Here is a 57,671-nt window from a genome sequence, read left to right as displayed (position 1 = left end):
TTTGAAGCCCTTCTTTTTTAATTCGACTTAGATTAAAGGCAACTCTGTTCAAGCAGACCCAAGCGTATATGCAAAAAAAAGCCGCTTTGATTAAAGCGGCTTCGGTATTTCTTATTCCGGACAACCCTGTCCTGACAGCAGCATTAAAGTGCCTTTTCTTCCTGCTTTGTTTGCTGGATTTGTTTATAATGGCGCACAATGTTGTATGCGACAGCGCCCGCCCACAGCAAGGCAAAAAAGAGATAGACTCCATTTTGCACGGCATCGGAACCGATATCAAAGGCGCCAAATAATGTTTTGAGGTTCGTAATGATAATTAGTCCCCCAACCAACACACCGAGAATGGCAGCCGGAATCTTACGAACCAACCAAGCGGCGATGGGGGCAGCCACTACTCCTCCTGCCATCAATGCCAATACCCATTGCCAATGAAACTGCTCCGGGCCCAATGAAATAAAAAAGCCAATTGTGGCGGCGGAGGCGATGGCAAATTCACTGGCATCTACGGAGCCAATCACTTTGCGCGGTTCAAGCTCATTGCGTGACAGCAAGACCGGCGTAGTGAGTGGGCCCCAGCCACCTCCTCCCGTAGAATCAGCAAAGCCCGCGATGAAGCCGAGCGGAACAAGCAATTTTTTACTGGGTGTCCGGTTGGTATCGGCATGGGTAATTTTCTTGGAGTCAGCAAGCAAAAATCGCAGAAGTACATAAATACCTAAAGCAAACAAGAAAACGGCGATATACGGTTTAACCACATCCCCGGGCAAGTTGCTCAAAAAACAAGCTCCGATAAAGGCCCCCAGGGAACCAGGGAGAATCAGGCGATAAACGGTTTGCTTATCCACGTTTCCAAAACGGATGTGAGATACGCCTGAAGCGGCAGTAGTGACGACTTCAGCCATGTGAACAGAAGCAGAAGCGATCGCCGGAGAAACGCCAAATAGAAGTAAAAGCGAACTGGAAGTGACGCCATATGCCATCCCCAAGGAGCCGTCCACCAATTGGGCGAAAAGCCCGATGATGGCGAAAATGATAAGCCGTTGCATAAAAATCCTCCTTTAACGGACAATATCCATCTAATTACTCAGATTTAGATAATGAGATGTTAGAGCGAGTTCATTCCAACCGACATCCTGATGGGCATGTATGATTAAGAAAATTGCGACACAAGAAAATCATCTCAAGCTGTCGTGTCATGCGATTCGCCCTATGCAAAAGGTATCGCTTGCTACATAAGCATGCTTTTCGATAAGCAACTCCACTAAGTCGAGTCAATTGGTCGAGATATGATCCTGCTAAATCAATCTATTCATCCAGCGCCAAAAAATTGCTTAAAGCATAAAACATACTTAATTGATATGAATTATTTGATTTAAAATAATCATATCCATCTGTTAACCGCCTGTCAAGAATGAGATTGAAAAGTGAAATCTCGCTTCTTACTTAGTGAAAATGAGCCCTTGCTCCATAGTTATTCTTTATTCAGCGGCATACAGAAAAGGATGGGAGAGTATCCCATCCTTCTTCCCATTCGGTACCGCGTTGCAAGAGTGGAACCGTTTCGTCTGCTTGCTTTGCGCCAATGCGCATGCCTTGGTTGTGATTATTCTACAGGAATCCAGATTTCTGAGTAATAGTCTGGCTTGAAGGGATCGTCATCGTCGTACACTTCGAGTTCGGGTGTGCCGGCCAGTTTATAACCGCTTGAGGGAAACCATTCAGAAAAGATTTGTTTCCATGCTTTTTGCATGGCATGGGGCATCGGGCCGTGAACTTCAAAAACAGCCCATGTAGTTGCAGGAATTTCCAATTTCATTAATCCGTCTGGCGTCTCCCCGTCATGTTCCACAGCGATCCAATAGTCTATTGCTTTTTCCGGTCGCACATTACTTTGATCGACGCAAACGCCCAATATTCCTTTGATTTGGCCGTTGTTCAGTTTTAGCAATGTTTTGTCTCTTTTCTCCTCATTTATTTCCTGCCAGAATTTCGAGATGCCTTCGAGGTTTTCATTATTGACCAAAGAAAACTCCCTTTTGATCCCCACCACTTGAAAACGGTCTCTCTTAATCATCTTGTATTGCATGGGCTCTGCTCCTTTCAGATTAACCTGTATCACCAGGCGGTTGTATGCTTTCAGCTTTCCTGTACACTTGCGCGCCTCGCTGGGAGTCACGCCGTGTTGTCGGCGAAATGCCTTTGAGAAAGCTTCAGGGGTGTCATAACCATATTTGAGGGCGATATCAATGACTTTGCTGCTTGTTTTGGCAAGTTCTTGGGCGGCTAGGGTTAATCGCCTGCGCCGAAGGTATTCACCAACGGAAATGCCAGTCAAAATAGCGAAGGTGCGCTGAAAGTGAAAGGGAGATGTGTTCGTCTGCCTGGCTATATCCTCGGCGGTGATATTGTCCAGCAAATGCTTTTCCATATAATCGATGGCTTTTTGCAATGATTCAACCCATATCATGGTTCTCACTCCTTACCGTGATCATAACAAGCAATTTCTTGTCCGTCCTGTTCGTTTGTGCTATGTGCTGACAGGGTGAGGTAAAGTCTTTGGGAAGTGGGAAGTGAGGGGAGATTAGATTAGGATGTGTCTGATGAATAGACACGGCTCCCAAACCATTTTCTCATTCGCTTCACTTGTGCATCGACGCTCTTCGAGAAAAGGTTTTTCCGCCGCTTCTTCTCCACCAACTTGATTGGCCGGACACACCCTGGAAAACATTGTAGTTGCGGGCGGGTGAGGTCAGAGTCAAAGCTGAATACGAGGAACGGCGATTGTGGGACCTCTTACATGATAGCACGTTGAATCCCCGGCGAATCGATCTCTGCCAGCCTGCAGGCGTGACCGAACATGTCTGCATTAAGGATGAATTTATTTAGAATAATTGTTAGGTAATTTTAAATTGTAGTTTATATTTGTTATTATTTAATTGTAGTATGATTATTTGTTTGTTCGTGGAAGTAATCGGTTGCAAGTCTGTTTTTAGGGTGTCATTAGCTGGCATGTTTGCAAGTCCAAACAAATGAATGCAAAGGTGGGTGTTTCCATGACGAAGCTGTACTTGGCGATGGAAAAGGATCTACTGGTGGTGGATGTGCAAGGGGAACGAATCACAACCAAGCAAACGTTGCAGGGAATGCAACCGATTTGTGTGACATTCGATCCTTTTCGGCCGGAGCGTGTGTACTGCGGCACCTTTGGTCGGGGACTGTGGCGCAGTGATGACGGGGGAGAGACGTGGGAGCCTTGCGGTTCACCTGGCCTCTACACGGAACCGCTGATGGGGCGGGGAATTAATCAGGCTATTGTAACGGCGGTTGCAGTAAGTCCCGTTCAACAGGCTAACGGCTATGGTGTGGTGTTTGTGGGGACCGAACCGACCGCTTTGTACCGCTCTGACGATGGCGGGGACACTTGGACGGAGCTGGAAAACGTCCGCCTGTTGCCATCGGCGGCCACTTGGAGCTTCCCACCTCGCCCCCATACCAGTCACATCCGCTGGATCACGCCAGATATTAAAGAAGGGGAAAAAATCTATGTTTCCATCGAGGCTGGCGCATTCATTCGCAGTCTGGATGGTGGCCAAACATGGGAAGATCGGAAGTTTCGCGGGCCTTTGGATACGCATACCTTGCTGACTCATCCGATGGCACCGGGTCGGTTGTATGCGGCGGCGGGTGACGGATTGTTTGAAGTGGGGCGCGAATACTTGGAGAGTAAGGACGCTGGTCTGACTTGGGAGAGCAAAGCTGAAGGGCTTAAGCATCATTATCTTTACGGTATGGCAGTGGACCCGGGAAATCCCGATGTGATTATCGTATCGGCATCGGTTCATGCGATGGAAGCTCATCATCTGCACCATGTCACACCGGAATCCACCATCTACCGTAAAGAAGGAGATCAGCCGTGGCAGGAAGTGAGGGAGGGGCTTCCACCGACGGAAGGCATGGTGATTCCCATTCTTGCAGCTAATCAAGATGAGCCAGGCGTTTTTTACGCTTTGACCAATCAAGGATTGTATCGCTCGGCGGATACTGGTTTGACATGGCGGCGTTTGGAGATCGACTGGAAAGAGGAGTATGAGCGGCAGCATCCGCATGCGTTGGCGGTGAGAGGCTAATACATCAACGTGGGATCTGGATAGCATTGGATTAAATAAAATAAAAAGATGGCAGGTACCTATGAGGCTGACCGTTTCTTTGGGTCATCCTCATTTTGATTTTAAATAAGAATACAGTGTAAGGGATGGTTTTTATTTAGTAGCAACAGTTGACACAACGGCGAGAGCAAACTAAAATATCATTTGAGATCGAGAATCGTTATCATCCATTGCAACGGTGAAAATCGGAGTTTGTGTCAAGCGTTCGCCGTATGACTGATTGCAACACATCACGTGTTGTCTTTCAGGTTAAGGCGATTGGAGGGAGAAAATGTCCAGGCTTTTTACTGAGAACTTAAGAATAGCCTATGGAAGCCAAGATATCGTCAACAATTTGAACTTAACCATTCCAGACGGGAAAATCACTGCGATCATCGGACCAAATGGGTGTGGCAAATCGACTGTGTTGAAGACCATGGCGCGCATTCTTTCCGCAAAATCAGGAGCAGTGTTTTTGGACGGCAAAGACATTACGATGGAAAAAACGAAAAAGATTGCGCAAAAGATGGCGATATTGCCTCAGTCGCCGGACGCCCCGGAAGGGCTTACTGTAGCCGAACTCGTTTCTTATGGAAGGTTTCCATACCAAAAGGGGATGGGCAGGCTACAAGAAGCCGACTGGAAAGTAATCAATTGGGCCATGGAGATCACCGGCGTTTCCCAATTCAAGGACAGAGCGGTGGATGCTTTGTCAGGCGGACAGAGACAGCGGGCGTGGATCGCGATGGCACTGGTCCAGGAAACCGATATCATTCTGCTTGATGAACCGACAACCTATCTTGACTTGTCGCATCAGCTGGAGATATTGGAGCTGCTGAAACATTTGAACGAAAAGGAAAAGCGCACCATTGTGATGGTGATCCATGACCTTAACCATGCAGCTCGTTTCGCGGATCACATCGTGGCGATGAAAGCGGGAGAATTGGTTAAAGAAGGGACAGCGGAGGAGATCATCACCCCCGAAATCCTTCAGCGCGTCTTTAACATCGATGTTGAAGTTGGCACAGACCCGCGGACGAAAAAGCCGATGTGCCTCACATATGATTTGATCGATCGATCTTATGTCGCAGTGAGTGATTGATGTGAGAGAGCTTGACGGATCAGCGTTTTTTTAAGAAATAATCGAGAATGATTTTTATTATTAAAATAAGTTGGAGATGAGAGAAAAATGCGCATACATAAAAAACGGATGCTGTTCAGCATAATCATGATGGTTATGACGATCTTACTGGCCGCATGTGGGGGCAACGCAGGTCAATCGACCACGGATTCCACATCAGAAACCAGAATGTACCACTCTGAACAAGGGGATGTCAAAGTCCCTGCGAAACCGCAGAGAGTAGCTGTGCTGGCTGCGACTTATGCCGGAAACCTGCTGAAACTTGGCATCAAGCCGATCGCTGTCAATGAATGGCCGAAAGGAAACAAGTTTTATGAAGGTCAGTTGGATGATGTGGAAGTGGTCACCGAAGATTCCGTGGAGAAGCTCTTGGCGTTAAATCCTGATTTGATTATTACCTATTCCAACGATAAAAATCTTAAAAAATATGCTCAAATCGCGCCAACGGTCGCATTTACTTATGAAAAATACGACTACCTGCAACAGCATATTGAGATTGGCAAGCTGGTAGGTAAAGAAAAGGAAGCCAGAGAATGGGTTGCACAGTGGCAAGAGAAGGCAAAAGCCGAGCGTAAAAAAGTTCAAGCTGCTATCGGTGAAAATGCTACCGCTACAGTGTTGGAAACGTTTGGTAAAGATATGTACGTGTATGGAAAAAACTGGGGTCGCGGGACAGAGGTCATCTATCAGGCGCTTGGCTTGAAACCGACCAAAAAGTTGGAACAGGATGTGTTCGGGCCTGGGTATAAAGCGATTTCCAAAGAGGTGATTCCACAATACGCAGGTGACTACCTCTTTGTTGGCCAAGGGGATGATTCGGCAGACAATTCGTTTATGCAAACCGATGTTTGGAAAGGCATTCCTGCAGTGCAGAAGAACCAGGTGATTCTCTTCGACTCCAAATCTTTTTATTTCAATGATCCGATTTCCCTAGAAAAAGAGATGGAATTCATTGTTGACTCCCTGACGAAAAGAAAATGACTTCAAAGTCTGATAAAGGATACATGCCCATGATGTTTAGCAAAAACAAACGGATGCAAGCAGGAGACGCCGTTTTTTCCCGACCGGTTATCGGGGTTACAGTCCTTGGGTCTGGCATCGTTCTCCTCATGCTCAGCATGGCGTTTGCCATTTCGGTCGGGGCGGCTGACATTGACTTTTTAACTGTGTGGCGATCGATATTTGACTATGATTCAACGCGAGAGGCGGATCAAATCATTGTCAGCCTCAGGTTGCCTCGCGAGCTGGCAGCAGCGGCCGTGGGGGCGGCCTTGGCGGTCAGCGGCTCCATCATGCAGGGAATGACCAGAAATCCTCTAGCCGACTCCGGTTTGCTCGGTTTAAATGCCGGTGCCAGTCTGGCCCTGGCGTGTGTCTTTGCTTTTTACCCGAGTGCCACCTATTTATCGGTCATGATCGTTTCTTTTATCGGTGCCGGAATCGGGGCTGCGATGGTGTTTGGCTTGGGTTCTTTGAAACGAGGGGGCTTAACCCCCCTTCGCATCACATTGGCGGGGGCTGCCGTCTCAGCTTTATTGTCAGCGATGGCGGAAGGCATTGCTCTTAATTACAAGTTGTCCCAAGAACTCACTTTCTGGACGGCCGGAGGGGTGTCAGGGACAAACTGGGTTCAATTGAAATGGCTGTTGCCCGTCGTCGGCGTTGGCATCGTGATCGCCATCATGTTTTCAAAAGGGTTGACGGTGTTAAGCTTTGGTGAAGAAATCGCCAAAGGGTTAGGACAGCGCACGTTATTGACGAAAACCGTCCTTATGTGTGTCGTGCTCATCTTGGCCGGGGCAGCCGTTTCCATCGCCGGGGCCATTGCTTTTGTCGGTTTGATGGTGCCTCATATGATTCGCTTTATGGTGGGTACAGATTACCGGTGGATTATTCCCTGTTCGGCCATTTTTGGGGGTATGCTGATGGTGCTGGCCGATACGGCGGCGAGACTGGTTAATGCACCATATGAAACGCCAGTGGGAGCCATCGTTTCCATGGTTGGTGTGCCTTTCTTTCTTTATCTCGCGCGAAGAGGAGGGAGAAAGTGAACATGATCCATGCGAAACAGCGCGCAAGAGTTCGGCTTGCAGTCATCATTGCTCTGCTGTTCCTGTTGGCACTGATTGTGGTGAGTGTGGCGACGGGGTTTGTGTCGCTGTCTCCCGAGCAATTGGTGCGGACTTTATTGGGGCGGGGCACGGAAAAAGAAGAGTTGATATTATACGGCTTTCGGTTGCCGAGAATAGTGATCACGGTTTTGGCAGGAATGGGTCTGGCTGTTTCCGGTTCGATTTTACAAAGCATCACCAAAAATCCGCTGTCAGATCCAGGTGTGTTGGGGATCAATGCGGGAGCTGGATTCATGGTGGTGGTCTATGTGATGTTCTTTACCGTAGAATCATCCACTTATGTCTATATTCTCCCGCTGTTTGCGTTGTTGGGTGGCATTATTACGGCTATCTTCATTTACACCATGGCCCATAAAAAAGGAGAGGGGGTCGACCCGACTCGGCTGGTGCTTATTGGTGTGGGGATGGCTGCTGCCCTTAACGGCGGGATCATCACGTTGACTTCCCGGCTGGGACAGGAAGAAGCCTCTTTTTTTGCCAATTGGATGGCGGGCCGGATTTGGGGAGACGACTGGACATTTGTGTTGGCGTTGCTACCATGGATTCTTGTTTTGCTTCCCATTGCATGGGCGAAGTCCCATGTTTTGAACACATTGCATTTGCATGAGCATGTGTCCATCGGGTTAGGTGTTCATGTGGAGCGGGAAAGGCGCTTGCTCATTTTGATTGCAGTCGCCCTTTCGTCAGCTTCTGTGGCGGTCAGCGGAGGGATCGCGTTTGTCGGTCTGATGGCTCCGCATATCGCTAGGTCGCTGGTCGGGCCTCGCCACCAGGGAGCGCTTCCCATCGCGGCTCTGATTGGTGCGATATTGCTCCTTGCCGCTGATACGATCGGCAGGGCCATGACAGATCCCATCGGCATTCCCGCCGGCATTGTTGTAAGTATCATCGGTGCGCCCTATTTTATGTACTTAATGGCTAAAAAATAGTTCATCTGGAGGAGAGGCACATGAAAAAAGATGGCCTGTACGATGTTACGATCATCGGGGGAGGGCCGGTCGGGCTGTTTAGCGCATTTTACAGCGGTATGCGAGAAATGAAAACCAAATTGATTGAATCCGGGCCGGAACTGGGCGGCAAAGTCTCCATGTTTTTTCCAGAGAAAACAATCAGAGATATCGGTGGCATCCCGGCAATCACTGGTGCTGATCTCGTCGAGCGGCTCAAGGAGCAGGCGCAAACTTTTGCACCGACAATCATTTGCGGACAGCGCATTTCAGGACTGGAACGGTTGGAAGATGGCACCTTTCTATTGACCAGCACCCAAGGAGACATCCACCATACACGAACCATTATCCTGACAGTGGGTCACGGTATTTTTGAACCGATCAAACTGGATATAGAAGGCGCGGAACGTTATGAACAGAGCAATTTGCACTATTCGGTGGGCGAATTGGACAAGTTCAAAGATAAGCACGTTCTCATTTCGGGAGGCGGAAACGCAGCGGTGGATTGGGCTAACGAATTGCTGCCGATCGCCAAAAAGGTGACGGTTATTCACCGCAGAGATGAATTCCGGGGCCATGAACAGCATGTCACCCATATGAGCGAAGCGGCAGTCACGTTGACCCCATACGCGTTGAAAGCGTTACATGGGGAGTCTGATCGCATTCAAAAAGTGACGATTGAACACTTGGAAACAGGAGAAACGCGCGAGCTGGAGATTGATGAATTGATCGTAAATCACGGAATCAGAGGAGATTTGGGCGGAATCAACGATTGGGGACTGGAAATGAAGGACGGGCATTTTGTAGTGAACAACGCGATGGAAACGAATATTCCCGGTATTTTTGCGGCCGGGGACGCAGTGACTTATCCCTACAAATTGAAGCTCATCACGGGAGGTTTCACAGAAGGGCCGGTCGCTGTGAACAGCGCAAAGAAACATTTGCAACCGGAATCGCCATTGGCTGATTTATATTCCACCCATCACGATAAGTTTGTCAATGCCTGATGAACACCTGATTGGCTAAACGGCTCAAAACCTTCTATGGGAAAAGTGACAAGATTACAATCTTGTCACTTTTTTATTTTCATTTCGGGCAATAAGTCATGTTGAGCGCGCCTATGCGAGCAAATGCTATGTGCTATTGCAAAGCAATTACCTAGGCCATGTCAGTTGCATAACGGTTGTTCGATAGCGATTCACATTGCATGACAAAAACCACATTTTTTTCACGGACGTAAAAGATGAGAATGGAAAAAAAGGGCGAGTTGGGTATATCTTCCAACTTTGCCCTTTTGTTGTTGTGTCGAAGCTGATTTGAGCGATGGATTATTGAGAACGAATCGTTTTGACCAAGAGCAACACGCTGATCAGAAAAACGCAAGTGATGGAACTGCCAGCAATCAGCAAATGCGACAGCGAGACGCCTTTGTTCAATATCATAGGGATGAAGCCTTGGGAGATAGGAACCAATCCGGTTGAAGCCATGGTGAACAAGCTCATTACTCTGCCCATTTTGTCCATGTCAATGATCGATTGTAATGCGGTGACCATGGTTGTGTTGGCAAAAGAGGAAAAGATCCCCGTGAACAGCAGGGCGATAATGGCCGGAATCAGTTCTTTGGCAAAACCGAGCCCCATCATGCTGAAGCAGAAGAAGAGCATGAAGATATAGGACCACATGGCCCGTTGTTTCGTGATATTGATCATGCCGATGACGATCGCGCCGATCAAGGACCCGGCGGTCAAAGAAATTTCAAGGTAGGTGAAATCCATCGCGGTTCCGTTTAGTGTTTCCGTCACAAACGTGGGAATAGCGATAGACAAGGGACCGACCAAGAAAAAGACAGAAATGGCATTTGTAAGCAGAATGGAAAACTTGAATCGGTCCTCTTTTATGTAAAGGAACCCTTCCTTGATTTCTGCCAACATCGATTGTTTTTCCTCTGATACTTCATCTGGCGCCGATTGCTGTGGCTGATCGCGGACGCCCAGCAAGAACACGGAACCAAGCAGCAGCATGACGCTGATGAGGCCAAAAGACCAATCATATGAGCCCCAGGTGAGAGACATTCCGGCGATGACAGGTCCGACGAGCACGCCGACTTGCTGGATGGTGAAGTTGTAGCTGTTGGCCGCGCCCAATTGCGAATCGGGAACGATTGTCGGAATGATGGAGGATGCCGCAGGCCAGTAGAATGATTCCAAAACTCCGAACAACAGGGCAAAAATGATCAAGATGGTGAAGGTCAATTGATCAGAAAGAAATAGAAATGTCATGGCCAACAATAGCACAAATCTGAAGAAATCAGAGTAAAACATGATAAGGGACCGTTTGAAGCGGTCTGCTACCACGCCCCCCACACTCATCAGCAACAAGCGTGGGATCGCTGTGGCCATCAATACATAACCAAGCATCGAAGGCATTTGCAAATGTTTGGAAACATACCAAGTTTCAATCATCAGATAGGTGGAAGTGGCCAAGCTGCTAAAGATGATGGAAATGATCAACATCAAAAAAGAACGATTTTTTAACAGAGGAGTGGGCGACGGTTTCTCTTGTGTGACACTCATTTCTTTCGATAAGGATTCATTCATCATTTAGACCTCGCTTTTACAAAAGAAGTTGAGCCACATGACCAAAATCCGCCAAAATGTGAAACGCAAGATTGTCCAACGGAATCGAGCGTGTTGAAAAGGTAAATAGTCCTTGTAGGAGAGCGAATCTCTTCCCGTCCGCTCGTTTTTTTTCCTCGGGTATCCCTTCGCTGAATAGGAGTAGAAAACCATCGTGATGCATCAATACATGTTCCCAGTCAAGTGATAGGCGAAACCCACTTCAGGCAGATTAGCACACTTGTGGCGGAATATGTTTATCTTCTAGATTATAGTGATAATATACATATTCTATATAGTTTCCGTTTATTAAAAAATACCGCTCCACACCAAATATCATATATAATAACAATTTAAAAAACAACAAAAATCTCCTTTTTTAATAAAATGAGAATCTGCTTCATAATTGTTCCCTTGTATTTTTTTAATAAATGAACATTGGTCATTCATAAATTTTATGGTTTATTTAGGATGTGATGGTGGCATATAATAGCTGTTGGGTCTGATATGACTAGTTTTTTTTAAAGAAGTGCTGTTCGCGAAGGGATTTATATCTAAAAAACAATATTTCTTATTAATTGTCTGTTAAGTTGTTGACGAATGGAAATTTATATATTTAAATTAATGGTATCGAATGTAGTAAAGATTGTCTATGTAATTTATAACACAACTGCATGAATTTATGCTCATAACATCTCAGCTACTAAGCAGAGGTGATGGTTTCTTATTTCACTGGACTTACAGGCATACCCAAAAACGTGGAATTAGGGAATAATTGTTTTGGTTTGGTATGAGGAACGGAAATGTTAAAAGAAATGGTTTTCTATTTTTGACGATCACTGTCAGTTTGATTTAATATTGGCAAACAGTAATCCCATGCCGACTTTTCTTTCGCGAGTCTGAGCTTGGGGCTACAAAAAAATGAATGGTACATAAAGTTGGGCGCTCATAGAATTTAGAGCGGCAATTGTTTTTAGTGTTTTAATAGGAAATTCGTATACTGAAGATTGGATTTATTCTCAAAAGGAATAATAGGCTTGGTGCAGGTTTGCTCTGAACGGGGGTGAACGATTGAACCGTTCCCAACCGAAAGGATTGCAACCTGTTTGATGATGCTTTTGGCAGTGGGAATGTTTTTTTCTAACCATGTATGTGCACTAGTACGAAGATCATGTGTTGGAGGTGATGCACCACTACATAGACATCATGATGAATTGGAATGCCTTTAAGAAGAATCAAATCTGATCGCCGCCTTTGTTGGCGCGATTAGGCGTGTCTGATGAATAGCACAGAGAGGATAAAAAGTTAAGGGGTGGAAACAGTGTCGCCTTATACGCAAAACAAAGAGGTTTTGTCAAAGGATCAGGCGTATGATTGCGACTTGATCATGCAAGTGCAAGGCGAGGTAGATGCGGAATTATTAAAATACTTACTTGATGCATTATATAATGAACATTCCGTCGATGGGCGACCGCTAACATTTAGTGAAGATGACTTGCGCGGGCTGTCGGCGGAGCAAAAAGCGTCAATCATCCAAGCGCATCGGCGCGGTGAGGGGGAGAAGACGGATTCTGCTTCCCTGCAGGTGATTGTTGTTCAGGATGACGGCGGGATCAGCTGGCTCATTTTCCGATATGATCGGCAAGCGATCGACGGAAAAACGCTGAACCTGATGATCCGTAAAGCGTTTGGCGCCTACAACCAACAACGGTTGGGCCAAGAACCGAAGCACCTGTCCGCGTTTCATGAGCAACGGATGGAGCAGTCGCTGGAAGTGGCGAAAGCATACTGGAGCGGACGGTTTGCCGACTATGAACACAAACCGTTTTTCCCCGCCATACCCGTCGATTTGGAAAAGGATGGTTTGACGTCTCTCTCTGTAACCTTGCACTTGGACAGCGAACGAACGGACAAATTGTCGAAGGTCGCTGCCCAATTGGATGTGCCATTGCCCACCATCTTGCACGGGGTCTGGGGCGTTTTGCTGCAAAAGTATGGGAACGCGGATGATGTGTCATATTTGTCCATGAAACCGGAGCGTTTCCCGTTGGCCCGGGATGTGCGTCAGGCGATCGGTCTGTGTGTTGACGCGACACCGGTTCGTGTTTACGGAGACAACCCATCCTTTGCGGCCATCGTGGCTGATTTGCACCGTGACTTGGCTAAGGGGCGGGAACACGGTGGATTGCATCTGGCTCAGCTTGCGGATTGGACGGGATTGGCCGTCGAATCGTTCGATCATTTCTTCGTCTGTGATCTCGACTCGGAGCAGCTCAGGGGTGTGCAAGACGATCTGACCCTGATCGGTGCCGAACGGTCGGAGCAAGCTTCATTTAAGCTCAAAGTGGTGGCAACGAAAGCTGAAGATGGATTAAGCATTGATTTCATTTATGATTCAGCAAGCTATCCCCAGACATTTGTGCAAAATATGGCTGGGCATGTGGAGCGGATCATCGAAGCAGTCATCCGGAATCCGCATGTACTGGTGAGTGAAATCGACCTCTGCACTGAAGAGGAAAAACATACCATGCTCTCGGGTTTCAACCCGGACCCAGTGAGTTATCCCAAGCATAAAACAGTGCAAGCGTTATTTGAAGAGCAAGTTGAACGACATCCAGAGCGAATTGCATTGAAATACGAAAACCAAACGGTTACTTACAATGAGTTGAATCGACAAGCTAACCAGCTGGCACGGGTGTTGCGCGCGCGCGGGGTGAAGCGGGGCGACAAAGTGGGACTGATGGCCAAGCGCTCTCCAGAAATGGTTATCGGCGTACTTGGCATCATCAAAGCGGGTGCTGTCTATGTTCCTCTCTCCCCCGATTATCCGGAGGAGCGCATCCGATACATGGCCGAAGATTGCCAAATGTCGCTGTTGCTCAAACAGCCGGAAGCCATGCCAGAGTTTGCCTACGAGGGTGAGATTTGCCCCTTGGTGAGGGATATCTGGATCGGGGAAGACGACAGCAATGTGGAAGATGTCAACACCAGCGACGATTTGATTTATGTGATTTACACTTCGGGATCGACAGGCAAGCCGAAAGGGGTGCTGATCCGGCATTACAACTTGACGCGCACGATGATTAACTGTGGTTACATTGAGATCGCAGAAGATGACACTATATTGCAATTATCCAATTTTGCTTTTGACGCTTCTGTGTTCGATATGTTTGGCGCGCTGTTGCATGGTGCCAAGTTGGTGCTTGTACCCGAAGAGGTGCTCATGGATCTCAAGCAGTTGACCCGGTTGATCAAAGAGGAAGCAATCACTGTCAGCTTTATGACGACCGCTTTGCTCAACACGTTGGTAGATTGGGACCCACATGCACTCGCTGGGCTTCGCAAAATTATCTTCGGCGGGGAGAAAGCATCACTCAAACACGTGGAGAAAGCATATGCCGTGTTGGGGGATGGGCAGTTGATGAATGCATACGGCCCCACAGAAACATCGGTTTTCACCACGATGTATCCGATTAAAGCATGGGACGCGCAAAAGGGCATTCCGATCGGTAAACCGATCAATCATTCCCGCGTCTATGTTTTAAACAGACACAATCAACTACAACCGATCGGTGTTGCCGGAGAGCTTTGCATCAGTGGCGACGGAGTAGGTGCCGGTTATTTGAACCGTCCAGACCAGACGGCACAAGTGTTTGTGGACGATCCGTTTACGCCGGGTGAAACGATGTATCGCACAGGGGATTTGGTTCGTTGGCTACCGGATGGCAATCTGGAATTTTTGGGCCGTATGGATGGCCAAGTGAAAATCCGGGGACACCGGATCGAGTTGACGGAGATTGAATTGAAATTGCTTGAACATCCGGCTGTGCAACAAACGATTGTGACCGCAGGCAAGGATGAGGATGGTCATTCTTTCTTAAGTGGCTATATCGTTTTGGACAAACCATGCGAGATGGCGGATATCCGCCGGCATTTGGCGACAACCTTGCCGGAATATATGGTGCCTACGTACTTGGTGGAACTAAACGCCTTGCCGCTGACGGCCAATGGCAAAGTGGATAAACGGGCGTTGCCTGATCCGCGATTGCTTGACAGCGAGCCGACAGAAGAGCTATCCGCTCCCACCAACGAAACGGAACGCAAGCTGGCGGCCATTTGGGAAGACATTTTAGGCATTAAGCGGATTGGCATTACTGACCAATTCTTTGAATCGGGCGGGCACTCACTGAAAGCAATGCAGCTGATTGCGCGAATTCGAGATCAATTCGGTGTGGAAATGTCTTTCCAAGATGCGTTTGATTATCCGACGATCAAAGAGATGGCTTCGTATATCGCTGGAGCTAATCAATCACGTGTCACCATGATCCAACGCGCTGATGAGCAAGATTATTATCCTGTGTCGGCTGCGCAAAAACGGCTGTATGCATTGCAACAATGGGAGAACGTGGGAACGGCGTACAACACACCGATCTTGTTGGAAGTGGAAGGTCGGTTGGATGTTAAAGCCTTGACGGATGCACTTAACGCCTTTGTCGATCGGCATGAAGCGCTGCGTACCTCCTTTACGTTTGTGGATGGAGAGCTGGTGCAACAGATTCATCCCCGCTTGGAAGTGGAGATGAAACACGTCACCGTGTCGGATGAGGCTGAGCTGGAGTCACTTGTGCAAGGAATGATTCAGCCGTTTGATTTAAGCCAGGCACCGTTGTTTAGGGCGGGTGTGTTCAGTCTGTCCGATGAGCGGCATGTGCTGGTGCTTGATATGCACCACATCATTTCAGATGGGATTTCGCACAGCATTTTGTATCGCGAACTGGGGGCGCTTTACCAGAAACAATCGTTGCCGGAACTGCCGATCCAATACAAGGATTACGCGGTATGGGAGCAAAGCCGGGATGTAGCGAACGAAGAGAAAGAGCGGTACTGGCTGGAGCAGTTTGCCGGGGAAGTGCCGGTGCTGGAATTGCCAACTGATTATCCGCGCCCGTCGATGCAACAGTTTGATGGGGAAGTGAAGACCTTTTATCTGCCAGAAGAGGTGGAAGCGCAGGTCAAACAATTGGCCAAAGAGCAGAAGAGCACCTTATTCATCACCTTGCTCGCTTCCTATTATGTGCTCTTGTCCAAGTATTCGGGGCAGGATGATATTATTGTCGGTTCGCCGATCGCCGGCCGCACCCAAAGCGAGCTGGAACCGATCTTCGGGATGTTTGTTAACACCTTGCCGCTAAGAGCTCATGTACCTGGTGAAGAACGTTTCACCAGCTTCCTGAAGAGATTGCAAGCGCAGATGCTGGAAGCATATGAACGGCAGGATTATCCGTTTGATGAGCTGGTCGGCAAATTGGGTTTGCAACGCGATCTGAGCCGCAACCCGTTGTTTGACACCATGTTTGTGTTGCAAAACATGGACTTGTCCATGATCCAAATCCCAGGGCTCACTTTCCGCCCGTATCCGATTCAGGCTAAAAAGGTGCAGTTTGATTTGGCTTTGGTGGTGACGGAGGAAGAGCGACTTCAGTTTCAGGTGGAGTACAACACCGCGCTGTTTAAGCGGGAAACGGTGGAGCGCATGATCGGCCATGTGGAGCAAGTGTTGCGCCAAGTGACGGCCAATCCGGAGATTCCTGTGCGGGAGATCAGCCTGATCACCGAGCAGGAGAAGCAACAGGTGTTAGAAGTGTTTAACCGCACTGAAGCGGAGTATCCACATGACAAAACCTTGCCAGAACTCTTTGAGGCGCAGGTGGCGCGGACACCGGACGAACCGGCGTTGGTGTTTGGCGAAATCCAGCTGACATACCGGGAATTGGATGAGCAAGCAAACCGCTTGGCCCGGGCGCTACGGAAGAAAGGCGTACAACCGGAACAATTTGTAGGCATTCTGCTGGAGCGGTCTCCAGAGATGATTATCGCTCTGTTGGGTGTGCTGAAAGCGGGGGCAGCTTATCTCCCAATCGATCCTGAGTATCCTCAGGAACGGATTCGTTACATGCTGGACGACAGCCAAGCCAAGTGGCTTATCACCCAGCAGGGAGTGGATGTGCCGGCAGAGTTTGCGGGTGAGACGATCCGCATCGAAGAGAGCGAATGGCGAGAGGAAGAAGGGACGCCACTTCCCGTAGTCAACACCCCTGACCATCTGGCATACATGATTTATACCTCGGGTTCTACCGGGAAGCCGAAAGGAGTCATGATCGAACACCGGGGTGTGGCCAATTTGCAGCTGATGGCTGAAACGTATGGCATCGGCCCGGGAAGTCGAGTGTTGCAGTTCTCCTCGATCAGTTTTGACGCGGCGGTGGGCGATATTTTCCACACCTTGCTCAATGGAGGCGCGCTCTATCTGATCAAGAAAGAACAATTGTTGGATGGAACCGGATTTGTGCAATGGTTGAAAGAGCAGCGGATCACCTCGATGCCGTTTATCCCGCCGTCCGTGTTGCGTACGCTGCCGTATCTGGATTTGCCCGACCTGACTACCATCAGTACTGGGGGAGAAGCGTGCTCACCGGATTTGGTGAAAGTCTGGGGACAAGGACGCACGTTCCTGAACGCTTACGGCCCGACGGAAGGGACGGTAGATGCGACGATCGGTGTGTGCTCTCCGGAAGCGGAAACGATCACGATCGGAACCCCGATCCGCAATAAGAAAGCGTATGTCTTAAGTCCAGAAGGACAATTGCAACCGATCGGTGTGCCGGGCGAATTGTGCATCGGTGGAGAAGGATTGGCGCGCGGGTATTGGAACCGGCCCGACTTGACCGCGGAGAAGTTTGTACCCAATCCGTTCCGTCCGGGCGAGCGGATGTACAAAACCGGAGACTTGGTGCGGTGGTTGCCGACAGGGGAGATCGAATACTTGGGACGGATCGACGATCAGGTGAAGATCCGTGGGCACCGTATTGAAATCGGTGAGATCGAGACCATGCTGTTGGAAATGGAGCAGGTGGAAGAAGCCGTGGTGTTGGCCAGAAACGACAAAGGAAGCGGTGCTTACCTCTGTGCGTATATCGTCTGGAAAACACCTGGTTCGGTCAAAACCTTGCGTGATGACTTAAGCGCTATCCTGCCGCATTACATGATTCCGTCCTACTTTGTAGAGATGGACAAAATTCCGCTGACCCCCAACGGTAAAGTGGACAAAAAAGCGTTGCCTGAACCGGAGGGACGGGTGCAGACCAGCGCGGAGTATGTCGCACCGCAAACGCCGATGGAAACACTTCTAGCACAGATTTGGGAAGAAGTGCTGGGCGTCGAGCGTGTCGGAATCGAAGACAACTTCTTTGAATTGGGTGGCGATTCGATCAAGGCGATCCAAATCTCAGCTCGGTTGCACCAACAGCAGTGGCAGTTGGAGATGAAAGGATTGTTCCGCCATCCCACCATTCGGGAGCTGGCACCGCGCATCACCAGCAAGGCGGAAACATCGGCGGAGCAAGGTGTTGTGACCGGCAATGTGCCACCCACTCCAATTCAACAATGGTTTGCTGAACTGAACAGCCAAGCATCGCATCACTACAATCAAGCGATGATGCTTCATCAGCCGGAAGGATGGGACAGCGAGCGAGTGAAGTCCACGCTGACTCGACTCGTGGCACACCATGATGCACTGCGCATGACTGCGGCGTTTACGGACGATGGCTTGGTGCTGATAAATCAAGGCTTGGAAGCAGACGGCTTCACACTGAGCGAGTATGATTTCACAGGTGTGGCGGACGTACGCGCGGCGATTGAACAGGAAGCCAACCGTCTGCAACAGTCTATCGACTTGGAGCAAGGCCCGTTGGTTAAAGTGGGGCTGTTCCACACTGCTGACGGTGATTATCTGCTGCTGGTGATTCACCATCTGGTGGTAGACGGTGTTTCTTGGCGCATCTTGTTGGAAGACTTCACGACTCTGTATGAGCAAGCAGACGCATCCTTGCCGCTGAAAACAAGTTCCTTCCAAGCATGGGCGCGGAAGTTGCGCGAATACGCTGTCAGCCCGCAGCTGTTGGCGGAGATTCCGTACTGGAAGCGGGTAGAAACGGCACAAGTGCCGGCGTTGCCGAAAGATCGCGAGCCAGCGACGGAAATCTATATGAAGGATCGCGATTCGGTGCGCGTTCACTTGTCAGACACGGAAACGGCGGCTTTGCTCACGCAAGCGCATCGGGCTTATCACACAGAAGCAAATGATTTGCTGATCGCCGGTTTGAGCATGGCCCTGAAAAGGTGGACTGGGCAAGACAAAGTGGCTCTGTATTTGGAAGGACATGGTCGCGAAGAGCTGTTTAAGGAGATCGACTTGACCCGGACAGTGGGTTGGTTCACGTCCCTGTATCCCGTGGTGTTGGACATGGCTTCAGATGAGATGGGGCGGATCGTGCCGACAGTGAAAGAAACCCTGCGCCAAGTGCCTAACAAAGGAGTGGGCTACGGGATATTGCGGTACTTGACTCCGGCCGAAATGACCTCCGACTTGTCTTTCAGTTGCAAGCCGGAAATCAGCTTCAACTATCTCGGTCAATTTGACCAAGGCGGGTTGGACCCATCATCGATGCCGACCGGGGAATGGTTCAGTCCGGAGACGCCAGTCGATGTGGCCATTGAGATCAACGGTTGGGTCACCGAAGGGCAACTTACGCTGGAATGCAGTTATGATCGCACTGCGTTCACTGAGCAAACGATCCATCAGTTGCTGAACGAAGTTAAACGAAGCTTACATGCGTTGGCCGAACATTGCTTGGCACAGCCAGAATCACTGCGGACGCCAAGTGATTTCAGCATCGGTTCCTGTTCGTTGGAAGATTTGGAGCTTGTACGCAACATCGTGGCCGAGGCAGAGATTCAAGATTTGTATCATCTGTCGCCCATGCAAGAAGGTATCTTGTTCCACGCTTTGAAGGACAAAGAGAGCGAAGCGTATTTTGACCAGATCACTTTCCGCATGGAAGGCGTTCTCGATCCTGAGCGGTTGAAGAAAAGCTTGGATTCGCTCATTCAAAAATATGATGTGTTCCGGACGGTGTTCATCTACGACAAGGTCAAAAAGCCGATCCAAGTCGTGTTGAAACACAAAGAGGCGACGTTCAGATATGAGGACATCCGTCATCTGGCTCCGGCGGAACAAAGCGCACACATCGAAGCGTTCAAGCGGCAAGATCGGTTGAAAGGATTTGATCTGACACGTGATGTGATGATCCGGTTTGCTTTGTTCCAAACGGGTGACCGTCATTATCAAATGGTGTTCAGTTCCCATCACATCCTGATGGATGGTTGGTGCTTCGGAATCATTGTGGAAGATTGGCTGAACTTCTATATCGACGCGCAGCAAACAGAAAGCGCCGCTCCCTACAGTGAATATATTCGCTGGTTGGAACGTCAGGATGACCAACAAGCGACCGCTTACTGGAAAGAGTATCTGCACGGATACGAACAAGCTGTCTCGATACCGCAAGATACGCTGGACGGGCGTCGAGGAAGCGAGCCCAAAGCAGAGCTGGACTTCCGTTTGGACAAGGAGCTGACAGAGCGGCTTACACGTACGGCGGCACGGCAACGCGTTACGTTGAACACGATGTTCCAAGCAATCTGGGGCGTGTTGTTGCAACGCTATAACGATACGGATGATGTCGTGTTCGGAGCGGTTATCTCTGGACGGCCGACAGAGATCCCCGATGTGGAAAAAATGGTCGGCTTGTTCATCAACACCATCCCGGTACGGGTGCAAGGGCAGAGAGACACCTCTTTCACCGATCTGCTGGCTGAGATGCAGGAAAATGCGTTGGCGTCTGAACGGTACGGTTATAAATCATTGGCGGAAATCCAAGCTGGTACTGATTTGTCCGGAGCGTTGTTTAACCACATTTTGGTGTTTGAGAACTATCCATTGGATCAAAACCTGTTTAGCAAGCGGGCGGATGAGCTCGGGTTTACCATTACGGGGTTGGATGTGTTTGAGCAGGAGAACTTTGAATTAAGCGTAACCATCTATCCTGGTGAGCAACTGCATCTAAAAGTGCAATATGACCAAGCTTTGTATTCGCAAGACAAGATCGAACGGCTGTTCACCCATTTGCAAACAGTTATGGAACAAGTGGTTACGACTCCTGAGATGAAGTTGGCAGTTATTGAAATCGTATCTGAGGCGGAGCGGACGCAACTTCTGACAGCGTTCAACCGCACGGACCGCCCTTATCCGCAGGACAAAACGTTGCATGAATTGTTTGCGGAACAGGTGGCTCGTACCCCAGATCACCCGGCGGTTGTCTTTGAAGATGTCAGCTTGACTTACCGAGAGCTGCATCAAAGATCCAATCAATTGGCAAGATCACTGCGTGATATGGGGGTTACACGCGACCAATTTGTGGGGATGTTGACGGAGCGCACGCCTGATATGATCGTCGGCCTTTTGGCGGTGTTAAAGGCGGGCGGGGCTTATGTCCCGATCGATCCCGATTATCCGCAAGAACGGATCGCCTTTATGTTGCAAGACAGCCAAGCCCGGTTGTTGTTAACCTACAGCCATATTCAGGTTCCGGCTGATTTTGCTGGCAAAGTGATCCGATTGGATGAGCCCAGCTGGTACGAGGGAGATGCTTCGGAGTTGGAGCAGATCAACCAGCCGACCGATTTGGCTTATATGATCTACACCTCCGGTTCCACTGGCAAACCCAAAGGCGTCATGATTGAGCATCTCGGGGTGTGCAATCTCAGTGCGATGGCTGACCTGTATCAAATCACTGAGGGAAGTCGGGTGTTGCAATTCGCTTCCATCAGCTTTGACGCTTCCGTATCTGAGATTTTCCCGGCCTTGCTGACCGGAGCGACACTTTATCTGGTTCGTAAAGAGCAGCTGGTACCCGACCGGTTTGTACAGTGGCTGAAAGAGGAGAAAATCAACTTCTTGGGACTGTCGCCATCGGCGTTACAAACGTTCCCATATGCGGAATTGCCGGATTTGCGGACGATTTTGACAGGTGGGGAAGCTGTCACCAGCGATCTGGTGAAGCGCTGGGCCCAAGGCCGAACCTTCATCAATGCTTACGGGCCGACGGAAGTGACAGTGGACGCCACGTTGGGATATTGCCGCGCTGAAGACGACAAACCGACGATTGGCACGCCATTCCCCAACAAAAAGGTATACATCTTAAACCGGCACAACCAATTGCAACCGATTGGCGTACCAGGAGAGTTGTGCGTCGGCGGGGTTGGCTTGGCACGAGGCTACTGGGGTCGTGAAGATTTGACGGCTGAGAAGTTTGTGCCCAATCCGTTTAACCCTGAGGAGAAAATGTATAAGACCGGCGATTTGGCTCGTTGGTTGCCCAATGGAGAAATCGAGTACCTTGGCCGGATTGACGATCAAGTGAAGATTCGTGGACATCGCGTGGAATTGGGAGAAGTGGTTGAGCGCCTCCTGCAATTGGATGGTGTGCGGGAAGCAACGGTCGTGCCTTATCTTGACCATCAGGGATATGCGTACCTGTGCGCGTATACGGTCTTGGCGGAAGGGATGACAGTGGCGCAGGTTCGGGAACAATTGGCGGCACAGTTACCCAATTATATGGTTCCGACCCAGTTTGTAGAGATGGACGCCCTGCCGCTCAACGCCAATGGCAAGGTGGATCGAAAAGCTTTGCCGAAACCCGATTCGCAATCCCAAACCCAGCGCGAGTATGTCCCACCTGCTGATGAATTGGAACACAAATTGGCGGAAATATGCCAACAACTGATGGGGCTGGAACGCGTCGGGATGAATGACAACTTCTTCGAGCTGGGAGGACACTCGCTGCTGGCGATGAGTTTGGTGTCGCAAGTGCACAAGGTGTTGAACATTGAGATTCCGCTCAATGTGATCTTCACCAGCACCACGCTGAAAGAGTTGGCTCAATACTTGCGTGATGCGGACAAGGGCACTTATGAGGCGATTGTGCCGGCAGGAGAGCGGGAAGCTTATCCGGTTACCTCAAGCCAAAGAAGAATGTTTGCCATTGACAGTTTGGGCAATGCTGGCACGGGTTACAACTTGACCGCCACCCTCATGATCGAAGGAGAGCTGGATCCCGAGCGCTTGCGTGCAGCGTGGAATCAACTTGTGGAGCGGCATGAGCCATTGCGCACCTCTTTCCACTTGTCCGATGGGGAATTGGTGCAACAAATCCACCCATCCGTCACTTGCGATATCGAACTGATGGAAGTGGAGGAAGCGAAGGGAGATGCCTTCATCGGCGAGTTTGTGCAGCCGTTTGAGTTGCATCAGGCGCCTCTGGCCAGAGTGGCACTGGCTCGCCTCACTGAAACCAAGCACCTGTTTATCGTCGATATGCACCATATCATCACCGATGGTTTGTCTGTAGGCATCCTGTTTGATGAGCTGGCGCAATTGCTTCAAGGCAAATCGCTGCCTGAGCTCAAAGTGCAGTACAAGGATTACGCTGTATGGCAAAAATCTTTTGCCGCGTCGGAAACATACCAAAAACAAGAAGCGTTTTGGTTGGATGCGTTTAAAGGGGAATTGCCAACCCTGTCCTTGCCGACGGACTTTGTTCGGCCGCCGGTGAAGCAATTTGACGGGGGTTTGATCCGCTTTGAGTTGGATGAAGAGTTGACCGCGGGACTGAAACGCGTAGCCATGGAAAACGGGACAACCATGTATATGACGTTGTTGGCGGCATATAACGTGTTGTTGTCCAAGTACAGCGGACAGGATGACATTGTCGTCGGTAGTGCCATTGCCGGCCGGAACCATCCGGATGTGCAATCCATTTTCGGGCTGTTTGTCAATACATTGGTCTTGCGCAACCATCCACAGCCGCAACAAAGCTTTACCCAATTCTTGCAAGCGGTGAAGGAGCGGACGCTCCAATGCTTTGACCATGCCGATTATCCGCTGGAAGACCTGATCGACAAGTTGCAGCTGCGTCGGGACATGAGCCGCAACCCGCTGTTTGACACCATGTTCAACTATGAGGGAGATGATGCCCTGTCGGCGGAAGTTCCCGGACTAAAGCTGAGTCATTATGATTTGCAGGAGAAAGTAGCCGCGCAATTCGACTTGACTTGGACGGTTTATGAGGATGAGGACCGCTTGCGATTCGCTTTGTCTTACGCCACCAGCCTGTTTAAACAGGAAACGGCGGAACGGATGGTTTCTCATTTCATCCATCTTTTGCAACAAGTGGTTAATCATCCGGACAGCACGTTGGATGACATGGCGTTGATCACCGAGGCAGAAACGCAACAGATCTTGCACGTGTTTAATAACACGCGGGTGGAATATCCCCCGGCCAAACCGTTGCCAACGTTGTTTGAGGAACAAGTGGCACGGACTCCCGACCGGATTGCGATTGAGTTTGGCGACGGGAAATGGACGTATGCCGAAGTGAACGCTCGTGCAAACCGCTTGGCTCGGATGCTGCGCGCCAAAGGTGTCGGTCCCAACCAAATCGTCGGCTTGCTGGCAGAGCGTTCACTGGAGATGATGATCGGCATCCTGGGAATTCTCAAAGCCGGTGCGGCGTATATGCCGATTTCGCCTGAATTCCCAGCAGAACGGATCGACTACATGCTCGACAACAGTGAAGCGCGCTTGATTTTGTCACTGAGCAAGTTCCGTGACTTGGCCGGTACTTTCGACGCTGAAGTACTCTATCTGGACGAACTTGCGTTGGAGCAAGGGGAAGCTGATAATCTGCCAGCCACGGCTACTGTGAGAGATTTGGCATATGTCATTTACACTTCGGGGTCTACCGGAAAGCCCAAAGGGGTCATGATCGAGCATTACACGGCGTATAACCGGATCGAATGGATGGCGCGCCAATATGCGTTTGGCCCGGAAGATGTCATCTTGCAAAAAACGCCGATCGTGTTTGACGTGTCGGTGTGGGAGTTGTTCTTGTGGTTCTTCGTCGGTGCCCGTGTGCACTTGTTGGAGCCGGGCGGTGAGAAAGCGCCGGAGATTATGATCAACACGATAGAACGGTATGGCATCACCACCATGCACTTTGTGCCGTCCATGTTCCATCTGTTCTTGGAACACCTCCATGAAGCCAACTTGCCTCGCTTGTCCAGCTTGCGGCGGGTGTTCACCAGTGGGGAAGCGCTGTTGCCCAACCATGCTGCCCGTTTCCGGGACACGATGCATCGTGTGAATGGAACCCGGCTGTACAATCTGTACGGGCCGACGGAAGCGACGGTAGACGTCTCTTATTACGATTGCCCGACAGACCATGATCCAGCTGTGATACCGATTGGTAAACCCATCGCCAATGTCCAATTGCTGGTGCTGGATGAGCGCAACCGACTGCAACCGATCGGTGTGCCAGGTGAGCTCTGTCTGTCCGGAACCTGTCTGGCCCGCGGATACCTCAATCGGGAAGACTTAACCCGGGAGAAATTTGTTCCCAACCCCTATCTCCCCGGAGAGTTGATGTACAAGACGGGAGATTTGGCACGGTGGATGTCCGATGGGAACATCGAGTATTTGGGGCGCATGGACCATCAAGTGAAGATCCGGGGTTACCGGATTGAGTTGGATGAAGTGACCGGTCAATTGATGAAGCACCCCGCTGTGAAAGATGGTGCGGTGATCGCCCGCCATGATGCGCAAGGGCAGGCTTACCTGTGCGCCTACCTGGTTAGCGAGGCGGACTGGGATGTGGCCGAATTGCGCAAGCATATGGGCCAAGGGTTGCCTGACTATATGATTCCGGCCTACTTTGTGGAACTGCCCGAACTGCCGCTCAATGCCAATGGTAAGTTGGATCGCAAAGCGTTGCCCGAACCGACCGAATACGTTGTGAGCGGAGCGGAATATGCGGCGCCCACCAATGAAGTGGAAGCACTGCTGGCTGAGGTGTGGCAGCAAGTACTGCAGATCGGGCGGATCGGGATTCATGACAACTTCTTTGAATTGGGCGGGGATTCCATCAAAGCGATTCAAATCGCAGCCCGTCTGGCACAACATCAACTGCGCCTGAACATCAAAGACATCTTCCAGTATGAGACGATTTCTGCACTGGCGCCGTTTATCGAGCGGAATCAGTTGGTTATCGACCAAGGGCCGGTTACGGGCGAAGTACCGCTCACACCGATCCAGCGAGATTTCCTCACGTTGCATGCGGAGGCACCACATCATTTCAACCAGGCGATGCTGTTGACCCGTCGCGGTGGTTGGGATGAGGTAATAGTGCGGGCTGTGTTCGCCAAAATCGTGGAACACCACGACGCTTTGCGCCATGTGTTCACCCAAACGGACGGACAATGGGTGCAAACCGGACGCGAACCGGAAGCAGACGTGTTTACGCTGGAATTGTTTGACTTGGCCGGGGAGCCGGATGTGGCTGCTCGCATCGAGCGAGAAGCCGACCGCTTGCATGCCAGCCTAAATATTGAGGAAGGTCCGTTGATTCGATTGGGATTGTTCAAGGCGCCAGAAGTTGACCATCTGTTGATCGTCATTCACCACTTGATTGTGGATGGGGTGTCATGGCGGATCTTGATCGAGGATTTGGAGGCGGGGTATCGCCAAGCGCTCGCGAATCAACCGATCAAGTTCCCGGATAAAACCCATTCTTACCAAGCGTGGAGCCGGATGTTGCGTGAATATGCCAACAGCAAAGCGCTGTTGAAGGAGATTCCGTATTGGCAGGAGCTGGAGAACCAAGAAGTTGCGCCGTTGCCACGGGAAAGTGCGCAAGACACAACCCAGGTATACGGGGATCAGGACACGGTCATCGTGCGATTGCCTGAGTCGGTGACCAAACAGCTTTTGACGGATGCCCATCAAGCATACCGGACCGAGATGAACGACCTGTTGCTGGCCGCTTTGGGCTTGGCGCTCAAAGATTGGACAGGAGCGGAACGTTTCGCGGTTCATTTGGAAGGGCATGGGCGTGAAGAGATTATTGAGGATATCGATTTAACCCGCACTGTGGGTTGGTTTACCTCGATTTATCCCGTAGTGGTGGATGTAAGCGGGGGTGACTTGGCAGAGTCGATCAAACAGGTGAAAGAGCACTTGCGCAAAATCCCCAACAAAGGTGTCGGTTATGGTATCCTGCAACATCTGACGGCGCCGGAACACAAGCAAGACCTAGCTTTTTCCCTGTCACCCGACATCCTGTTCAACTATTTGGGACAATTTGATTCCGATGAAGAGGAAGGGGATGTAGTAATCAGCGACTTGCCGACGGGACAAGCGGTAGGGGCTGCGATGCCAAACCGTTACCTGTTGGAAGTGAATGAATTGATTGTGAAAGGTCAATTGGAGATTCATCTCACTTACCACACCCACCTTCATCGGAAGGAAACCATGGAGGCCCTTGGCGAGCGCTACAGGCAATACCTGATTGACTTGGTTGATCACTGCCTGTCGCAGCAAGAGCCTAATTACACGCCAAGTGATTTCAGTTCAGACGATTTAACTTACGACGAATTGGACAGCATTGCTGAACTTCTGGATGATCTGTAAGACATCACGTTTGTATGGGAAGGAAACGGGGGGCGCAACAAGTGACGCTCCCCTCCCCTCCCCAAATACTGATCACTTTGATTTGGGAGGTAAGGCATCGATGGATAAAAAGCAAATTGCAGATATTTACTCCCTTTCACCCATGCAGGAAGCCATGTTGTTCCATTCCATCCACGACGAGGGAAATGCTTATTTCGAGCAAATGTCGCTAACCATCGAGGGTAGCCTGGATATCGACAAGTTTGCGGAGAGCGTGCAGTGGATTGTGGACAAATATGAAGTGTTCCGGACGATTTTCAGTTATAAGAAACTAGCCAAGCCGCGGCAAGTGGTTTTGCGGCGACGCGAAGCGACATTGGATTACCATGACATCAGCCAGTTACCCACGGAAGAGAAAGAAGCATTTCTCAGTGAATATAAGCGCAAAGATCGTGCAAAAGGGTTTGACTTGTCACGGGATATGCTGGTGCGGTTTGCCATAGTGAAAACGGAGGCTAACCGCTACGAATTTATTTTCAGCCACCACCACATCCTGATGGACGGTTGGTGCTTGGGTATCGTGCTTGATGAGTTGTTTGATATTTATGGGCAACTGCTGGCGGGGAACAAGCCGGTGCTGACAAAAACGACCCCTTACAGCGAGTATATCCGCTGGCTGGACAAACAAGATCATGATGAGGCGAAGGCGTACTGGAAGGCGTATCTGGAAGGATACACGCAGATGAGCGAGATTCCGCGCCAAGGCTATCACACGAGCGGTGACGAGTTCCAGCCGGAAGAAATCGTCTGCACATTAGATCAAACGGTGGTAAAGCGCTTGACCAAATTGGCGCAACAACATCACCTCACCTTGAACAACCTGTTCCAATGCATTTGGGGTGTCCTGTTGCAACGGATGAATCACACGGATGATGTGGTGTTCGGGGCAGTTGTGTCAGGCCGCAACAAAAACATTCGCAATATCGAAAACATTGTTGGCTTGTTCATCAACACGATTCCGGTTCGCGTGCGTACCAAAGAGGGCGCTTCGTTCATCGAGTTGGCGCAAACGGCCAAACAGTCGACGATCGCATCCGAAGAGTACGATTACTTGTCCTTGGCGGATATCCAAGCCAACAGCGCGTTGAACAACCATTTGTTTGATCATCTGTTCGTGTTTGAAAACTATCCCTTTGATGCTGACGCCATGGATGAGAGCACGGCCAAAATGGGTTTCAAAGTGGTCGGTTCCGAGGCGTATGAACAAACCAACTACCAGTTTAACGTGTTGGTCATTCCTTATGATGAGGATCGGATTGAAGTCAGATTTTCATTCAACCGAGCGATGTTTGATCCGGTGTTTGTGCAAAATCTGACCCGCAACTTTCGCCATGTGATTGAGCAAGTATTGGCAAATCCACAGGTGCCGGTAGCCGAGATCAGTGTGATCTCCGAAGAAGAGAAGCAACAAGTGCTGACAGCATTTAACCAAACAGATGCCAACTATCCGACCGCACAAACCATTCATCAACGCTTTGCTGAACAAGTGGCACGGACGCCGGACAACATCGCAGTGGTGTTTGAAGAAGAGCGGCTTACTTACCGCGAGTTGGAAGATCGCGCTAATCAATTGGCCGTCATGCTGCGCGAGCGCGGGGTGAATCGGGATCAAATCGTGGGCTTGATGGTGGAACGTTCCATCGAAATGATCGTCGGCATGCTGGCGATATTGAAAGCAGGCGGCGCATACATGCCAATCGATCCGCTGTATCCGCAAGACCGCATCACCTACATGCTGGCAGACAGCGGCACGAACCTGTTGCTGACGCGGAAAGGGCTGGAAGTGCCGGGCTCTTACACCGGTGAAATCATTTATTTTGACGATATTGTTTGGCAAGAAGGAGCAGAAGCGCCCACCTCGGTGAATGAGCCGCAGGATATGTGCTACATCATCTATACCTCCGGTTCGACAGGCAATCCCAAAGGGGTGATGGTGGAGCACCGCAATGTGATCCGCTTGCTGTTTAACGACCGCAACCTCTTCGATTTCTCCGAGTCCGATGTGTGGACGATGTTCCACTCCTTTAGCTTCGACTTCTCGGTGTGGGAGATGTACGGGGCTCTCTTGTACGGCGGGAAATTGGTCGTGGTGCCGGCGTTGGTAGCCAAAGACTCCAAAGCGTTTTTGGATCTCCTGAAGCGGGAGCGGGTAACCGTTTTGAACCAAACGCCAACCGCGTTCTACCAACTATCCAACGTGGAGATGATGGGGCCGAAATCGGATGAAATGTCGGTGCGGATGGTGATCTTCGGCGGAGAAGCGTTGGCGCCGAGCATGTTGAAACCGTGGCGAGAGCGGTATCCGCAAACGAAATTGATCAACATGTACGGGATCACGGAAACGACTGTGCACGTGACTTACAAAGAGATCACGGAACGGGAGATAGAGTCCAATGTAAGCAACATCGGGGTGCCGATCCCGACGTTGAAAGTGTATGTGTTGGATGAACAGATGAATCCGGTGCCCATCGGGGTTGCAGGAGAGATGTATGTCAGCGGGGCAGGTGTAACGCGGGGGTACTTAAACCGGCCGGAGTTGACAGCGGAGCGTTTCATCGAGGACCCGTTTAACCCTGGGGCGCGGATGTACAAATCGGGGGACTTGGCGCGTTGGCTGTCTGACGGTACGTTGGAATACTTGGGCCGGATCGACCATCAAGTAAAAATCAGAGGACATCGGATCGAGCTGGGAGAGATTGAGACGAAGCTGCTGGAACATCCAGCGATCAACGAGTGCGTGGTGATGGCGCGGACAGATGAATCCGGTGCCGCTTATCTCGCTGCATATGTCGTGGCGAGTCAGGCGTGGACGGCAACTGAGCTGCGTCAACATCTGGGAGTGACCTTGCCGGAGTACATGGTGCCTTCATATTTCGTAGAGTTGGACAAGTTCCCGCTCACGTCAAACGGCAAGGTGAACCGTAAGGCGTTGCCGGTGCCGGAGAAAGTATCCACGGCCAATTATGTTCCTCCCACCAACAGAATTGAAGAAGCGTTGGTTGGCATTTATCAAGAAGTCTTGGGCGTGGAGCGAGTTGGTATCGAAGATCATTTCTTTGAATTGGGCGGTCATTCGATCAAAGCCATGATGCTGACTTCGCGCATCCTGAAAGAGTTGGACGCGGATGTTCCACTGCGGGAAGTGTTCGCCCGAGATACGGTCAAAGAGTTGGCCGCTTATATCAAAAAAGCGAAAAGCAGCTCGTTTGCGGCGATTGAGAAAGCGGAAGAGATGGAATATTACCCTGTGTCTTCGGCGCAAAAGCGCTTGTATGTGGTAGAGCAACTGGAAGAAGGAGGCATTGGGTACAACATTCCGATGACCTTGGAACTCATCGGGAAGCTCAATCGGGAGCAATTGGAACATGCGGTAAGACAATTGGTTGTACGCCATGAATCGTTCCGCACCTCTTTCCACATGCGGGATGGCGAATTGATGCAAAAAATTCATTCGGATGTCACGTTGCAAGTGGAGTGGGTGACGGCGAAAGATGAATCGGAAGTGCAAGCGTTGATCGATGCGCGCATTCGTCCTTTTGATCTGAGCCAGGCTCCATTGTGCCGCATCGCGGTGATTCAGGTTGAGGAAGAGCGCCACATCATGTTGATGGATATGCACCACATCATTTCCGATGGCGTTTCTGCTGAAATGCTCTATCGTGAACTGGTTCGCTTGTACCATGACAAAACATTGCCGGTGCAAAAGATCCAATACAAAGATTATGCAGTGTGGCAACAATCGCTCCTGCAATCGGAAGAGTGGAACAAGCAGGAAGCATTCTGGTTGCAAGAATTCCAGGATTCTGTGCCGACCTTGGAGTTGAAGACGGACTTCCCGCGGCCTGCGGTACAACAACTGACAGGAAAGCTGATCACCTTTGCGGCCGATCCGGACCTGAAAGAAAAATTGCAGTCCTTTGTGGCTGAGGAAAAAAGCACACTGTATATCGTGTTGCTGTCGGTCTACAATGTGTTGCTGGCAAAGTACACAGGCCAAGAAGATATCGTGGTGGGCGCTCCGATCACGGGCCGTTCTCATGCCGATCTGGAATCCGTTGTCGGGATGTTTGTCAACATGTTGGCCCTGCGCAATTTTCCAAAACAAGACCAATCCTTCACCGAGTTTGCAGCGGATGTGAAAAAGCGGGTGCTGACCGCTTTTGAACACGGTGATTATCCATTTGAAGAATTGGTTGAAAAATTGCAAGAGCAACGGGATTTGAGCCGTCATCCGATTTTTGACACGACCTTTACGATCCAAAGCTTTGAACCGGCTCAAGGTCAAGATGATACCCTCCGGTTCGAGGCGTATGAGACGGATTGGAATACCGCTAAATTCGATATGAGCTGGACATTCGACGAAACCGATTGGAGCCTTTCCGTCGAATACGCAACCCATCTGTTTAAGCCGGAAACGATTAAACGCATGGTTGGCCATTATTTCCATTTGCTCAAACAAATCATCGACAATAAGACGGTGAAATTGTCTGAGTTGGAGTTGGTGACCGACGAAGAAAAACAACAATTGCTGGTCGAGTTCAACGCAACCGAAGGAGCAGATCCGACCGTGCAGAATGTTGTTGCGTTGTTTGAAGAACAGGCGCAACGCAATCCTGATCATCCCGCAGTGGTGCATCAAGGCCAGTCAGTAACTTACCGCGAGCTGAATGACCGGGCCAATCAATTGGCGCGTCGTTTGCGTCAACAAGGTGTGGACAAAGAACAGATTGTTGCTCTCATGTTCCAACCCTCGGTTGAGATGCTGGTGGGTATTTGGGGCGTGTTGAAAGCAGGCGCCGCATATTTGCCGATCGACCCCAATTATCCGGCCGAGCGCGTTCGGTATATGCTCGATGACAGCCGCGCGAACTTATTGCTCACGCATGCTTCGGTTCAAATGCAAGTGGACTGGGACGGGGATATGTGGCTGATCGATGATGCCTCTTTCCGTCAAGGAGAGACAACCAACCTGGGCATCCAGGCAGAAGCGGATGATCTGGCTTATGTGATCTACACGTCGGGGTCCACAGGTCAGCCCAAAGGGGTGATGGTGGAGCATCGGGCACTGATGAATTTGTGCCTGTGGCATGTGGAGCGCTTCAATCTGACGGTGGATGACCGCAGTACCAAATACGCGGGCTTTGGTTTTGACGCTTCTGTATGGGAGATTTTCCCGACGATGGTGGCGGGTGCAACACTGTATATGGTGGAAGAAGATGTTCGTTACGACGTAGCTGCCTTAAATGAATTTTTCCAAGAGCAGGGCATCACGATCAGCTTCTTGCCGACTCAATTTGCTGAGCAGTTCATGAAACTGCCCAATCAAACGCTCAAAACCTTGTTGATCGGTGGCGATCGTGCTCAACACATCGTTCCACAGTCGTATGAAGTGGTCAATAACTACGGCCCCACCGAAAACGCTGTTGTTGCCACCAGCGGACGGATTGATGAAAACGCCAAAGTGATCACGATCGGAAAACCGATCACCAACAATCGCGTGTATATCTTGAATGAACACCATCAATTGCAACCGATCGGTGTGCCAGGGGAACTTTGCTTGAGCGGTCAAAGTTTGGCTAGAGGTTATCTGCACCGCCCTGACCTGACTCAGGAACGGTTTGTGGACAATCCGTTTGAGCCGGGGCAAAAAATGTACAAGACAGGGGATTTGGTGCGGTGGTTGCCGGACGGTACCATTGAATTCTTGGGGCGGATCGACGATCAAGTCAAAATTCGCGGTTTCCGCATCGAGACAGGGGAAATCACCAGCCGTCTGATGGCGCATCCCGCAGTGCAAGAAGCGGTAGTTGTAGCTCACACGGATGAGCAGGAGACGGCGCTTTGTGCCTATGTCGTAACCACCGACGGCGAATGGACATACGCAGACATGAGACAGCACCTTGCTCAGACCTTGCCGGATTATATGATTCCTGCGCACTTGGTAACTTTGCCGGCTCTGCCAATGACAGCCAACGGCAAAGTGGATAAGAAAGCCTTGCCCAAGCCGGATCGTACAGCGAGCTCCGACCGGGAGTATGTAGCGCCGCAGACGGATCTGGAACGCGAGTTGGCCATGATGTGGCAAGAGACCTTGAATGTAGACCGTGTGAGTGTTCTTGACCACTTCTTTGAATTGGGCGGTCATTCGCTGAAGGCCATGGCCTTGGTGTCGCAAATTCAAAAGAAATGCGATGTGCACCTGTCTCTGCGCGATATTTTCAGCCATCCGACGGTGAAAGAGTTGGCGACTTTGATCGAGCAGGCGGATACCCGCAAATATACTGAGATCAACCCGGTTGAGAAACGCGATTATTATCCTGTCTCCTCGGCGCAGAAACGAATTTATGTCACGCAACAGTTGGAAGAAGGCGGAATCAGCTACAACATGCCGATGGTGTTGCGTGTGGAAGGGCAGCTTGATCTGGCTCGCTTGACCGAAGCTGGCACTCGGTTGATCGCCCGCCATGAGTCCTTGCGCACATCGTTTGGTTTTGTAAACGGAGAATTGGTGCAATGGATTCATCCTCATGTGGAATTTGCCGTGACTCAGCAGAAAATCGCCGATGAATCCGAACTGGATTCCCTCCTCTCTTCTTTGATCCAGCCGTTCGATTTGGCGCAAGCGCCATTGTTCCGGATGGCATTGGTCGAAGTGGAAGAAGATTTGCAGTATCTGGTTATGGACATGCACCACATTATTTCGGACGGCGTCTCTGTGAACCTGATGCTTAAAGAGCTTTGCAGCTTCTATGATGGGGCTGACTTGCCTCCGCTCCGCATTCACTATAAAGATTTCGCGGTGTGGCAAAATGGGCACAGAGAAACAGAACAATGGCAAGCGAAAAGAGCGTATTGGTTGAAAGAGATGGGCGGGGAACTGCCTGTGCTGGAATTGCCGACAGACAAACCGCGTCCGCCGGTGCAACAGTTCGACGGAGATTACTTCACCATGGCAATCGATGCCGCGTTGATGCAAAAGCTGGATCGTTTCTTGATAGAGAACAATGTGACTTTGCATATGGCGTTGATGGCAACCTATCATGTGCTTCTGTCCAAATACGCAGGGCAAGAAGATATCATCGTCGGTTTCCCGGTGGCCGGCCGAGACCATCCCGACTTGGAGCAAATGGTGGGCATGTTTGTCAACACCTTGGCGATCCGCACTCAGCCGCAACCGGACAAAACGTTTTCCGCCTTCTTGGCTGATGTGAAGGAACGCATGCTCAAAGCGCTGGAAAATGGCGATTATCCGTTTGAAGAGTTGGTCGATCAACTGGACGCACACCGCGACTTGAGCCGCCATCCGCTGTTTGACACGATGTTTGCCGTGCAAAACATGGAGATGTCTGATATGCGGTTGTCTGGCTTCCCGCTGACGCCTTATGAATGGGAATGGAATAAAATCAAATTCGACTTGAGCTGGACAGTGGAGAAAGATGATGCCACACAGTTGACCATCGGCTACAGCACACATTTGTTTGAGCAAGCGACGATCGCTCGCATGGCTGGCCACTTTGTCCGCCTGTTGGAGCAAATCGTGGAGAACCCGGATTGTCGTCTGGCCGATTTGCAACTGGTGACAGCAGAAGAACAGGAACAACTGCTGGTCGCATTTAATGATTCTGAGATGGAGTTCCCGGCAGATCAAACCATTCACTCCCTGTGGGCGGAGCAAGTAGCTCGCACGCCAGACAAGCCGGCGGTCGTATTTGGTCAAGAACAACTCACTTACCGGGAATTGGACATCCGCTCCAATCAGTTGGCAAGATTGTTGCGCGGCAAAGGTGCCGAACGTAACCAGATCATCGCCTTGATGATGCCTCCTTCCTTAGAAATGATCGTCGGCATGCTGGGCGTTCTCAAAGCCGGTGCAGCTTATCTTCCGGTCGATCCCAATTACCCGCAACACCGGATTGAGCATATGCTGTCTGACAGCGAAGCCGCCTTGTTGCTCACATTGGGTGAACCGACTGTCCCTGAAGCTTATGCGGGAGAAACCATCCGGGTTGAAGAGATCCCATGGACCGAACTCGACGGCAATGCGGTGGATAATGGCAACGATTCAAGTGATCTCGCCTATATGATCTATACCTCGGGTTCAACCGGAAAACCGAAAGGGGTCATGATTGAACACCGTTCCGTCTGCAACTTGCAGTTGGTGGCCCATGCGCTTGGCATCACGGAAGATAGCCGCGTCCTGCAATTCGCTTCTTTCAGCTTTGACGCATCTGTATGGGAAATCTTCCCGTCCTTGCTCCATGGTGCAACGGTGGTGATGGAGGAGAAAGAGAAACTCTTCTACGACTTCGCCGGTTGGTTAAGAGCCCAAGAGATCACAACCATGACCTTGCCGCCTACGGTGCTGAAGTCGTTGTCACCAGAAAACTTGCCGGCTTTGCGCACTGTCGTTACCGCGGGAGAAGCTTGTCCACAAGATTTGATCAAAGTCTGGAGTAAAGACTTTACCTTCATCAACGCTTACGGTCCGACCGAAACCACGGTTTGCGCCACATTGGCTAAGCTTTCACCGGATATGAGCAAACCGCCGATCGGTAAGCCGATTGCAAACCAAAAAGTATATATCGTCAATGAGTACAACCAGCTCCAACCGATCGGTGTGCCAGGAGAGTTGTGCGTCAGTGGAGCCGGTCTGGCACGGGGTTACTGGAACCGTCCGGATCTCACCGCAGAGAAATTCGTCGACAATCCGTTTGTGCCTGGTGAGAAGATGTATCGCACCGGCGACTTGGCTAGATGGCTGCCAGATGGCAACATCGAGTATCTCGGACGGATCGACGAACAAGTGAAAGTGCGTGGCTTCCGGATTGAGACCGGGGAAATTGAAGCGAAGTTGCTGGAGCATCCCGCCGTCAACGAAGCGGTCGTGATCACGCGGGAGATAAATGGAGAAACGGTGTTGTGCGGGTATGTTATTGCTCCAAGTACAGTGGGTGATGCAGACTTGCGCGCGCATCTGGCGACAGAGTTGCCTGACTATATGATCCCGTCATATCTCATTCAGTTGGATCAGTTCCCGCTTACACCCAATGGCAAAGTAGACAAAAAAGCTTTACCGGAGCCAGAGGGCGCTCAAACAGGCGACACCTACGAGGCCCCGTCAAACAAAGTAGAGAAACGATTGTCCCGGATATATGAAGAAGTGCTCAACGTGGAGCCTGTCGGCGCAATGGACCATTTCTTCAAGTTGGGCGGTAACTCACTCAAAGCGATGCTGTTGACAGCGCGGATTCATCAAGAGCTGGGTGTGCAAATTTCCTTGCGCGAGGTATTCTCTCGCCCCGTTCTGCGCGATCTGGCGCACGTGATTGGCCAAGCGGAACAAACGGGCTTTGAGGAGATCCGCCCTGTAGAAGAACGCGACTACTATCCGGTTTCTTCGGCACAAAGACGTTTGTATGTCACTCAGCAATTTGAGAATGTGCATGTCGGCTACAATATGCCGCTTATCTCGGAGATCAAAGGAAATCTGTCCATCGCGCAACTGGAGAGCGCATTCGCCCAGTTGGTTCAGCGGCACGAATCTCTCCGCACTTCGTTCCACTTCCATGAAGGGGAATTGGTGCAAAAGATCGCTCCAACCGTACCTTGCCAGATCGAGCGGGTAACTGCCACCAACCTGGAGGAAGCGAAGCGCATGGCCGAGTCGTACATCCGGCCATTTGACCTGAGTCAAGCCCCGCTGGCGCGCATGACATTAATTTCGTTGGCTGAAGATCATCACATCTTGGTGTTTGACATGCATCACATTATTTCTGATGGCATGTCGATGGATATCCTGATGCATGATCTGATGAGCCTGTACCAACAAAAAACGTTGCCAGCGCTCAAGGTTCAGTACAAAGATTACGCCGTATGGCAAGAGCGCTACATGCAAACGGAGCAGTGGAAAAAAGATGAGGCTTATTGGGTGAACCAATTCTCCGGTGCTCTGCCGGTGTTGGAATTGCCCACCGACTATCCGCGTCCAAACGTGATGCGCTTTGATGGAAACCAAGTGGGCTTCCAACTGGATGCTGCGTTAACCAGCCAGGTGAAGCAATTCGCGTCTGAGCGGCAAGTTACGTTGCACATGGTTTTGATGGCCGCTTATCAGTTGCTCTTGTCCAAGTATTCAGGGCAAGACGACCTGATTGTGGGTTCCCCTGTTGCGGGACGGCCACATCCGGATCTGCAATCGACAGTGGGGATGTTTGTTAATACCCTGGCTATCCGCAACCGCCTGCAACCGGAGCAAACGGTTGAGTCTTTGGTCGACGCCGTCAAACAGCAGGTGTTAGAAGCATATGAGCATGCGGAATATCCCTTGGAAGAGCTGTTGGAACGGTTGGATGTGCAGCGCGATCTCAGCCGTCAGCCATTGTTTGATACCCTGCTCACCGTGCAGAACATCGACATGGGCGAGCTGGAGTTGCCCGGCCTTCATATCGAGCCAGTCGACATGGATTGGAAAGCGGCTAAGTTTGATATGAACTGGGTGTTTGTCGAAACAGATCAGTTAGAATTGACGGTAGAATACAGCACCCACCTCTTTAAACAAGAAACAATCGAGCGAATGGTTCGCCATTTTACTCATCTGTTGGCACAAGTGGTAAATCAACCGTCTGCGCGGTTGGCCGACTTGGAGCTGTGCACGGAAGAAGAGAAACGGCAAATCTTGGTTGACTTTAACCAAACGCAAGCGGAATTCCCCCGCGAAGCGACTGTGCATCAACTGTTTGAACAACAAGTGGCCCAAACGCCTGAGCGCATCTGCTTGGAGTGGGAGAACCGCACCATGACGTATGCGGAAGTAAACAGACGGGCAAACCAATGGGCTCGCGTATTGCGCGCCAATGGCTTGCAACCCAACCAACGGGTAGGGGTCATCGCCGATCGCTCCTTCAATCAGATCATCGCCCTGCTGTCCATTCTCAAGGCAGGCGGCGCGTATGTTCCGATTGATCCCACTTATCCCGTGGAGCGCATCCAATATATGTTGTCTGACAGTGATGTGAGACTCTTGTTGATGCAACCGGATTTGAGTGTGCCGCAAGGATATGATGGAGACGTGATTTTCATCAACCAATCCTTGGGGTTGGATGAAGAGGATACCAATTTGTCCAACGTGAACACGGCGGATGATTTGGCTTATATCATCTATACGTCCGGTTCTACCGGTAAGCCGAAAGGAACGTTGACCATTCACCGCAACATTGTCAGAACCATCGTCAACAACGGATATATTGAAGTTGGGGAAGAGGACACCTTGATGCAACTCTCCAACTACGCTTTTGACGGATCAACCTTTGACATTTACAACGCTTTGTTAAACGGAGCAAAGTTGATTCTGGTGCCAAAAGAGTTGCTTATGTCGCTGGAAGATCTGACAAAACTCATCCGGGAGCGGGAGGTTACCATCAGCTTCATGACCACGGCTCTCTTCAACACCTTGGTCGAGTTTGATCTCTCCTGCTTTGACAAGATGAAGAAGATTGTCTTCGGCGGTGAAAAAGCATCGCTGGCCCATGTGAAAAAAGCGGTTGCCTATCTGGGCGACGGTCGGTTAATCAATGGTTACGGCCCCACAGAAACCACGGTTTTTGCCACGACGCACGCCATCACAAAAGAGGTAGCGGCGACGAATCGGGTGCCGATCGGCAAACCGCTGAACAACACCACCGTGTATGTGCTGAACGAGCGGAACCAATTGCAACCGATCGGGGTTCCGGGAGAACTTTGCGTCGCTGGTGACGGTGTGGCTCTAGGGTACTTAAACAATCAGAAACTCACCGAGGAACGGTTTGTACCCAATCCGTTTAAAGAAGGAGACCGGATGTACCGCACCGGGGACTTGGTTCGTTGGTTGCCGGATGGCAGCATTGATTATATCGACCGGATTGACCAGCAAGTGAAGATTCGCGGACACCGCATCGAATTGGGAGAGATTGAGAGCAAGTTGCTTGAACATCCCGGCGTCAAAGAAGCGGTTGTGCTGGCGTTGGAAGAAGAATCTGGACAAAACCCATCCTTCTTGTGCGCATATGTCGTTTGTGAAGAGCAGGAAGAAGCGGCTGCCCTGCGCCGTCACTTGGAGCAGTCGTTGCCCGATTACATGGTTCCAGCGCATTACATCCAACTGGATGAGTTGCCGCTGACATCAAACGGCAAAGTGGATAAACGCGCACTGCCTCGTCCGGAAGCGAACGCCGATGCAGGTGTGGAATATGTGGCTCCGACAACCGCTACAGAGAAGTTGCTGGCTGAAATCTGGCAAGATGTCCTCAAGCGTGAGCGTGTTGGCATCCATGACAATTTCTTCACCTTGGGCGGGGATTCCATCAAGGCCATTCAGATTGCAGCCCGTGCTAGCCAACAGCAATACCGCTTGCAAATCGGTGATTTGCTCAAACATCCGACGATTGCGTCTTTGGCTCCATATGTGTCAGTCAAGGGAGAAAACAAGGAGAATCATGTGGTGGAAGGGCCAGTGCCCGTCACACCGGTGCAACAATGGATCTTCGGTTTGTCCGATGTTCCGGAACATTGGAACATGGCTGTGGTGTTGCATCGTCCGGAATGCTGGGATGCGGATGCCTTGCGCAAAGTATGGAGAAAGCTCGTTCAACACCATGATGCATTGCGCATGAGTTATTCCTTCCAAGATGGACAGTGGACGCAATTCAACCGTGGTTATGATGAGCAAGCGGCAGATGCTCATTTCACTGTGGAAGAGTTCAACCTGATGGACGAATCAGAGGAAGTGGATGTTGCCACAGTGATTGAACGGGAGGCCAATCGCATGCACGAAAGCTTGTCGCTCACTGATGGGCCACTCGTCCGGTGCGGGGTGTTCTACACCCATGACGGGGACTATCTGCTGATCATCATTCACCACTTGGTGGTTGACGCGGTCTCCTGGCGCATCCTGTCGGAAGACTTGTACTCTGCTTATGAGCAGGTGATGCAAGAAAAAGAGATTATGCTACCCGATAAAACCACCTCCTTTAAAACATGGAGTGAATCGTTGCGCGACTATGCCAACAGTGACGCCTTCATGCAAGCCGAATGGCCGTATTGGCAACAGGTGGTGGAACGGGAAGTGGCTCCGCTGCCTGTCGATATGGAAAGTGACGGCAAATATCTGATTCGGGATGTAGGCGTCGCGGAGATTACCTTCTCCAAGGAAGAAACGGAGGCGTTGTTGACAGAGGTACATGATGCTTATCAGACGGAGATCAATGACCTCTTGCTGACCGCGTTGTCACTGACAGTCAAAGAATGGACGGGTGAGCCCGTGGCCGTTCACATGGAAGGGCACGGTCGGGAAGAAATCGCGGAACACGTGGATGTGACTCGCACGGTCGGTTGGTTTACTTCCATCTATCCCGTGGTATTCGATCTGACCGCGATGGATGTCGCTAAAGCCATCCAAGAAGTGAAAGCGACGATTCGGTCCGTACCTAACAGAGGGATCGGCTATAGCTTGTTGCGGTATATGCTTGAACCGAGCAAGAGAGAGGCGCTTTCCTTTGTCCTGAAGCCGGAGATCAACTTCAACTATCAAGGGCAATTTGTGCAGGATGTAGAGGCGGGAGAAACAGAGTTGACGTCCGTTTCTGTCGGACAAGGGGTTAGTCCGCTCAACCAATGGCCGTTTAAGCTGGATTTCAACGGGTTGGTTGAAGAGGGTCAATTGCTGATTTCGGTTCGTTATCCCAAAACGGTGTATCATCACAGCACTGTGAAAGGTCTGGTGCAACGTTATCAGGAGCATTTGCGCAACATCATCGCGCATTGCCTGAAGAAACGTGCGGAACAGACAGGACAACGCGTATAAGGTAGTGCGGCGATTGCCTTGGCAATCGCCGTTTTTTTATGCAAAGGTGTTGGAATTGGGTGTTTTTATCTTCTTTTATTTTTCCAATTTGATTCTGCCTTCCGTATGGATGGTCAATTTGCTTGCCCCACCGCCGCCATTCAGTGCGCCCTCCATGGTGAAAACTCCTTCGTTATCTTTTACTGGGGGGGCGGAAAAGCTGGAAGAGATCCCTTGATCGGAGCGGAGGTTTACATGGACGGCTTCGGTGCCTACATTTACTTTGACGTCACCAAAGCTGGAACGGATTTGGCTGTTACCAATGATGCCATTGGCCACGGAGACGTTGACTGCACCGGAAGAGGAGTTGATGGAGAACGGTGCATCAATTTGTTGCAGGTTGAAGTTGCCATGTGCTGTTTTTCCGGTCAGTTGATTACCTTTGAATCCATTAAGTTTAAAGTCGCCTTCATTGGTGTTTAAGTCTAACTCAGCTGCTTCCAAGTTCTCCGCGGTAAAGTTGGCGTTTTGCGAATGCAGTTTGATGGATTGATAAGATTTTTTCGGTACATAGATGTGAAGGGTGGGGGTGGTGGTGTTAAGGCCAAATACGGAAGGGCCGGCCCCCATTTTTACTTTCAGGGTATCACCACTCACGTTCGCGTCTAATTTGGTGTCATTATCTACATTAGTCAGCAAAACCTTGATCTCATTGCTATCAGACTGATGAAGTTGTACGCCAATCTCTTTGGAATAAATGTCAAGCACGGAAACATTGTCGGCAAGAAAACTTTTTTGAACTTGACCCTTTTTCGAAGTATCAATGGCACCAGCGTCTAACTTGATGTTGCTGTTGGAATTGGAGTTGTTGGTGTCGAAGTCCGGATCATCTAAATCCAAAGAACATCCTGACATGACAGTCAATGAAAGTACCAAGCCTGCGATCAAAGAAGTTTTTCTCATGTTTACATCCTCCTAATGATTTTGTCTGTTTGGTTTGTTTGAATTGTGGATCATGTATATCATCATCTTCCAACGAGGTGAAAATTGGAAGGGATTTTAGGCATTCGCTTGTTTTTTCTTCAAGAACAAGGCGGTTGCAAGCAATACCACCGTGCATAAGAAATAGAACCAGGTCAATTTGGACGTCAGATGCAGTCCGTAAAAATCAAGTGCTGATTCGTATTGCATCGGTCCCATATACCACAATAGCAGGTAAATAACCTCAAACACTTTCTTGGTGCCGCTGATTACGCCAGACAGTAAGGCGAGCGTTGGCACAAAGCACATTCCCACCACCCAGGAGAGCAGAAAGTCCCAATCGCCAGCCATGATCGTATTCAGCGTGACGCCGATTCCTAGGGCAAAGGTGGCTAACAATCCGGCGATCCAGATGGAGAGGGTTTGGAGCAAAGGTGGTCCGCTGGATGTAACCAGCGCTGTCATGCGGTAGCGCTTTTCGCGAGTGGCCATTTGTGACCATAGCGCGATGGGCCAAACCAGCAATAATCCCATCCAATCCTTCAGTTCGTTGTATGGCAGAAACAGGCTTCCTGCAATCAACAGCAAGGTAACAATGTACCACCAGCGCGGGAAATCTTTTGACATGAGCGTAAGTTCCACACGGATGTGAGGAATCAAGCCGTACCGCTTTTCTCCTTGCAATGGGCTCAGCGTCATGGTTCCCGGAGTGAGCTCCTGTTGTAGCAAGGGTTTGACCGCCGAGTTCCCCGGTTTGCTCTCAGCAGGGGCGTGGCGATTCAGCAATGAGTTGCGGCGAAAGATCAGAAGGGCTACCGCGAACAGCCCAATCGCCCAGATGAACCAAGTCAGGCGGGATTGGATGATGTCGGGAGTCCAAGTGATCCCGTCCCAGACAAAAGTTTGCAACTTCCCGATTTCGTTGTATCCGAAGCCGAAACTTTCGTCAGCCAGCGGAACGTGTTGTTTGGCATCGGCGATGATGGCAGAGAATATGAATTGCACTCCCATCACATCGGCCCAAGTATATTTTTCCAGACTGAACGCGCCGAGAGCGGCCCAAAGGAAGAAGTAAATAAAATTGCCCAATGCTCCCTTCAATCCAGGAATGACGTCAAAGAGGATCGTCAAGGCGGCCAGCACTGCGAAAGAAGGGACGATCACGAACAGAAACGGCGCGAAATAATCCCACACATTGATGATGATGCTCTCCCGCCGCACCAGTTGCATTACCATGAATGCGAAGATGAGTGCCAAGTGCATCATCAGCAGGAGCAGCCAATTGCTAAGCGCTTTGGTGAACAGATACTGTCCATTTCGATAGGGAGAAGGGACAATCAATGTGCCGATGTTCAATTGCCGGTCTGTGGAAATGTTGCTTCTCAGCAGATAAAAGCCAAACAGCCACAACAGTGTGGCAGAAGCCACAGTGGCCATCGCGCTCAACCAAGCGGAATTGTAAATCCCGCGCACGCCGCCGGTGTGTAGTATCGTATACCCGGCATCGCTGGTCGGCACTAGCGCGTATCCCATGAAGATGATCAGCGCGAGGGTGATCATAAATGGGTAACTGCGGATTTGCCGCAACATTTCAGTGCGAATAATGGTGAAAGTGTTCATGGCTTTCCCCCTTTCTTTAGTTCATGGTGTAATAGAGGTAAACGTCTTCAAGCGAGGCCGGGACATTTTCGGCGTCCGGGGCCGGCGGCTCATCGGAAACCACGCGAACCAAAAGTCCGTCGCTGCGATGGACAGCATGGCTGACGATGAAGTTTTTCTGGAGTGAATCAAGCTCTTCTGCCGGGATGACGCACTCCCACACCTTGTAGGCCAGCATTTCCAAGAGCGTTTCCGGTTTGGCGTTGGCGATCAGCGATCCCTGACGGATCAGGATGATCTGGTTAGCGATCGTTTCCACATCGGAGACGATATGGGTTGACAAAATGATGATGCGGTCTTTTCCGATCTGGGAAAGCAAGTTTCGGAACCGGATTCTCTCCGTTGGGTCCAGCCCTACAGTGGGTTCGTCTACAATCAGCAATTGGGGGTCGTTCAACAACGCCTGTGCAATGCCGACACGTTGCTTCATCCCGCCCGAATAGCCGCCGATCATGCGCTTGGCATCATTGGTCAGGTTTAACAGCTCCAACAACTCATCGATGCGTTTGCGCGCTTGCTTCATGGGCAACCCTTTGATGGCGGCCATATATTCTAAAAACTCAATGGCGTTTAAATTGGGATAAACGCCGAAGTCCTGTGGCAAGTAACCGAGCTCAGACCGCAGAGCCAACGGATGCTTGACGATGTCGACTCCGTTCCAAGTGACAGTGCCTTCAGTAGGTTGGTCAATGGTGGCCAAAATCTTCATCATGGTTGACTTGCCGGCACCATTGGGACCTAAAAATCCCCAGACCCCTTTGTCCAGCTCCAGGTTCAATTGATGTAGGGCCCGTTTTTTGCCGTAATGTTTACTCACATCTTTGATGGTCAAATTCATGTATCATTCGCCTTTCAAGTAAGTGATTGGTTATAGCATAAGAAATGAAAGTAAAAAGAAAGTAAAATCAAAGCAAAAGGTTGACAAAATAAAAACAAGCAGGTAAAACCCTGCTTGGCTGAGTGAGTTAAGCGCTGGCCAAATGGCGAGGTAGGGAAATGGTTACGGTGGTTCCTTTATTTAATTGACTGTGGACGTCAATCGTTCCTTTGTGTACAGAAATCAGCTGTTTGACGATGGACATGCCTAAACCGGTCCCTTCTGCCGGCGCGTCGGTGGGAGTGCCTCGGTAATATTTGACGAAGAGGTTATCCACTGTTTCTTTGTCCATGCCTTTGCCATTATCTTGGATCACGATCTGCACTTGGCTGCTTACACGGATCGACACTTGAATGGTTGTTCCCGGCGGATTGTGGATGATGGCGTTCATCATCAAATTTTGCAGGGCTCGTTTAAAAAGCTTTTCGTCGATTTCCGTTTCTGCGCGTTCGTGATAGGTATAAAATTCAATCTGGTCATCTTTGGCTCTGGGGTCGTTGGCCGCATCGGCGACTACCCGACGCACAAACTCGATGATGTCCACCTTTTTCAAATTCAGAGGAATTTTGTTTTCATCCAGTTGCAAGGACAGATTGAGATCTTGGATCAATTCTTGCAAATGGATTGATTTGGCGTGGATTTCTTTCAAAAACTGCTCTTTTTCCTCTTCCGTCCATTGGTAATGTGGTGACAGTAACATGGTTGTATAACCGTTGATGTAGGTGAGTGGCGTTTTTAAATCATGGGAGATGCCAGCGATCCATTCTTTTTTTAACTCATCTAATTGTTGTTTTTTTAATTCATTTTCTTGCAAGGTGTTTGTCAGCGTCCACACATTGAGCAACACATCCTGATAGAGTTGGTAAGGCTTTTTCATTTGATGGTTATGGGGTTGATAACTGCGCTGAATTTTGTCAGGAACTGAGTAGTCTCCTTCAGCCAATTGACGGATCCAACTGATCAGGTGGCGGAGAGGCCGTCCCAGGTACCAACCGTAACTGATCGCAAACACCACAAACACGATGATGCCGAACAGCGGCGCTTGATTGAAGTTCTTATTGGATTCCGGGACGATTTCTTCGATGAACATCATGGACAATCCCAACAGGAACAACATTAAGAGCAAACTTAAGACGAAGTGCAGTGCGATGCGAAAGCTCATTTTCATGGACGTTCACCTTCCTTAGGGGGAACGAATTTATATCCGATACCCCGTAAGTTCACGATGAATTGGGGATTTTTGGGGTCGGGTTCGATTTTTTTACGCAGTTTGGAAACGTGGACGGCCACCGTTTTTTCGTCTCCCATCAACACGGAGTCCCATACTTGCTCATACAACTGGCTGGTTGTGAAAATCTGATTGGGATGTTCGCACAGAAAGATCATCAGGTCATATTCTTTTGCTGTGCAACGGACTTCTTTGCCATTAACAAACAATTGGCCCGTCTCTTTATTTACTGAAAAAGAACCGAAATCCCATTTGGTCGGTTTGGCTTGCATCGATTTTTTGAGGATGCTGCTTCGACGCAGATGGGCGTTGATGCGGGCGACCACTTCCAAGGGATTAAAGGGTTTGGTGATGTAGTCGTCGCCGCCGATCCCCAAGCCGGTCAACTTATCAAAATCGCTGGAGCGCGCCGACAGAAACAGAATCGGTGCTTCGGTCACATTGCGTAATTTGCGGCACAATTCAAAGCCATCGGAATCAGGTAGCATCACATCCAGCACAATGATGTCAAAGGGAGTCGTCTCCACAGCTTGTAAGGCTTCTTTGCTAGACGTAGCTTTCACGATGGAGTGAAACCCTTCTTTCAGCAAGATTTTTTCCAACATATTAAGAATGCCAACTTCATCATCTATTAAAAGAATTTTTTCTGTGCGCATTCATTCACCCTCACTTTGCATATCATTCTCCACCGTTCATTATAATTGTTTGGCAAACCTATGTCTTAAGTCTATGATAAAATTAGACAAATCGGCTACAGGTTACAAAGGCGGGTGGGTGAGAAAATGGCTATGCGAAGGGGGGCTTGAGGAAAATGCGCTGTATTAGGAAGGATAAACATGCATGTTGGCTTAATCACACAAAAGAAAGACAATTGAAAAAGCATAAAAGGTAAATGAAATGATAACAAAATCGCCATAACATGGTCTGGGGATTGATCCTTGTGAGGTAACGTGAGACGATAAAAATATAGCAGACTTACTCAAACAAAGGAGAACACCATGACAGAGCAACAACTGTTAGAAAAATACGCTGGGATTGTGCAATTTCAAGTTAGCTTATTCAACGATAAAGGTGAAGAGATACTGGAGCGTTTAGTGCCATTGATAGATATTCCTTTTGACAAACAAGCCTATATCGAGGCTAAAGGCAGAGAGAAAACTTCCATCTATCTCAAGCGAAGTCAAACTGACGCCCGATGTTTGGTTTTGGTTGAATTCATGACATATACTCACACGATCATCGTCCGATGCAAAGAAGAAGTGGGAGAAGCGGTTAGAGAACTGCTAGGTCGGGAAGAGAATAAAAAGATCGAAAACACGTTGATCAAGCATAGCAAGATGAATACGATGGTGCGCCGGTACGGACTAAATATCGATATCGTCGATGAGTTTGATCTGTGGAACACCGTGTTTAAAGACCGCAGGTTCTGGTGGGAGTATGTTCATTTTGAAACATATGAGTCAGATGATGATGACGATAGCATTTATCCTGAGTTGGTCGATCCCATTCGCTTTCCTGTCACTGACGATGCGGGATTGATGGTATAGATCGGAGACTGCATTGACATGTCCACACTCCAACTGTTTCACCCTTCATTAGCCACTTCTTTTGAATTGGGATGGGATGACTTGTCTAGATGGCATCCGCATGTGCTCAGATGGGAAGAGTTTGAAAAGCTGTACCTCTTTCTCACCCTGCGTCATCCCGAGCAGTTTGTTGTTCCGTTTTTGCTGATGCTTCGATTCGCGGTGGTGACACGACATGAGGATGCCAAGGCGATCGCCCGAAAAGTGAAGGCAGCATGGCGTTCATTGGGGCTGTTTTCTGAGGAGGAAATCGAACAATTCGATCGGATGGTTTGGTTCAAACCGCATTTTGAATGGACGCAAGATCCGGTTCATGGATGGTATCACGCATGCGATTCGCCTTTTGATGTGTATTCGATGCGGCATGTGTGCACTGATGAGTTTCCATTTCAAGCGTTGGCGGAGGTAATGCAAGCCATTGACCGGCAGATGGACGAGGCGTCCTGGAAAGAAGCAATGGCGAAATGGGATGCGTTGGTGGAGACATATTCAATAGACGATGATGAAAATTGGTTGGAACGGCGGCAAGGGGAATGCTGAGAGAGAATGCCGTACTGGATAGTTGTCTAAATCCGTTCTTGCTTTGAAGTTGAGGCACAGCGCGGATGCCTGAGTGCTCCGAAAAAATGAGCTCACAGCGAAGGCGTCGACCTGCCACTGGCTATGTGTGTGACATCGGTTGACGCCTTTTCTCTTACGAGCAATTGATACCACAGAATTGGTATAGACAATTCTACCAATATAAGATACATTATAAATATATAGAATATTCTATTAATATCGGATGAGGAGGTTGAGATGATGCGTGCTTGGAAAAAAATTGCGTTGCGGATGGCTCTGTTGGTTTTGGGATGTGGGTTGAGCGTGGCGGCGTTTGCCGAAGGTGCTTTTGCCCATGGTTATATCCAGTCTCCCGCCAGCCGTACGTATCTGTGCCAACAAAAGCAAAACACGGATTGCGGTCAAATTCAGTGGGAACCGCAAAGCGTGGAGGGGATAGGGTCATTTCCGCAATCGGGTCCGCCTGACGGACAGATTACAGGGGGCGGCCGTTATCCGGAGTTGTACGCGCAAACGTCAACTCGTTGGGCCAAAGTTACTCTGCGAGGGGGCAGCAATTCGTTTACTTGGTATCTGACCGCGCCGCATAGCACCAGAGAGTGGAAGTATTACATCACCAAGAAGGGATGGAATCCGGACAAGCCGATTGCTCGGTCCGATCTGGAATTGTTTTGTTATGTCTATGACGGGGGAAAACGACCGCCAAACACCGTAACCCACCAATGCAACGTACCGACCGATCGCACCGGGTACCATGTGATTTTGGGTGTTTGGGAAATTGCCGACACCGGCAATGCGTTTTATCAGGCTGTCGATGTAAACCTGGTTAACAGCAAGGTTACCCATGCTTCATGGTTGTTGGAGAGATCGCGAATAGTCAATGCCCTGTCTCAGTAAAAAATGTTCCACGGGGATTACTGATCCAAACTCACAGGGTTTTAGCCCATGCCATCCTAACCCAACGGGTGGCATGGGCCGTTTTTTAATTGGGGATTTTTTTGTCGAGGTTTGAAAAAAGGCGTCATAACACAATTTCGCAAATGATAAATATTATTATGCGGGAAAGGGGGGGAATGGAGAAACGAACATTTAGCAATGAATTGTAAGGGGAGTGTGAATGTGATGAAAAAGAAATGGAAATCCATGATTCTGGCGATCGTGTTTGTGTTGGCTGTTACCTTGGGGACCGTGTCAGTTAGTCCTGCTGAAGCCAGAACGGTGGTTCCGCTGGAATATGATTTGAGCCATGTCCAATATCAGATTGTGGATACCGATGGAAAGACGTACAATTACAAAACCAGAGCGGCATATGAAATTGCCGAAAAGAAGTTCAAACAAAAATGGGCCGTTCAGCAAGAGGGGATCAGAGCACAAGCTTCTGACTATGCGACCGAATCATTCCAACATTCCGGCTTCCGTGGTTGGAAATACACGACACCCGTAGGATATTATACAAACTTCAACAACAGCTCTTACAATGATGAAGTTTCATCACTCAAAACAGCTAGAAAAAGTTCAGGAACCCGGGTTTGTTTTCACAAAAATGGAGGCGAACCTTGCAAAACGTTTGGACCTGGACTGGATATTAGATACGTTGGCGATGGCTGGAATGACGAAATTTCTTATATTCAAGTATACCGTTAAGCTATTTCCCGCCCTTTGGGTGGGTTTTTTGTTTATGGGGGGTGTATTTCGTCAGTTTGATTTGCTTTACAGGTGTGCTTGAGGCTTGGGGTAGGTAGAACGTTGCATTTCGCAATGGCGGGGTATAGAGGTGGAAAGTGATAAGGCGTTGGGGGCTTGGATTATACATGGAGTGGACTTGTCCATAATCGCAATAAAGGAACTCCCCTGCTTGTTTTCGTTCCTCACGCTCGGGGGCGGTATCCGACGGGGTGGCGTAGATTCGGTTCACCACTGAGCCGGAGACAACATACAAGCAACAGATCGAATCGCCGTGATCATGGATCGGCGTTTCTGTGTATCCAGGCAAATGGATAACGATCGCTTCTACAGATTTGGAACGGTAGATGACGTTTCGGCCGTAGGGAAGAGGGGGAGCGGGTGTGGGAATGTGCGCGCTTATGCGCTCCAATGTGCATCCGGCCTGTTCAATCGCCTGTTTTAATGCGGTAAAATCAAGGTTCGGGCGGTTGCGCAGGGACATGGCGATGCATTCGATCATATTCATGCAATCTCCTCCTGTGTGATTAAAGAATGTCGTTCATCATGAGTAACTTACTCGAGATTCAAAAGGGAAAATGATCGGTGGGCTTTCTAGTATAGTGATGGTATCATTCCGTAGCCCGGGGACGTGTGAGAACGCGGGTTTGGGGACAGTGCTGTGGGTATGGAGGTGTGTGACGATGCTTGGACTGTTAGTTATATTATACCATTTGGCAATAAAATAGATCTTCTTTATGTAGCAAGAGGCTAGCCATTTGTTGGCTGTGATGGCGGTCGGCATGCGTTTTTCTTGAAAGAATTGATTGTTGATTAACGAAATTACCCTTTTGTTAACCAATAGAGAGAGGTTTTTCAAGTATTCATGTTGATTGATATAAAATGGTTGATAGCGAAGTCGGAAGCTAGTCTGAGCTAGGTGCGCCAATCTTTTTCCTGTCCCCTCCAGCATGAAGTGAAGAGGTAATTTTCATAAAAATTTATCATTTACATAATTATTCATTAATATTTACAATATTTCGGGTGTTCGTTAGCCGTTTTTTGTATAATTGTATTTAAGTTGGTAAATTAATCGGGTCTTTTTAGCGTTAACATGGTATAATACATGATGATGTATTACTGAATGAAACAAATGTCTTTTGGGGGAGGACGAAACGGGATGGCAGAACAACATTTGAAGAAAGATATCGGCTTTATGGTGGCGTTGTCGATCGTGATAGGGACGGTGATCGGATCAGGCGTCTTCATGAAGCCGGGCGTTGTGCTTGGCCAAACCAGCGATTCCACGATGGGGTTGTTGGCTTGGCTGATCGGGGGAGTGATTACCCTGGCAGGAGGATTGACCATTGCAGAGATTGGGGCGCAAATCCCCAAGACCGGTGGTTTGAATGTCTATCTGGAAGAGACATACGGCGAACGTTGGGGGTTTTTGTGTGGATGGATGCAAACTGTCATTTACGGACCCGCTGTTATTGGTGCCTTGGGGCTATACCTAGGTAGCCTTATTGTTCACCTGTTTGGTATGGATCATGCCTGGTCGACCTTGATTGGTGTTGCGTTTGTGATCTTTTTGGCGTTGGTGAACATGATCGGTACCAAATACGGTGGTCAGGTGCAATTGGTGTCAACGATTGCTAAATTGTTGCCTATCGTTTTGATCATTGTATTTGGATTGTGGAAAGGGGAAGCCACCATTTTCGGCGTTGCCGGGTCTTCCTCGATGGAGATCAGTTTTGGAGCTGCGGTTGTTGCTACCTTGTTCGCTTATGACGGGTGGATCATGGTCGCGTCGGTGGCCGGTGAAATGAAAAATCCCGCCAAGATGTTGCCGCGGGCGATTATTTTTGGGATATCAGCGGTGACGCTGGTTTATCTGTTGGTCAACCTTGCGATGTTGCACATTCTGCCAGCAGGGGAAATCGTGAAGCTTGGGGAAAATGCGGCAAGCACCGCCGCTACGTTGCTGTTTGGAGACGTGGGTGGGAAGTTGATTCAAATCGGTATTATTATTTCTATTTTTGGCTGTCTCAACGGCAAGATTCTCACATTCCCCCGCATCCCGTTTTCTATGGCAGAACGGGGCCAATTGCCTGGTTCCCGTTATTTGAAACAAGTCCACTCTACGTGGAAAACACCCGTAATGTCCATTTTGTCCCAAGTAGTCTTGGCCATCGCCATGATGCTGTTGGCTGATCCGAACCAATTGTCGGACATTGCTGTGTTTGCGACGTTCCTGTTTTATTTGATGGCTTTTGTTGCTGTATTTATTCTGCGCAAGCGCAAAGGGAACGCTGAGCTTCCTTACCGCGTGCCCTTGTATCCGTTTGTGCCGATTGTGGCCATCGTCGGCGCGTTGTTTGTGATTGTCAGTGCGCTGACGAATGACGTGGTGGGCAGTTTGTCCGTTGTAGGGATTACCCTTGTTGGATTGCCGATTTATTGGCTTATTCGCCGTTTTCGGGCGGTGAAGAGCGGGCAGGCTGCTTGAGGAAGACAGATAAAGGGAAGGGATTGTCCAATAAACGGACAATCCCTTTTTTTGTATGTTGAAGTTAGTGCCTCTTTTGCTGTTTAATTAATTTGTCAATTCCTTTATTCTTAACAAAAGACCAAAGTTTGGTTGTAAATTTATCAATTTTTTGCAACAAACTCTTTACTTTATTAGTGTAAATGAATAAAATCGAATATATTCAATCGTCGGCATAATTATACTCTTAATAAAAATGGGGGAAATCATGAGGAAAAAGAGTTTGTTCATCGCGTCAGTTGTTTCTTTGTCTCTGTCGTTATTGACCGCATGTAGTATACCGTGGCTGGAATCAAACGAAGCCGTCCCGGAAAACAAGATTTTGCGTATCATGGAGAGCAATCAAATCTCCAACTTGGACAGTGCCAGGTATGTAGACATCGTTTCATGGAACATTTTGTATAATGTGAATGAAGGATTGATGCGGTTAGGGCCAAACAACCGGCTCGTCAATGGCATGGCAGAATCAGTAGAAGTGAGTCCCGATAAAAAAACCTACACTTTCAAATTACGCGATGACGCGGAGTGGAGTGATGAAGAGCCAGTCACTGCCCATGATTTCGAATATGCATGGAAACGGGCGCTCGATCCCCGGATTAAATCGGAATACGCGTATATCCTATATCCGATTATGGGCGCGGAAGAGTATAACAAGGGAAGAGGTTCCGCGGATCAAGTCAAAGTGAAAGCGATTGATGACCATACGTTGGAAGTACGCTTAAAGCAACCAGAGCATGAATTTCTGAGCTTGACCACGCAATCCACCTACTTTCCGCAACGAAAAGACATTGTAGAAAAATTTGGAGAGGATTACGCCAAATCTCCCGACAAGATGGTTTATAACGGGCCGTTCATCATCGACTCAGTCACACCTACCCAAGTACGGCTGTTGAAAAACAAGCGGTATTGGGACAAAGACACGGTTCAGCTGGGACAAGTCGATGTGCAGGTGCAAGCGGATACATCAAAGCGCATCAATTTTTATAATTCCGGAAAAGCGGACATCACCAAAATTGATTCCGAATTTGTCTACGCATTCAAACAAACGACAGATTACACCAGTTTGGAATTGGCCTCTTCACAATATCTGTTGATGAACCAAAGCAAACCGTTTTTTAAAAATCCTAATATTCGGCGTGCGATCAACTTGGCTATCGATCGCAATGAGATTGTAGACCAAGTGTTGAAAGACGGATCAAAACCAGCGGGAGCGCTAATCCCGCCAGCGCTGTCAGTAGAGGGACAATCATTCCGCCAACGGGCTGGTGGTGAAGTCGTTGCCCACAATCCGAGCTTGGCGCAGACGTACTTTAACAAAGGATTGCGGGAACTGGGGTTAACCCGGCCTCCGAAGTCGATTGTGATGCTCAGTTTCAACGACCAACGAAGTTATGTGGCGTTATCAATCAAAGAGCAACTCAAGACAAAATTAGGGCTGGAGATCAAATTGAACACTCTCCCGCGCAAAAGCAAAGTGGATCACGAGTTGAAAGGTGAATTTGATATGACCATGTCCAGCTGGTTTGCCGACTACAGTGATCCCATTGGTTTCTTGGAAATATGGACCGCCAATTCCGGGTTGAATTACATGAAATTTAACAACGAAGCTTATGATCGGTTGATCAAACAAGCCAAAGCGTCAGCATCGCACAATCAGAAAACCTCCTTGATGATTCAGGCAGAGAAACTATTGGTTGGAACAGGTGAGGGCCAACAGGCGGCGCTTGTCCCCTTGTATTATGAGACCAATTCATTTTTGCAAAAGCCATATGTGAAAGGTTTACATCGTCATCCGTATGGAGCTGAATATGACCTTAAATGGGCTTCGGTTGACGGGAAACAGTGAAGCGGGCAGAAGTGTGGTTACTCAAAGAAGTAGCCGCACTTTTTTTTGATGTGATCGGTGGCGATGAGAGTGATTCGTGTGTGTAAACAGAAAAGATTTTTCCGCTGTTTCTATCCACCCACTTGATTTGATTGGCCTACCCTAATATTTTTGAAAAGAGGGAATGTTCCATGCAGAATTTGAAGCATTGCCCACACCAGCATCACGATTGGACAGGAGGCGGAAGTAGTGAGGAAATTATTTACAAATTTAACTTTTCAAGTACTAAGCGCAATCACCATCGGGATCATCCTTGGCGCAATCGCACCAAACACGGCCAATTACCTGAAACCGCTCAGTGATATCTTTATTAACATGGTTAAGATGGTGATTGCGCCGATTATCTTTTTTACGATTGTGCTCGGCATTGCCAAAATGGGCGACATGAAAAAAGTGGGAAGGGTTGGAGGAAAAGCGCTACTCTACTTTGAAATCGTGACCACGTTTGCGTTGATTATCGGCCTGGTGGTCGCCAATGTGGTCGAGCCGGGTGAGGGAGTGCCCCTAAACAGCACACAATACAACAAACAAGTGGATGGATATGTTCATGAGGGCGAGAAAATGGATATGGTGGATTTCTTGATCCATATCGTCCCCTCCAATGTGGTAGATTCGTTCGCAAAAGGGGATATTCTTCAGGTCGTCTTTTTCGCTGTCCTGTTCGGCTTCGCTTTGGCGTCCCTCGGGCAGGCAAACCAGCTGGTGATTGAAGTGTTCGAGCGGATCAGTCAAGCTTTTTTCAAACTCGTCAATATGGTGATGCGGGTGGCGCCGCTGGGGGCGCTTGGAGCAATCTCATACACGATTGGGCATTATGGCTTATCTTCTCTTATCCCGTTGGGGAAATTGATGTTGGCCGTCTATCTGACCATGATTTTCTTTGTGTTTGTCATCCTTAATCTGATTTGTAAGATATATGGATTCAGTTTATGGAAATATTTGAAATTCATCAAAGAGGAAATATTGATCGTTTTGGGCACTTCTTCATCGGAATCCGTCTTGCCGCGGATGATGCATAAAATGGAAGCGTATGGGTGTTCCAGATCAGTGGTTGGGTTGGTCCTTCCCACCGGCTATTCGTTTAACTTGGACGGGACTTCGATTTATTTGACCATGGCTGTAGTCTTTTTGGCGCAGGTGAGCGGGGTGGACTTGAGTCTAACGCAAGAATTGACAGTCATCGCCATTCTCATGTTGACGTCCAAGGGGGCAGCCACAGTGACCGGTGGAGGCTTCATTGTGTTGGCATCCACATTGGGGGCGATGCAGGTCATACCGATGGAGGGATTGGCGTTGTTGCTGGGCGTGGATCGTTTCATGTCTGAAGCACGTGCGCTTGTCAATATGATCGGAAATGGGATCGCCACCATCGTTGTGGCCAAAAGCGAACAAGAATTTGATGAGGCCAAACAGCTAGCGGCGGAGCAGAAAGTTGTTGCATCTTAGGATGCACGCAGCTTCCGGCGGACACGGGCGATTTGCCGCTTGCTTATGAAAGAAATTTCAATTAAAATGGAAAGTGCGACAATACTGATCAACGACAAGGAGGTGAGGGTTCATGAGCTACGCATGGCAGAATTGGCTGGGTTGGTTGGTGGTGGAAATTGCTGCCATTACCCATGGTTTGGCTGAAAACGGGATACGTGTGCCCTTTTTTAGCCAAATACCAGCAATTCAAGCGTAGCATCAGAACCCCACTATTCTCAGCATAGATGTGAGAAAGCCATCAGCGGGTGTGTATGCTGATGGCTTTTTTGCGTCCAAAAAGGAGTGTTTGTCGATGATCGTATGCGCATGTCATCAATTGAAAAAAATGTTGGGTGCCAAATGGGTACTAAAACAAATAGATGGCGAAATACATGAACGCGCTCGCATTGGCTTGGTTGGTGCCAACGGGAGCGGGAAGACCACCCTATTGAAATGTTTGGCAGGGATTGAGCGGCCAGATGAAGGAGAAGTCTTCATCCGCAAGCAAGCGAAAGTAGGCTATCTGGCACAATTGCCAGAGACGGATGAGAAGACCACGGTGGAGGACGTGTTGCGGCAACCGTTTGCCAAACTGACTGCCATGGAGCGTAAAATGAATGAATTATCGTTGCAAATGGGTGAAACGGACTCTCCCCAAAAACTAGAACGCTTGCTCAGCCAATGGGATGCGTTGCGCGAACGCTTTGAACAAGAAGGCGGGTACCAGATCGACTCGCTAATTATCCAGGTAGCTACTGGATTGGGTGTGCCCAAAGAGATGTGGAATCTGCCATTTCACAAGTTGAGCGGTGGAGAAAAGACAAAAGTTGGTTTGGCTACATTGTTACTGTCCCGGCCGGGCTGCTTGTTGCTTGATGAGCCGACCAATCATTTGGATTTGCCGTCGGTGGAATGGTTGGAAAACTATCTTGAAAAATATCAAGGCGCCGTGTTGGTCGTCTCTCATGACCGCTACTTTCTTGATCGGGTGACCAATGAGACATGGGATTTGGAAGATGGAGAGATTCAAATATATCCCGGTAACTACTCCCGGTTTACCAAACTGAAGGAAGAACGCCTGCTGGCTGAATTCAAACAGTATCAAGAGCAGGAGAAGAAAATCAAAAAAATGAAAGAAACCATTAAACGTCTGAAAGAATGGGCCAACCGCGCTAATCCTCCCAATGCAGGCATGCATCGGCGCGCCAAAAGCATGGAAAAAGCGCTGGAGCGAATGGAGAAGGTGAAAAAGCCTGTTTTGGAGCGGAGGAAAATGCGTTTGCAATTTGATGTTGCCAAGCGGAGCGGCAAAGATGTGATCGTTGCCGAAAATCTTGGCAAGTTGTATGGTGACCGCTTGCTGTTCGCGGAGTGCAAGATGTTGGTACGTTTCGGGGAAAGATGTGCCATTGTCGGCGCAAATGGAACAGGCAAATCCACGTTGTTGCGCATTATCTTGGGACGGGAGCAAGCGGACGATGGCTGGGTGCGGTTGGGTGACAGCGTGAAAGTGGGCTATCTTTCCCAAGCGGGCTATGAAGGCGATCCCGAGCAAACGGTGATCAACGCCTTCAGAGAGGAAGTCGCGGTGACAGAAGGAGAAGCTCGCCATTTGTTAGCCCGGTTCCTTTTTTATGGCCACTCTGTCTTCCGCAAAGTGGGTAACTTGAGCGGTGGGGAGCGGATGCGGTTGCGGTTGGCACAGTTGATGCATCAGGATATCAATTTGTTGGTTATGGATGAGCCGACGAATCACTTGGACATCGACTCGCGGGAAGTTCTTGAAGAAGCATTGGCGGAATTCCCCGGCACCATCCTCGCCGTTTCCCATGACCGTTATTTCTTAAATCGCTTGTTCGGCACCATTTATTGGTTGGAAAATCAGCAACTTCACCGCTACGATGGTGATTATGATTGGGCCAAAGGCAAACGCTTGGAGGGCGGTCGATCACAGGTATGACT

The 57,671-nt window shown here is 49.5% G+C and carries 26 protein-coding genes; 17 read left to right on the top strand and 9 right to left on the bottom strand.

What is annotated here, in order from left to right:
* Window positions 1–143: 143 nt before the first annotated feature.
* Both EDC32_RS10850 and EDC32_RS10845 read right to left on the bottom strand, forming a co-directional pair.
* Window positions 144–1,046, bottom strand: coding sequence for a sulfite exporter TauE/SafE family protein (locus EDC32_RS10850; RefSeq protein WP_132222194.1), 903 nt, complete (start codon window positions 1,044–1,046; stop codon window positions 144–146).
* A 557-nt stretch (window positions 1,047–1,603) separates the two neighbouring features.
* Window positions 1,604–2,467 carry an AraC family transcriptional regulator gene (locus EDC32_RS10845; RefSeq protein WP_132222192.1) on the bottom strand — a complete coding sequence of 288 codons (864 nt, stop codon included), beginning with the start codon at window positions 2,465–2,467 and terminating at the stop codon, window positions 1,604–1,606.
* A gap of 586 nt (window positions 2,468–3,053) precedes the next feature.
* Here EDC32_RS10845 and EDC32_RS10840 point away from each other — a divergent pair.
* The 6 genes from EDC32_RS10840 to EDC32_RS10815 all read left to right on the top strand — a co-directional run bounded on the left by EDC32_RS10840 (window position 3,054) and on the right by EDC32_RS10815 (window position 9,372).
* The gene (locus EDC32_RS10840; RefSeq protein ID WP_132222190.1) at window positions 3,054–4,127 is read left to right on the top strand and encodes a WD40/YVTN/BNR-like repeat-containing protein; all 1,074 of its coding nucleotides are present in this window, start codon (window positions 3,054–3,056) and stop codon (window positions 4,125–4,127) included.
* Window positions 4,128–4,437: 310 nt separating this feature from the next.
* Entirely contained in the window at window positions 4,438–5,247 is an 810-nt protein-coding gene (locus tag EDC32_RS10835) for an ABC transporter ATP-binding protein (protein WP_132222188.1), read from the top strand.
* 87 nt (window positions 5,248–5,334) lie between these two features.
* Window positions 5,335–6,267, top strand: a complete 933-nt coding sequence (locus EDC32_RS10830) for an iron-hydroxamate ABC transporter substrate-binding protein (RefSeq protein ID WP_211341925.1) — start codon at window positions 5,335–5,337, stop codon at window positions 6,265–6,267.
* Window positions 6,268–6,296: 29 nt separating this feature from the next.
* The gene (locus tag EDC32_RS10825; protein ID WP_211341924.1) at window positions 6,297–7,337 is read left to right on the top strand and encodes a FecCD family ABC transporter permease; all 1,041 of its coding nucleotides are present in this window, start codon (window positions 6,297–6,299) and stop codon (window positions 7,335–7,337) included.
* A gap of 2 nt (window positions 7,338–7,339) precedes the next feature.
* Window positions 7,340–8,347, top strand: a complete 1,008-nt coding sequence (locus EDC32_RS10820; protein WP_132222973.1) for a FecCD family ABC transporter permease — start codon at window positions 7,340–7,342, stop codon at window positions 8,345–8,347.
* Window positions 8,348–8,367: 20 nt separating this feature from the next.
* A complete protein-coding gene (locus EDC32_RS10815) occupies window positions 8,368–9,372 on the top strand; it encodes an NAD(P)/FAD-dependent oxidoreductase (protein WP_132222186.1) in 1,005 nt (334 codons plus the stop codon).
* A 321-nt stretch (window positions 9,373–9,693) separates the two neighbouring features.
* On the opposite strand, the gene EDC32_RS10810 is transcribed toward EDC32_RS10815, so the two are convergent.
* Window positions 9,694–10,962 carry an MFS transporter gene (locus tag EDC32_RS10810; protein WP_158283342.1) on the bottom strand — a complete coding sequence of 423 codons (1,269 nt, stop codon included), beginning with the start codon at window positions 10,960–10,962 and terminating at the stop codon, window positions 9,694–9,696.
* A 1,339-nt stretch (window positions 10,963–12,301) separates the two neighbouring features.
* On the opposite strand from EDC32_RS10810, the gene EDC32_RS10805 reads away from it, so the two are divergent.
* Both EDC32_RS10805 and EDC32_RS10800 read left to right on the top strand, forming a co-directional pair.
* Entirely contained in the window at window positions 12,302–27,400 is a 15,099-nt protein-coding gene (locus EDC32_RS10805) for a non-ribosomal peptide synthetase (RefSeq protein WP_132222182.1), read from the top strand.
* A gap of 100 nt (window positions 27,401–27,500) precedes the next feature.
* A complete protein-coding gene (locus tag EDC32_RS10800; RefSeq protein ID WP_158283341.1) occupies window positions 27,501–41,276 on the top strand; it encodes a non-ribosomal peptide synthetase in 13,776 nt (4,591 codons plus the stop codon).
* A 75-nt stretch (window positions 41,277–41,351) separates the two neighbouring features.
* On the opposite strand, the gene EDC32_RS10795 is transcribed toward EDC32_RS10800, so the two are convergent.
* The 5 genes from EDC32_RS10795 to EDC32_RS10775 all read right to left on the bottom strand — a co-directional run bounded on the left by EDC32_RS10795 (window position 41,352) and on the right by EDC32_RS10775 (window position 46,656).
* Window positions 41,352–42,155: a DUF4097 family beta strand repeat-containing protein gene (locus EDC32_RS10795; RefSeq protein ID WP_158283340.1), complete on the bottom strand. Its 804-nt coding sequence runs from the start codon at window positions 42,153–42,155 to the stop codon at window positions 41,352–41,354.
* 159 nt (window positions 42,156–42,314) lie between these two features.
* Window positions 42,315–43,856 (bottom strand): hypothetical protein, encoded by a 1,542-nt coding sequence (locus EDC32_RS10790; protein WP_132222176.1) that lies wholly within the window; start codon window positions 43,854–43,856, stop codon window positions 42,315–42,317.
* A 16-nt stretch (window positions 43,857–43,872) separates the two neighbouring features.
* Entirely contained in the window at window positions 43,873–44,733 is an 861-nt protein-coding gene (locus EDC32_RS10785; protein WP_102992759.1) for an ABC transporter ATP-binding protein, read from the bottom strand.
* 127 nt (window positions 44,734–44,860) lie between these two features.
* The gene (locus EDC32_RS10780) at window positions 44,861–45,940 is read right to left on the bottom strand and encodes a HAMP domain-containing sensor histidine kinase (protein ID WP_132222174.1); all 1,080 of its coding nucleotides are present in this window, start codon (window positions 45,938–45,940) and stop codon (window positions 44,861–44,863) included.
* On the bottom strand, window positions 45,937–46,656 hold the full coding sequence (locus EDC32_RS10775) for a response regulator transcription factor (RefSeq protein WP_132222172.1): 720 nt from the start codon (window positions 46,654–46,656) through the stop codon (window positions 45,937–45,939). Before EDC32_RS10775 ends, EDC32_RS10780 begins: the two co-directional genes overlap by 4 nt.
* 342 nt (window positions 46,657–46,998) lie before the next feature.
* Between EDC32_RS10775 and EDC32_RS10770 the strand changes: the two genes are divergently transcribed.
* The 4 genes from EDC32_RS10770 (at window position 46,999) to EDC32_RS10755 (ending at window position 49,791) form a co-directional block, all read left to right on the top strand.
* Window positions 46,999–47,547, top strand: coding sequence for a hypothetical protein (locus EDC32_RS10770; protein WP_132222170.1), 549 nt, complete (start codon window positions 46,999–47,001; stop codon window positions 47,545–47,547).
* A gap of 18 nt (window positions 47,548–47,565) precedes the next feature.
* The gene (locus tag EDC32_RS10765; RefSeq protein WP_132222168.1) at window positions 47,566–48,126 is read left to right on the top strand and encodes a hypothetical protein; all 561 of its coding nucleotides are present in this window, start codon (window positions 47,566–47,568) and stop codon (window positions 48,124–48,126) included.
* Between the two features lie 291 nt (window positions 48,127–48,417).
* Window positions 48,418–49,044: a lytic polysaccharide monooxygenase gene (locus tag EDC32_RS10760; RefSeq protein WP_246026952.1), complete on the top strand. Its 627-nt coding sequence runs from the start codon at window positions 48,418–48,420 to the stop codon at window positions 49,042–49,044.
* A 225-nt stretch (window positions 49,045–49,269) separates the two neighbouring features.
* Entirely contained in the window at window positions 49,270–49,791 is a 522-nt protein-coding gene (locus EDC32_RS10755) for a hypothetical protein (RefSeq protein ID WP_022736319.1), read from the top strand.
* Window position 49,792: 1 nt separating this feature from the next.
* On the opposite strand, the gene EDC32_RS10750 is transcribed toward EDC32_RS10755, so the two are convergent.
* On the bottom strand, window positions 49,793–50,338 hold the full coding sequence (locus EDC32_RS10750) for a cysteine dioxygenase (RefSeq protein ID WP_022736318.1): 546 nt from the start codon (window positions 50,336–50,338) through the stop codon (window positions 49,793–49,795).
* A 651-nt stretch (window positions 50,339–50,989) separates the two neighbouring features.
* Here EDC32_RS10750 and EDC32_RS10745 point away from each other — a divergent pair.
* The 5 genes from EDC32_RS10745 (at window position 50,990) to abc-f (ending at window position 57,669) form a co-directional block, all read left to right on the top strand.
* Complete coding sequence (locus EDC32_RS10745) at window positions 50,990–52,318, top strand: APC family permease (protein ID WP_132222164.1); 1,329 nt, start codon at window positions 50,990–50,992, stop codon at window positions 52,316–52,318.
* Window positions 52,319–52,565: 247 nt separating this feature from the next.
* A complete protein-coding gene (locus EDC32_RS10740) occupies window positions 52,566–54,203 on the top strand; it encodes a peptide ABC transporter substrate-binding protein (protein ID WP_158283339.1) in 1,638 nt (545 codons plus the stop codon).
* A gap of 228 nt (window positions 54,204–54,431) precedes the next feature.
* Window positions 54,432–55,688, top strand: coding sequence for a dicarboxylate/amino acid:cation symporter (locus tag EDC32_RS10735; protein WP_132222160.1), 1,257 nt, complete (start codon window positions 54,432–54,434; stop codon window positions 55,686–55,688).
* A 112-nt stretch (window positions 55,689–55,800) separates the two neighbouring features.
* Window positions 55,801–55,926: an RAxF-45 family protein gene (locus EDC32_RS16770; protein WP_259435602.1), complete on the top strand. Its 126-nt coding sequence runs from the start codon at window positions 55,801–55,803 to the stop codon at window positions 55,924–55,926.
* Between the two features lie 96 nt (window positions 55,927–56,022).
* On the top strand, window positions 56,023–57,669 hold the full coding sequence (abc-f, locus tag EDC32_RS10730) for a ribosomal protection-like ABC-F family protein (RefSeq protein ID WP_132222158.1): 1,647 nt from the start codon (window positions 56,023–56,025) through the stop codon (window positions 57,667–57,669).
* Window positions 57,670–57,671 lie beyond the last annotated feature (2 nt).

Source organism: Laceyella sacchari (genome assembly GCF_004343255.1).
GTDB lineage: Bacteria > Bacillota > Bacilli > Thermoactinomycetales > Thermoactinomycetaceae > Laceyella > Laceyella sacchari.
This window is presented reverse-complemented; position numbering and strand designations above follow the sequence as displayed.

Coding starts and splice junctions, on each gene's coding strand:
- EDC32_RS10820 (WP_132222973.1), top strand. CDS start 7,340: ATGATCCATGCGAAACAGCGCGCAAGAGTTCGGCTTGCAGTCATCATT.
- EDC32_RS10775 (WP_132222172.1), bottom strand. CDS start 46,656: ATGCGCACAGAAAAAATTCTTTTAATAGATGATGAAGTTGGCATTCTT.
- EDC32_RS10780 (WP_132222174.1), bottom strand. CDS start 45,940: ATGAAAATGAGCTTTCGCATCGCACTGCACTTCGTCTTAAGTTTGCTC.
- EDC32_RS10825 (WP_211341924.1), top strand. CDS start 6,297: ATGATGTTTAGCAAAAACAAACGGATGCAAGCAGGAGACGCCGTTTTT.
- EDC32_RS10790 (WP_132222176.1), bottom strand. CDS start 43,856: ATGAACACTTTCACCATTATTCGCACTGAAATGTTGCGGCAAATCCGC.
- EDC32_RS10835 (WP_132222188.1), top strand. CDS start 4,438: ATGTCCAGGCTTTTTACTGAGAACTTAAGAATAGCCTATGGAAGCCAA.
- EDC32_RS10810 (WP_158283342.1), bottom strand. CDS start 10,962: ATGAATGAATCCTTATCGAAAGAAATGAGTGTCACACAAGAGAAACCG.
- EDC32_RS10745 (WP_132222164.1), top strand. CDS start 50,990: ATGGCAGAACAACATTTGAAGAAAGATATCGGCTTTATGGTGGCGTTG.
- EDC32_RS10740 (WP_158283339.1), top strand. CDS start 52,566: ATGAGGAAAAAGAGTTTGTTCATCGCGTCAGTTGTTTCTTTGTCTCTG.
- EDC32_RS10815 (WP_132222186.1), top strand. CDS start 8,368: ATGAAAAAAGATGGCCTGTACGATGTTACGATCATCGGGGGAGGGCCG.
- EDC32_RS10760 (WP_246026952.1), top strand. CDS start 48,418: ATGGCTCTGTTGGTTTTGGGATGTGGGTTGAGCGTGGCGGCGTTTGCC.
- EDC32_RS10845 (WP_132222192.1), bottom strand. CDS start 2,467: ATGATATGGGTTGAATCATTGCAAAAAGCCATCGATTATATGGAAAAG.
- EDC32_RS10750 (WP_022736318.1), bottom strand. CDS start 50,338: ATGAATATGATCGAATGCATCGCCATGTCCCTGCGCAACCGCCCGAAC.
- EDC32_RS10840 (WP_132222190.1), top strand. CDS start 3,054: ATGACGAAGCTGTACTTGGCGATGGAAAAGGATCTACTGGTGGTGGAT.
- EDC32_RS10785 (WP_102992759.1), bottom strand. CDS start 44,733: ATGAATTTGACCATCAAAGATGTGAGTAAACATTACGGCAAAAAACGG.
- EDC32_RS10755 (WP_022736319.1), top strand. CDS start 49,270: ATGAAAAAGAAATGGAAATCCATGATTCTGGCGATCGTGTTTGTGTTG.
- EDC32_RS16770 (WP_259435602.1), top strand. CDS start 55,801: ATGAGCTACGCATGGCAGAATTGGCTGGGTTGGTTGGTGGTGGAAATT.
- EDC32_RS10800 (WP_158283341.1), top strand. CDS start 27,501: ATGGATAAAAAGCAAATTGCAGATATTTACTCCCTTTCACCCATGCAG.
- EDC32_RS10765 (WP_132222168.1), top strand. CDS start 47,566: ATGTCCACACTCCAACTGTTTCACCCTTCATTAGCCACTTCTTTTGAA.
- abc-f (WP_132222158.1), top strand. CDS start 56,023: ATGATCGTATGCGCATGTCATCAATTGAAAAAAATGTTGGGTGCCAAA.
- EDC32_RS10830 (WP_211341925.1), top strand. CDS start 5,335: ATGCGCATACATAAAAAACGGATGCTGTTCAGCATAATCATGATGGTT.
- EDC32_RS10770 (WP_132222170.1), top strand. CDS start 46,999: ATGACAGAGCAACAACTGTTAGAAAAATACGCTGGGATTGTGCAATTT.
- EDC32_RS10850 (WP_132222194.1), bottom strand. CDS start 1,046: ATGCAACGGCTTATCATTTTCGCCATCATCGGGCTTTTCGCCCAATTG.